Source organism: Pedobacter sp. MR2016-19 (genome assembly GCF_014947265.1).
In the GTDB taxonomy this organism is placed as follows: Bacteria; Bacteroidota; Bacteroidia; order Sphingobacteriales; family Sphingobacteriaceae; genus Pedobacter.
In genome coordinates this window covers 1-57,671 of record NZ_JADCNK010000008.1, presented here as the reverse complement: position 1 = coordinate 57,671, position 57,671 = coordinate 1, and the positions used below count along the sequence as shown (strand labels likewise).

Here is a 57,671-nt window from a genome sequence, read left to right as displayed (position 1 = left end):
TGCGCCCGGGTAAAAAGTGTACAAAATAATAAAGTGTAAACAATGGAAATTCTATAAATCATTTGATATTTATTTCAATACGGCTACTATTTTATTGTAAGCAGCAGTTTGGTAATGGTGGCTACCGGGAATACTATCGATGACCACATTCTTTTGATTGATGTTTTTTAAAGGTTTATCCGTTTCTTCTTCACCATAAAAACAGAATATGGGAATGTTTATTTTTTTGACTTCGAGATCTACCTTATATGGGTAATTATCGCCTGACAGGTTGGTGAGGTCGCCGAAACGCACTTTAAAAGCGGAGGTAGCATAAGGCGAAAGCATTTCTATGGCTTTAACATGCCTTTTGGCACGATAAGGTAGCCTGCTATAGATAAATGGTACCACATCGGCGCCGAAAGAATAACCACATAAATAAATCTGGCGGGTTTTATACTGGAAAGCGTATTTACGAATCAGTTGAACAACATCACGCTCGGTCTGTTCCGGTGTTTTCTGTTCCCAGAAATAATCTCTCGAATTTATCCCGATAGTATAAAAGCCGTTTTCGGCAAACTTTAAAGAGAGTTCATCTTCAAATTTGATCCAGCCGCCATCGCCTGATAAGAAGATAAGTAGTTTTTTCGCATGCGTATCTTTAGGAGGGTATAAAAAAACAGGAAGATTAAATTCTTTACCTTCAATGGCATTGTTTTCGTGCACTCTCGCACGCTTAAACAATGCGCAACCGCTTAAAGCGGCTGCCAATAAAAGTAAAAAAACTATTTTTCTCATCTTTTATAAAAATGTAAAACCCAACATAAATGAGAGTCCGTGCGGATTGATATCCAGGTCGTTTGTACTCATTTTGTAACCTTTTAATCCGACCGCCAAAAAAGTATTTAATTTAGGCGTAATGCTGTATTTAACGCCTAAACCGGTATATACGTAAAAACCTTCTTCACTTACTTTGCGTTTAATTTCAGGCGTAGGATCTTCCGCAATATCATATTTATTAAAAGATATGCCTAGCGAAGTTTCTACATAAGGCCTGATCTTTTTGGTGGTTTTAAAATTGTATTTTAAGTTACTATATATAGGCAAAAATTTTAATTTGTACAATACATAACCATTATCGTGATGGATAGGGGTGGTGGCATATTCAATACCAAAACCAGGTTCCAAACCATTAGCAAACAGGTAATTTACCTTTAACGAGGGGGCGTAAAAAAGATTACTGTGGGTAGACCTTAACAGTTCGAAAGCTGGCGAAACCGAAAATATTCCATTGTTGGTTTTCTCTTGTGCGAATGAAAGAAAAGGCATTATAAGCAATAAATTGCCAAAGAATATTTTTTTAATTGTCATTGTTTCTAAAATGTTACGGTAAACATAATAAAAAGCTTTGATTAGTTCATTGCTTGGTTAAGCAGTTAATTGTTTAAATTGGTTAATTAACCCCAAACGGCCAGGTGTAGATGTTGGTCCGAGTTATGATTTAAGTTCATCGTATGGGAATATTTATTTGAGAAAACAGTACGGATGGATGATGGGGAAGCGGTAAGTATTTGGCGATAGGAGCTGATCAATCGCTTCATCACTTTTTCTCATTCCGAATGCAATGAAGAATCTTTTTTCATGAAGGAATTAAAATCACTAAGAAATACAGAGAGCAATCCCTCGTTCCGTCATCTCCTTTGGTTTATCAAACTGATTTTTCTTCTTTGAAATAGTATTACAAGAAGAAAGCTTGCTAAGCGTTTAAATAAAAGGCAGGGTGAATTTTCGTCATATATAGTTTACAGAACTTATGGTCGTATTAGTTCCTGCAATTTACTGTCAAAGGCCTAGCTAGAATACTTTCTTAGAACTATTAAAGGTGATCGGCAAAAGACAGTTTAGATACCTATCTGCAGATGTATAAACCCGCGCGTGAAGCTGCCGCACTAAACAACAATAATGTAGAACCCGCCTTCCCTGAAGGGAGTATCGGTTTTTTGAAAGGGATAAGTGCAATTGGTACCAAGTTTCAGTCTGCTTTATTAATGGGGCCACAAAGTCAAAAAAACAAAACTGACGGTAAAACTTTTAAAGGAACTTTAATATTTGATTTTGAAAAATAAGCGTTTTGCTCCCTAAGTTAAAAGAGCACAGCAAAACACCTATTTAATCCGTATTTTTAACGATATGAAGATTGTGTTTTTTTCTGCGAAGCCTTACGACCGTGATTTTTTTGAAAGCTGTAATAAACAGTATGATTTTGAATTAGAATTTTGGGAAACTCATCTGGGTCCTCATATTGCCGACGCGATAAAATTAGGTACGGATGCTGTTTGCGTATTTGTGAACGATAAACTAACGGCTGATGTTATAGCCATACTGGCACAAAAAGGGGTGAAAATTATTGCTTTGCGTTGTGCAGGCTTTAACAATGTGGATCTGAATGCGGCCAAACAATACGGGATCCGTGTTTGCCGTGTTCCGGCTTATTCGCCACAGGCCGTTGCAGAACATGCAGCAGCCATGTTACTTACCCTAAACCGTAAAACCCATAAGGCTTATAACCGCATACGCGAACAGAATTTTTCGCTTTCAGGTTTAATGGGTTTCAATCTTTTTGGCAAAACAGTTGGCGTAATCGGCACAGGGAAAATTGGCGCCGCTTTTTGTAAAATTATGCTTGGTTTTGGCTGTACTGTACTGGCTTCTGATCCTTTTGTGAATAAATCATTACAAAGTGGGGGAGTAACGTATTTACCTTTTCACGAAGTGATAAAAGAGGCTGATATTATTTCGCTGCATTGCCCGCTTACACCCGAAAACCATTATCTGATTGGATCAAATAGCTTATCGGCGATGAAAAAAGGTGTTACGCTAATCAATACAAGCAGAGGCGGATTGATTAATACACGTGAAGTAATTGAAGCATTAAAAACAGGTCAACTTGCAGCGCTGGGAATTGATGTATATGAGCAGGAAGAACAACTCTTTTTTAAAGACCTTTCAGGGAGTATTATTGGAGATGATGATATTCAGCGGTTAATCAGCTTTCCGAATGTTTTACTTACCGGGCATCAGGCATTTTTTACGCAAGAGGCCTTAACAGAAATTGCAGAGTCTACACTGAAAACGGTAAAAGTATTGTTAGATGATCATGCTGAAGAGATCGTTTCAGATGCAATATTGGTGTAACAAGATATATGGTTACATGGAGTTTTTGAGAAGCTAGCCTCCAAAATCTCCATGCGCCCACTGTATTGGTATTTAGTAATAAGAAGTATTGAGGTTGTTATTCTGCTTTTCTGCGGCCTCAATAGGTGCATAATTAGAAAGAATAAGTGCTTCCCCCTTTTTAACACATACATCATGTTCGAAATGAACAGATGGACTTCCATCCGCCGTTCTGATGGTCCAGCCGTCTTCATCCAGAAACACATCTTTTTTACCCATATTAATCATCGGTTCTATGGCCAATACCAGATTTTCTCTTAAGAGTAAACCATTACCTTTTCTTCCATAATTTGGAACCTGTGGGTCTTCGTGCATCTCTTTACCTAAACCGTGGCCTACCAGGTCTCTTACTACGCCGTAACCCTGCTTTTCGTTATGATTTTGGATGGCTGCACCAATATCGCCGATGCGTTTGCCCACAACAGCTTCTTTAATTCCGAGAAAAAGCGATTCTTTAGTTGTTTTTACCAGGTTTAATACCGCCGGAGATACTTCGCCAATAATAAAGGTATAAGCATGATCGCCATGATAACCGTTTTTTATGGTACCTACATCCACCGAGATAATATCGCCATCTTTCAGTTCATCTTTAGTTGGGAAACCATGTACAACCACATCGTTTACCGAAGTGATAATATGAAAAGGAAAGCCATTATAATTGTAAAAGGAGGGTACTGCGCCATTATCCAGTATAAATTCGTTGGCTATTTTGTCAATTTCGAGGGTGGTAATGCCTGGCTTTAATATTTTAGCTACTTCTGCAAGGGTATCGCTCACCAGCAGGGCACTGATTTGCATCAGTTCTACTTCTTCATTGGTTTTATATAAAATCATTGCTGCAAATTTAACAAAAGAAGCGGAAATGAAAAAAACGAAGAGTTGAATGATAAAATGTCTGAATGTTGAAGGTTCTGCGCTAAATTAAGAGCACAACCGGTAATCAGGTATTACAACTTTATTTCTGATTCTGCTCATGGTTTCTATACGCACCCCCAGGTAACTGGCCAGATAACACTGCGGTATCCTATTGATATCCAAACCGCTTTCCTGTAATTTGCGGTACCTGCCGGTAGCTTTGGGTATTCGGGCAAGGATAGCCCTTTCTGATGCAGCATAATACTGAAGTGCCAATAGCTTTCTGTCGATGAGGTTGGACTCCGGATATTTCGTATACATTAAATCGATTAAAGTATAGGGAATGCAGATGAGTTTACAATCTTCCAGGGCCTGAAGATATTCTATAGAATAACCGGGCTGCTGATCGGGGTGGCGTATAGCACCTATTAACTCATTTTCGAAACTAAACCAGGTGCTGATCTCTTTTTTACCATCGCGCACAAAGCCACGTACAAGACCATCGACCAAAAAATACAGAGAAGAATTACTATCTATTGGAGAGAGAATGTGTTTGTTTTTTTTGATACGCATGAGTTTGCAAGACCTTTCATATTCGGCTTTAAAAGTATTAGATAAAGGATAAAATTGCTCAAGATAATTGAAAAGCGGGCGTAAAAATGATGCTGTATATGGCATAGTTAAGACTTATTTTGATTTCAAAAAAAAGATTTAAGCATACTCATTTGAAACGCCATATGCCTATCATAATCTGAAACCAAAGGTATCTGGTATTTTACTGTGCACTGAAAAATAGGACAGTTATGGCCTCCAACGATACGATCGTTAGACTAAAAAATGGCGTTATGACAGGCTAATGGATTAGTTCCTGGGCAAAATAGGCAGTTGGCATTAATCCTGTTTCTTTTTTAAATGCATTATAAAAAGTAGCCACGCTTTTAAAGCCAGCTTCAGATGCAATGGCTTCGATGGTAATTTTATCTGATTTTAAGGGATACTGTTTTAAGAAATGATTAACCCGGTAACTGTTTATCCAATCTCTAAAATTTTTTCCGATATGTTTGTTAATCACGAAAGAGCAGTGGTGAATCGGGATGTTGAGTTTTGCGGCCAGGTCAATAATCTGGAAATCGTGAAGCAGATAAAGCTGTTCCTCCTCCATTATTTCTTTCATGGCAAGTGCATAGTCAGACAGTTGTGCATCTATGAGATTATTTTTTTTTACTGCTGTTAGGTTAGGTTTTGGATCGTCTGCTATTAGGGGAATTAAAATTGCATCAGTTTCTGTTTTCAGTACTGCGGTTTTTTTAGTCCAGTCTACCGCCACCAGCAGATAGCCATAAAAAATGTAAGGCCTGTGGAGCGCATATACTAAAATGACTAACAGGGCTAAACAATTGACCACAACAAACGAAGCGTTAACATATGGGATATGTAAGCTTCTTAAAATGATAGGTGCCAGGGTAAACAACTGGAAGAAGGTAGCAATCCTAAGAAAAAAGATGATCCAAGTCCTGCTTTCGGCTTCGAGCAGCTGTTTTGGTTTGTTTTTTAGGCGCAGTACAACAATCCACGTAGCGCATAAATAAGCCACTACCAATACAGGCCTGAATATATAATGGAAATATGGCGGAAAAAGACCACTTCTTTCTTTTAGTGAGAAGTAACCGTTTTCGGCCAGTTGGCTACCTATCAAATCCCAATTGAGTGTGGTAGAGAAATGCCAGGGGATAACATGGATAATGGCCAGTAATACAGGCAAAAAATGGAGCCATTCTATTTTTTGTAAATTTTTGCGATCCTGAAGAAACCCTGTGATGTAGAGATAAAAGCAGGCTGGGGCAGCATAATAGAATGGAGTAAAAATCTGATAAAAAAAAGCTAAGGTATTGGGCTGTCCTGATTTAAAAAATAAGGAAGTTAATATTTGCCCAAATCGGGCAAAAAATATAACCGAAAGAAAAATGTTTAACAGTTTATTCCCCTTTTTTGAAAAAAAAAGATGCATGGAGAATAAAAGCAAGAATAAACAACTGGTACTAATGAGAAGGTTTAAGGACTGCATATTTCCAGCCAAGATAAAACATAATCGCTGAATTAAATTTCCTAAATTTTTTATGTTAAATGCGCCATCCGTAAAAGGCTAAAAATGAGGTCACATTTGTTAAAAATAAGGTATGCGTAGCTGCCTTTGCCCGGATATTTCATGCTGTTTGCAATAATGATTTGCCATAAACGTTTGTTTAATTTATAAAAAGCAATAGTTTTGCGGCCCGTTTATTGTTAGCGGAAAGGAATATTGTTTAATTAATGGATGTTTACCATCCCTATAAAAGAAAAACTATGGACAAATTTAAAAAAGTGCAAGATCTAATCTCTTCTGTAGAAGCAGACGTAACTAAATTTTATGATGGTGGTAATGCAGCAGCAGGTACACGTGTACGTAAAGCAATGCAAGACCTAAAAGTTTTAGCCCAAGAAATTAGAGCTGAAGTAACTGATAAAAAAAATAGCGATAAATAATTTATTCGCTTAGAAAGAAAGCCATTCTAGTTTTAGATGGGCTTTCTTTTTGGCTTTTGTTTTTAGTTTTTGTGCGCCTAAATGTTTATTTGTTACGTTTACTGGTAATAAGTTTATCGGTGAAAAAGTCACGGAAATCATTATAGTAAAGATCGCCCACTGTAAAGCTGGTATGATTAGAAAGCGTCACCCTCGTGCCTTCAACATGTAAAATATGATTGATGGAAATAATATAACCCCTATGTAGTTGTATAAAGCCTTTTTCTATATTCAGCTGATCTTTAACATCCTTCAGACTTAAATACGCTATAATTACTTTTTCTTTTGTATGGATTTTGATGTAGTTGTGGAAACTTTCAAAAGCTATTATATCTGCATATCGTACCAAAACAGCTTTGTGCTCTTCAGATTTATTTTTGACAAAAAAATATGCTTCCTGCGCAACATCTTCTGTTTCATCTTCAAACATCCGGTTTACGGTTAAGGCAAATTTCGCATAACCATAAGGTTTAAGCAGATAAGCATCTGCTTCTGCTTCAAAGGCTTCAAAGGCATATTCCTCATGAGAGGTAGTAAATATGAGTTTTCTGGTTTTGGATCGGATTGCCTTAGAAAGTTCAATACCCGAAATCTGTGGCATTTGAATGTCCATAAATATTACATCTACCTGATCAATCTTTTTCAGTTCGTTCAAGGCTGTCATCGGGTCGGTGTAACTGGCCAAGAGTTCCATATTAGGGGCATTGGCTATATATTTTTCAATACCCGAAATTGAGTTTTGTTGGTCATCAATGGCTATACACCTAATCATTTGTTAATCTTCATTGTATATATAACGAAATTACACCTTTTTATACCGAAAATAGAACGATTTATCCTGTTTCGCTTCAAATTTTATTTACAGTGGCTAATTTAATGAAAAAAGGGCGCTTATGAGGTACACTGGAGTAATTAAATGGTATAATCCGGGAAGAGGTTTTGGATTTATTGCATTTAATGATGGAAAAGAAATGGTTTATGCAGATAATCAGAAATTAGTGGGAATTTACCGTCCTGCTTTACTTGTAGGAACCAAAGTCCGTTTCAATTTGGAACACGGACAGCTAGGATGCCAGGCTACCAATATTATAGTGCTGGGATATTGAATCTGACCTATATTTGCACCTATCTGTAATGAAAACAGACCGATCTGTGTAACCTGGTTCACAAAAGTTAAATCAAATGCGATCTTTACTATCAATAAAAACAAAATTTGATTCTTGTCGCAATTTTTAGCTGAACTGCACATCAAAAATATTTACATCTACCTGTCAAACATGTAATTTAACCCTCTTCCTATCTAAATAGACTAGTTCTTTTAGATAGGATTTTTTTTGCCGGATTGCGTTTCGTTTAAATTCATAACATTACATGGTGTGCAATGCCGAAATGTTAAGCTGCCATACCCAGGGATTAAGAGCCTGTTTAAAAATCAAATAAAATTTATTTCGTATATCAGTTTGAGGATAGTCGAAGATCATTTCAATGCATTAATAAAGCACATCGACTGCGCGATATCAATAACAGACTCCAATAGAATGGTCGTCATCTCGACCGGAGCAAAGCGAAGTGGAGAGATCTTTGGACTATTTATTGAAATCAAGTTTAAAAGATTTTGCTTCGCAGAGCCTTCGGGTTCTCCACTGCGGGCGAAATGATATTTCGAGACCATTCACCTTCTTTATCCATCTGTCATTCATATTGCTTTATAAAATAAATTATCCCTCAATTTGACAGCAAAAGGCCATTAATATTTGTTGTAAAAATTTAAACAGGCTCCAGGTTAAAATGATTTTCTTACAAAATAGCCAGCATTTTCTTTGATCGGGTAAATGATATCGGCCAGGCATCAGCGCTGCTGGCTGCGGCTATTGCATAATATTCTTTCGCCTGAGTCTGATTGCCCTGAATAAGCCTGACATAAGCACTTAACTCATAGATGAAATTCTTTAATTTGGGATCTATTCCTTTTTCAGTGCCTAAATAATCGAATATTGCTGCAGCTGCATTTATACGTTCATCATTAAAATTTTCTATTTTAAAACCACCGGGCATTGCGAACCAGTATTCCCAAATTCCACCCTGGGCATGCTTATTATATCCGTCTTTAACAAGTTGGATACCCACTTCTAATAACGTGCCATTGAATGTGCTATCCTTTGGCATCTTTTTACCCAGATCGAAATAAAGGTTTATAGTTGGCAGTAATCCTTTTTGGTTGATCTCATCCAATATCATTTCTTTTCTGTACATAGGTTTATCACTCATTAAAAACTGTTCATATGCAAAGCTTGCAGGAAAATGATCGCTTATTTTTTCTAAACGGTAACCTTTTGCCAATTCTTTTCTTAAATCAATTACATAAGGGTGTTCAAAGTCGTGAAAATGATATACAGTGATGATGCCCCGTTTAAGATCGTAAATGTTACTGTAAATAGTAGATAGTTTTCCTTCTTGTCGGGTACGGTTTAAAATATCGCGAAAAAAGGGAACGTTTATAGTTTTTGCCGCTTTTAGCATCTCTTCTGAGATATCATATCTCCGGCAAGAATAGGTTTTGATTTTTACCTTGCTGATATCAAAATTTGTATTGATCTGGTAATACCCTGATTTGGGTAATTTAGTACCAGCATTAATGATGATCGAATTGCCAAGTGCATCTGCAATTAACACCTGCGAACTGATTGCATAATCGTATTTTTCCAGATAAGCCAAAGCTTCCTTTACAGTTTTACATTTGCCGAGAATTTCAAAAAAAAGATCTCCTTTGTAGATATTTTTAGGATGGTATTTAGCAGGATCGATATTTTGTGCAGTAAAATCGTAGAAAAGGCCATATTCATTCATGGCCGCCTGTGCTTGCAGATCAGGGAGTCCAAAACAAACCGAACCATACCTTTCCGCAGTTTTAGGGTTAAACCACATCCTTGCAAAGCCCATGTAATCATCTTCATTGGCTGCTGCGAATACTTCGCCTTTTAATGCACAGGAAATTACAGTACAGGCTTGGCTGGGTTTAAATAAGGTGGAGATGGCGATAACCGCAAGCGTTATTATTTTCTTCATTTTTAAATTTCCTTTAATGCTGCTAAGGTTATGCCAGTAACCATAAACATACGCTAAAGCCAATAGCGCATTCTTTTGCAGAAATTAGGATCAAAGTATGTTCGTTACCGGACAATATCCGTTCGTTAGCTGACAATTGTGAATACATAATTCTTCGTGTCGCCACCTTGATCTAATAGCTATCGGATTTATTTCAGGCGCTTAATAGTAAGAATAATTTAACCACAGATAAGAAGGATAAACACAGATAGAAATCGTGTTTATCTAAAATGTACCAATGCTGTGTAAAAAATTGCAAACATAAAGGCTATAAGTGAGGTAAGTACCTGTATGATGCAATGAAACCGGTTGTATTTGTATTATCTTTGTTTATCTCTATGCGTGTTTACCGTTCATATTCTGATAGCGAATTGGCATACCTGTTAACTCAAGGTGATGAGCTTGCCTTTACTGAAATTTACAACCGCTTTTATGGCCTGCTTTTCATTCACGCCAGCAAACGCTTAAATGATGATGAAGAAGCAAAGGATGTATTACACCAGTTATTCGAATCACTTTGGGTTAAACGTTTACAGGTAGCACCTGACGGTAATTTATCAGCATACTTATATACAGCAGTGCGTAACCGTGTACTGGATGTGTTTGCGCATCAAAAAGTAGAAAGTAAATACGTTGATTCTTTGCAGGATTATATAGATCAGGATCATGTGGCTACTGATTATATGGTGCGTGAAAAGCAAATGGCATTACTAATTGAGCAAGAAATTGATGCTTTGCCGTCAAAAATGCGCGAAATATTTATTTTAAGCCGTAAAGAAAACAAATCACATAAAGAAATTGCGCTCGAATTAGGGCTTTCTGAGTTAACGGTTAAAACACAGGTTAAAAAAGCGCTCCGAATTCTTAAATCGAGATTAGGAGTAGTTATTTATGTTGCTTTCCTTTTAAAAACCTATAGGTAATCTTCCGCGAAAGGCTTAAATACAGACTTTTCTTTTTAAATTAAGCTGTATTGAAAATATATTTTAAAAAAAATAATTTTCGATACCCCCAAGGCTATAGCTTCGCCGTATATATATTAACCAACCAAACTAGATTTCTTTGTAATGGAGAAAAATGCAAAAAAGCTTTTAGATAAATACCGTTCAGGCCATTGTACGCCAGAAGAAATCGCTGTTGTAGAAGCATGGTACCTTCAGTTGCCTTTCCAAAAAGAGGCTCCTGATCATTTACTTATCGAAACCAGCAAAGAAGAAGTATGGAACCGGTTAAAACCAGGAAGACAATCTGTAAAATTGCTCACGGTTAAGCGCATTGCGATAGCTGCCAGTATTATTTTATGCTTTAGCGCAGGACTCTATTTTATGGCAGGTCGTAATACTTTGCCAGTAACAGCTAAAACAGAATTGAAAGATATTCTTCCAGGTGGAAATAAAGCGATGTTAACACTAGCCGATGGAACGGTGGTAAACCTGGATGATGCTAAAAACGGTCAGATTGCGAGCCAGAGCGGTATCATCATCCACAAGACTAAAAACGGTCAACTCGAATACATCATTAAAGAAATTCCGAATGCCCCGGTTACAGGCTCAAACACCATTAGCACACCCCGTGGCGGACAATACCAGGTAAGCCTGCCCGATGGAACAAAAGTTTGGCTTAATGCGGCCACAACCTTAAAGTACCCTTATGCCTTTGCAAAAAACGAAAGGGTAGTAGAACTTAATGGCGAAGCTTATTTTGAGGTTTCAAAAGACCATACCCGTCCTTTTAAGGTAAAAACAGATGCACAAACCGTTGAAGTTTTAGGTACGCATTTTAATATTAATGCCTACAGGGATGAAGCTCTTGTTAAAACCACGCTTTTAGAAGGAGCAGTAAAAGTGAGCAATGCCTCTGGTACTGTAAACCTGCACCCGGGCGAACAATCGAAGCTAAATATAAGCACAGCTAAATTAACGCTCAATCAGCAGGTTGATATTGACAAAGAAATGGCCTGGAAGAATAATATTTTTTCTTTTGATGATGATGATCTGCAAAGTATTATGCGGCAGATTTCGCGTTGGTATGATGTAGATGTAGTTTATCAGGGCAAAATTTCAACAGAAAAATATATTGGCGACATTCCTAGAAATAGCAACCTGGCAGAGGTATTTAAAATATTAGAATTTAACGATGTTCATATTGATATAAAAGGCAAAGTGCTTACCGTAACAAGAAATTAAACAAGAATGGCTTTCTTTAAACAGCCGGAAAAATCAACCAACCAATTCACAAACTAACTAAACTTTATGATGAAAAAACTACCAGAAATTTAGCATCCTACCTTAAAAAAAAACCGAAAGCGCGACAACGCTTCCGGTAGAAATTTGGACAAGCAGCTTGCTTCGAAACCCAGCTGCTATTTTTTAACCTCATTCATTACAAAGGTATGAAATTAACTACCCTTTACAACCCCGTGTGCGACATGCGGAGGGTAAAGATTAAATTTTTATTGGTCATGAAATTGACTACGATTTTACTACTGGTTGGCGCCTTACATGTTTCGGCAGCCACCTTCTCGCAAACCGTAACGCTCTCTCGAAGAAAAACCACACTTAAACAAGTTTTTAAGGAAATTAAAAAGCAAACGGGCTATTTTTTCTTTTACAAAGGACAATTGCTACAGGATAAGCCAGACGTAATGGTCGAGTTCAATAATACATCATTGGTAGATGCTTTGAATGCTTCTTTAAAAGATCAAAACCTGAACTATAACATTGTTAACAAAACCATCGTGATCAGCCGCAAAGAGAATTTACCTGTTGTTGCAGCAGGTTTAGCGGTAAAAATTGAGGTTAAAGGTGTTGTTGCTGATAAAGCTACGGGTGAAACCCTTCCGGGGGTTAGTGTTTCCGTTAAAAATGGTGCAAGTGTAGGCATCACCAATGACAAAGGCGAATTCAAAGTCAATGTTGACGAAGGAAGCATTTTGGTTTTTAGTTATGTGGGTTATGACTTGTTTGAAACCAAGGTTACAGCTACTAAAACGTTAAACGTTAAGCTCACCTCTAAGATGACCCAAATGAATGACGTGGTGGTTACAGGTTATCAAACGATTAAAAAAGATAACTATACGGGTAATGCGGTTACGATATCCGGTGATCAGCTGAGAAGGGTAAATCCACAAAATTTGCTTCAAAGTATCGGAACTTTCGATCCTTCATTTAAACTGATCGATAATAACCTGGCAGGTTCAAACCCAAACAGAATTCCTTCTATTAATGTTAGGGGAGCCTCTGCATTACCCAGCGGCGATGGTCAGGTGTTAAGAAGGGATGATATTCAAGGTAACGCGAACAGACCTGTTTTTATGCTTGACGGGTATGAAGTGAGCGTGGAGAAAGTATTTGATTTGGATGTGAACAGAATTGCATCGGTTACCTCATTAAAAGATGCGGCTGCAACGGCAATCTACGGTTCGCGTGCGGCCAATGGTGTAATTGTGATTACCACTAAAACACCTTTAGAAGGGAAATTACGGGTGGAATACAACTACGAGTTAAACCTTACCGCTGCAGATTTAAGTGATTATCAGGTTTTAGACGCTGCTGAAAAACTAGATTATGAAGTTTTGGCAGGATTATATAGTTCTTCTAAACAGCAAGTTTCTCAAGATCAGCTTGATGAAATCTATTACCATAAAAAAGCCAATGTAGTTGGTGGTGTTAACAGTTATTGGTTATCGCAACCCTTGCGTAATACCATAGGGCATAAACACGCTATAAATCTGGATGGAGGTTCGCAGGCATTCCGTTACAACGTAAATCTTCGTTACCAAACCAGGCCGGGAGCAATGAAAGGCTCTGAAAGGGATCAATATTCAGGTGGAATGAGCTTTCAATACAATGTGAAGAAACTCCAGTTCAGAAATGAATTGTCTATAACGCAGGTAGATGCTGCCGAATCTCCCTATGGTGATTTTTCGAGTTATGTAAGAATGAATCCTTATTATCCATTGAAAGATGCCAATGGCATGGCGATGAGGATTTCGGATGTATATGAAAAACAAGACGGATCCAGAGAATATGTTTTTAATCCATTATTTGACGCCAGTTTAAGCAGCTTCAATAAATCTAAATACACCGAAATTATTGATAACCTTTCTGCCGATTTAGAAGTGGCAAAAGACCTGAGGTTAAGGGCCCAAATGAGTGTAACCACGCGATCAAATACAGATGACGTATTTACTTCTCCTATGGCAAACAAATTTTACCTGTACAAAACAGATAAAATAGACGAAAAGGGAGAATATATGAATAGGGAGATGAAAGAAACCTATTGGGATAGTAATTTCAGGTTAACCTGGTTAAAGCAGATTGGTGGCAATTATTTTAACGCTTTGGTAGGTGTAAATGCCCGTACAGAGCTGCGCGATCAAAAAGAATTTACCGCTATTGGATTTGCTAATGATCGTTTTACCAGCATAGGCTTTGCCAAAGGATATGCCGAAGATGGAAAACCGCAAAGCAGGCTCGAAAAAGCTCGTTTGTTTGGTTCGTTTTTTTCGATGAACTACTCCTATAAAAACCGGTATCTTATGGATGGAACCGTGCGTATTGATGGTTCTTCAAAATTCGGCGTAAACAATAAACTGGCTCCTTTTTGGTCGTTCGGATTAGGTTGGAATGTACACCAGGAGGAATTTCTGAAGGGTAATCCTGTAATTAGCCAACTCAGGATAAAAGCCTCTACGGGTCTTACCGGTTCGGTAGAGTTCGATCCTTATTTATCAAAAACCATTTATAAGTACAATACAGGAAACTGGTATTCGTCTGGTATTGGTGCCGGTGTAAACAGTTATGGAAATGAAAACCTTGGATGGCAAAAAACAAGGATGACGGATATTGGTATCGATATCGGGTTGTTTAAAGATCGGGTAATGATTACGCCGAGAATATATAAGAAGTTTACCAAAGACATTTTGGCTGATATCACTTTACCTCCGTCAACAGGCTTTTTATCTTATAAAGAAAACCTTGGCGACATGGAAAACAAAGGTGCGGAGTTGGGGATAACAGTAGATGCCTTAAGAAGCAAAGACTGGTCGGTAAATCTGAATGCGAATATGGTTACCAACAGAAATAAGGTGGTAAGGATCTCAAACGCTTTAAAGAAATACAATGACAGGGCAGACGAACTACAATCTTTAAAGCCGGGCGACGGTGGCTACAGGGGAATTCCCTTACTTAGGTTTAGTGAAGGGCAACCTTTCAATGCCATTTATGGTGTGCGTTCGTTAGGTATAGATCCGGAAAACGGACGTGAATTATACCTGAAAAAAGATGGTAGACTTACATATGATTACGATAAGAGAGATTATGTTGTAATTGGCGATCCTAATCCTAAAGTGAGCGGCTACTTTGGTGGAACGGTTAACTACAAAAGGTTTAGCCTGTATGTGCAGTTTCAGACTTTTTTCGGTGGCGATAAATACAACCTGACCCTGGTAGAGCGTGTTGAAAATGCTGACCCAAGGTATAACGTTGATAAACGTGTATTTGAAGAAAAGTGGAAGCAGCCAGGCGACCTGTCTTTTTATAAAAATATAGCAGATAATGGCGAAACGGATGTAAGCTCGCGGTTTATCCAGCCTGATAATCTGATCAACCTTCAATCAGTCAACTTTTCTTATGATATGAATAAAAAAATCGCGTCAAAATTATCAATGTCGAGTCTCATGTTTCAGGTAACGGCAAATGACGTGGTGCGTTGGTCATCAGTAAAAGAAGAAAGGGGAATTAATTATCCATTTACCAGGAGTTTAACCTTTTCTGTCAGAGCAGCTTTCTAAGCTATATTATTTAACGAATTTAAAATATAAAAATATGAAGATTAGATTGTTAATCTGCCTCATCTTAATAACAGGATTATTTAGTTCCTGCAAGAAATGGCTGGAAGTTGAGCCGGAATCAGAAATAGCTGCTCCAATTTTATTCAGTACAGAAAATGGCTTTATGGAAGCCATAAACGGCGTGTATAACCGCAGTACAGAATCAGATCTGTATGGTAAAGAGCTTACATTTGGTACAACAGAAGTATTGGCGCAAAATTTTTCGATGCGTGAAGACGGACAGGATTACAGACAAACCTCATTGTATAATTACAAACATGGTGAGTTTATCAAACGCAAGGATAAAATATGGGCTGGTTTATACAATGCAATTGTTAACTGTAACCTGATCCTGGAAAATGTAGATGCAAAAAAGAACATTTTTAATGGTAACAATTATGCTATTGTTAAAGGAGAAGCGCTTGCCTTAAGAGCCTATTTGCATTTCGATCTGTTGCGTCTTTTTGCTCCTTCTTATTTGAGAAATCCTTCTGCAAAAGGAATTCCTTACGCTAACAAATACACGAAAGAGATTACGCCGGTTTCCAGTGTATCAGAAACCATTAATTTGATCATCAAAGATTTGGAAGAATCGAAACAATTGTTAATCGCAGATCCGATTCGGAGTGCCGGTTATATTGTGAATTATCCCTTAGTTACTGACACGCTGAAAAATACAGAAGAGAAGAATTCAAGCCTTTTCTTGCAAAACAGAAGGCATCGTTTAAATTATTATGCAGTATGCGGAACGCTTGCCAGGGTATATCTTTATAAAAACGATAAAGTTAAAGCCTTACAAAATGCTAAAGAGGTAATCGACTCAAAAAAATTCCCATGGACAGCAAAAAGTGATTTTGAGGCATTCGAAGATTCGAAGAAAGATCGTATTCTTTATAAGGAACTTGTTTTTGGATGGTATATACCAGGCGCGGCAAAAGAGATAAAAGACAATTGGTTTCAAAGCGGCACAAGGGGATTTTATTTGATTGAGGATGCCGCAGATTATATCTATGAAAAGGCAACAGCCGGAGCAAGTGATTCCCGTTATAAATACTGGTTGTCTGCTACCTCCAGTCAATCGTCAAGATCGTATGATATCGTTAAATACCGCAGAAATCCATTAAGTACGGAGGCAGGTGCAAATTTACATTACCTCATGGCTCCTGCGATCAGGCTTAGTGAGATGTATTACATAGCTGCCGAGTGTTCCTATGCAAATAGTCCTGCGGCCGCAGTTAATTACCTTACACAGGTTCGCGAAGCGAGGCAAATAGGCGATCCCTTGACCATAAACAACGAAGAAGATTTATTAAAAGAACTGCTTAAAGATGCCCGTAAAGAATGGTTAGCCGAAGGCCAGTTGTTTTATATGTATAAAAGACTCAATAGGGGTATTATAGGGCAAACCGGTGTAATTATTCCGGCTTCCGATAATATTTTCGTGCTTCCTCTCCCTAACGATGAAGTTGTTTATGGTGGCAGATAAAACAATTTGAAATTTTATTAATAGCAAATTATGAAAATATATATATTAATATTCGCAATCATTTGCCTTGTTTCTTGCAAGAAAGCAGAAGAGATGCGTTTTGATCACAGTGCTAATGTTTATTTCGACATTTACAATGGAGATAAAGACAGTATAGTAAAAACCTTTGCTTATAATCCTACACGTGCTCAGGATACCGTGTGGCTACCTGTACGTTTATCCGGAATCAGAACAGACGCAGAAAGGAAATTTAGTGCGCGGGTAGATACTGATTCCTCAACTGCCACTCCTGGTCTGCATTACGAAGCTTTGAAACCGCAATATTCCATTCTTCCAAATAGGGGAATAGGTTATATTCCTGTGGTGATTTATAACAAGGATAAGGAACTTGAAAACAGATCGGTTTCGATATTGATTAAATTAACGGGCACTTCAGATCTGGGCATCGAAAATCCTTACCTGATCAGGGCAAAAGTTGTATTCTCCTCCAAATTGGAAAAACCAAGCTGGTGGGATAGCTGGCCGCTTCCTCCTTATTCGAGAACCAAACACGAGTTATTTATTCTGGTAACCGGGCAAACCTCCCTAACTACCGACGGACTTGACGCTCCAAAAAATCTCTATTACATAGGATTATTAACCACGATGTTAAATAACCCATTTAATTGGGTAGCCAAAAATGCAGCAAAAGGTTATGTCATCGAAGAAGTAACTGCTGGCAATACCGATAGCTATTATTTCTACAATAAAAGCAATACGGCCAAGAAAACGCTTTTGCGAAAAAATATGCAGAATGGTAAATATTATTTTATAGATGAAAATGGCAATGAGGTTATTTAAATATAGAAACATGAACATTAAAAAATTAATCTTGCTAATCATTGGTGTGGTTTCTTTAGCTGCATGCCATAAAGACTTAGGTAATTACGATATCGATATGCCTGTTGAGCCTAAACTGGTTAATCTGGATTCTGTTTATACTGCAAGTGTTGGAGATAGTTTGATCATCAAACCAAAAATAGAAGGTGCCGATGCTGCAAATGTAGAACTTCAATGGAAAATTAGTGTAATGGAGGGAAATGATGTGCTTTACACGGGACCTGCCTTAAGGATCATATTTGGTTTGCAAGCCAAAAGATACGCTGCCCGTCTTACCGTTTATAACAAAGCAAATGGGATGAAATATTTCCATAATTTTTATGTCGACGGTGGAACCGAATTTGCAAGCGGTACAACGGTATTGAGTGTTGAAAATGGAATTACACAGTTCTCATTTGTAAAGCCAGATGGTAGTGTGCAGGCCCGTTTGTACAAGGCAATGCAGGGGAAAGATTTGCCTGCAAACCCCACAAATTTATTTCTGTTAAAAAATACATTTACAAATGCCTTATTGGGGTATTGGATCATTACAAAAAATGGTGGGATCAGGTTGGAACCGAATACCATGCAGGAAGATCCGAAATATCCTAACACCCTTAAAGATAACTTTTTTACATCGCCAGATGATTTGGAGGTGGGTTCATTTATTTCGCATCCTCAAGGGGTAATGATGGGCGTTGTAAATGGCAAATTTTATGGTGGAACAACAAGCACCTGGGATCAGGCAGCTACTTATGGAATGTTCGGCTTACCTGCTGATGGTGATTATGAACTGGCTCCTTCTTTTGTGATGAGCTTTACGCAATCGGCTACTTATTTTATTGGCTTCGACAAAAACAGAAAGCAATTTGTGCGGATCAATCTTTATGGAGCACCTGTTTATTTTGGTACTCAATACTCCGTTACCACAACAACTGCCTTCGATCCTTTAAATGTGGGGATGAATCTTGTTCATTTGGAGCAACTTAATAACGCAGATTGTTTTGCCTATTGTAAAGGAACCGATGGAAAGATTTACGAATTAAAGTTCAATGTTCAGTTTAACGGCCCATTTACCTTTACACCTCAACATAAACGTCTTTTTGTACGTCAGGACTTAATTAACGAAAATACAAAATGGAGTGGCGCTAAAAACGGGGTAATTTATATTGCCAATGGCAGTAAGGTTTATCGATATAATCCTGTAAATGAAGAACTCAGAGAGCTGGCTACCAGCTTTAGTGGCAAATCGATTACGATGCTAAAACTTAGTGAAGACGAGGAAACCTTGATGGTAGGAACAGAAGAAACCGTTTCTTTCCTAAATATTGCTACAGGTATGAACGGCGTATTCCTCAAAAAGATTGAGGGTATTCCAGGCGCTCCTGTAGATATCGCAATCAGAAAATAATTCTGTTCCACGCTTGGGTTTAAATATGAGCGTGGAACTTATTTAACCATAGAAAAACATACAAATGAAAATCATAAAATTAGCAGTATTGGCCTTTTTGTTACCAGTTTTAACCTGGGCACAGGCACCAAATTTTAGTTTGACAGGCAAAATAGGTATGCTGGGTGCACCAGCAATGGCTTATATTGATTACATGGATAACGGTGTGAGTCACGAAGATTCCGTAGCACTTGTTAACGGAAGTTTCAGGTTTACCGGAAATATTTCTGGCAATGCCTATGCCCGTATGGCACTTGATCATACTGGTGGGGGTAAAGGTAAGGCCGTTTATACCGGAGATGTGATTTACTTTTATTTCGGTAAGGAACAGGTAACGATCACTTCAAAAGATTCTTTGGAAAATGCTGTTTTTGCTGGCTCTAAAGTTTACCAGGAATACGATGCCTATAACAAAGCCATTGGCGGTACCATTATGGCGCTAACCAAAGCTGTAAATATAGATTTTAACAGGGGAACACCCGAACAGCAAAAAGATACCGCTTATATGAAAGCAGTAGATCTGCGTTTCAGAAAGAATATCCAGAACAGAACAGAGAAACAGTTTCAATTTGCAAAAGAACACCCAACGTCATACTTCTCTTTAGTGGCACTTTCAGAAGCTGCCGGAAGTAAGGTTGATGTAGCCAAGGTTGAACCCCTTTTTAATGCCTTGAACAAAGCTTATCGCGAAACCGACATGGGTAAAGAACTCGCACAGCGTATTGCTGCAAGCGGCATTACCGCTGTTGGAAATGTAGCACCGCTTTTTACACAGAACAATGTAGTGGGCAAGCCAGTTTCATTAGCCAGTTTAAAAGGAAAAGTGGTTCTGGTTGAGTTTTGGGCAAGCTGGTGTGGTCCGTGCAGGGCCGAAAATCCTAACTTGGTCAAACAATATCAAACCTATAAAGATAAAGGCTTTGAAATTATTTCAGTGTCATTGGATAATGTAAAAGAGCGCTGGTTAGAAGCGATAGAAAAAGATGGTTTAGACTGGATTCATGTTTCTGACCTGAAAGGCTGGAACAACGAAGTGGGCCGTTTATATGGCGTACGCGCAGTACCTGCAAGTTTTCTGGTAGATGCGCAGGGCAAAATTATCGGCAATGGCTTGCGTGGCGAACCTTTGAACAAAAAGCTAGCTGAAATTTTTAACTAATTACATCGGCTAAACCGATTTGAATGATAAAAAGATGCTAACTGTATGTCTGGTGCCGCTTTCGTTGCATTAGAAATTTCTGATGGGCTTGATGTAACTATGGAGCGCGGTGCAGATTTAAGCTTCCGCTCAAAAAATCATAAAGGAAAATAATGAATAACTATATAAAGGCCATAACAGCAACCGTTGCGTTGCTGTTTAGCCTAAATGCTACTGCACAGAAAAAGCAGGTTGCCAAATTTCAGGAAACCATCGCCGAGGCCGTTAAAAAAGCATATCCTGCAAGTGTAAGGATGTGGGGTTTCGATGTCCAGCAAAACCAAAGAACTAGTGCTCAGTTTAGTGGTGTGGTAGTGGGTGCCGATGGCTATATCTTAACGGCAGCACATACCATTTCACCTAGTAAAAATTATAAGGTATTTTTTCCTGACGGACGCGAATGTATCGCCCTGGCTTTAGGTAAAATAGACAATAAGGACACGCCAGGCATTCCAGATGTAGGCATGATGAAAATTACCGATAAAGGGACCTACCCATTTGCTGAGATGGGTTATTCTGCAAGTTTGGTTAAAAATGAACCTTGTATCAGTATTTCATACCCCGAAACCTTAAATCAAATGCTGCCAACATTAAGGTTAGGGAATATTGCAGAAGTGAAAAATGAATATGGCTTTATTCGCTCAACCTGCAAAATGGAACCAGGTGATTCTGGCGGGCCTTTATTTGACTATTATGGCCGCGTAATCGGGTTACATAGTGCTATTGATGTTTCAGAAGAAATGAATTTCGAAATTCCTGTTGACCTTTATCGTCGCCATTGGACGGCTTTAAACAGCGAAAGACTTTATACAGCTTTCCCGGAAAAGAAGGATAGTGTGAAAACAGATCCCTTGTCTTTGCTATTGCAGAGAGAAAGTAAACAAAAGGCTTTACATCCTGATTTTAATCTGTCAACGCCTAAAAATAGCTGCTTTTCGATCAAAAGTATGATTAAAGGAAAACCGCAGAATATTTACGCCACTTTATTGAATGTTAATACTGCAAATGGAGCTAAAAAACAGCTTTTGTTGACTAAAAATACGATGGCTGGCGGGCAAGCGCAATGTGACATTAATGGCGTTGCATTGCCAATCAGGTTAATAGGAAAAGATCAGGAGAATGACCTGGTTTTATTTGAACTTGAACAGCGGATAACCGGTGGGATTGATTTAAATATTTCTGATAACAATAGCGTTAGAATAGAGATGGGTAGACTTCTTTATAGCATTGATCCCGCTGGCAAGGTGATGCACAGTGTTTTGGGAAGTACATTGTTTAATTTGCCCAAAATTAACAGTCAGCCTTATTTAGGCGCAATGGTTGTCTTTAATTCGAGTCCCGTTCAGTTTTCGCTAATCAAAGAGGGCAGTCCGGCAGAAAAAGCGGGTATAAAAGTTGGTGATGAACTGATTAGCATTAAAGGAAAACCAATAAAAAAGGCAAGTGAATTTGCACCAGAAATACTGAAATATTGGGCAGATGACGAGCTTACTTTTGAATGGGAAAATGCTTCGGGTAAGATGAGTAAAACACTAAAACTAGAGGGAAGGGGGCTGTCAGTATCTAATCATCCGGCAGAGAAATTTGAAGGCGGGAAATCAGACAGAAGAGACGGCTTTAATGCGATTTTTACGCACGATGCCGCCATTAAAGCAAACGCCTGCGGTTCGCCCGTTTTCGATTGGCAAGGTCATTTTTATGGGATCAATATTGCCAGGTATAGCCGGACAACCACCATTGTGGTACCGAAGAAAACAATCGTTGAGTTCGTTTTGAAGAGTATTCAATAAAGGATCTTCCTAATCTTGTGTAAAAATAAATGTCATTCTGAACGTAGTGAAGAATCTCAGGCTAAAGAGAGTCTGGGCAAATGACTTTTCTATTTCTAGTGGTCGGTGAGACACCGACCGATAAGGGCTGCCCAAACCGAAGAGTACTGCACCTGCTTTCCTACAACAATAAGCGATGCATTTTTTGAAGCGCAATGCCTGTACTACTATTAAAGTTGTTTCCCGTGCTTCGCTGTATCCCTTCGCTGCGCTTTGGGGATGCCGCTATGCCCGGGGCTAAGCACGCTTTTTCTGCAAGGAATCTGATGCAAGACGGAATTGCTTAAAATTCCAGGATCCTGAAATGAATTACCCTCGGTGAACTTGCTTGAACCTCGGTTTACTACACAGCCCCAGGTTAACTAAACCTTATTGTAGCGGCTATACTTTTTGCTGCAAAACACATCATGTGTGCAATTACTTTCACAAAAAGATAGAAGCGGAAAGAAGGGCTGCCCAAACCGAAGAGCACTGCACCCGCTTTCCAAAAAGTGGTATGTATGATACAGCCTCTTTTTAATCTTTTACAATTTTACCCTTTTTGCTTTTGGTTCAGGTTTTTCGGGTAATTGTATCGATAAAATCAAATCAATGCTTTCCGAATTGGTTTCATAATCGGCTGCAATTTTTTCCCATCTTTTTAATTCTGATTGTAAGGTTTCAATTTCCTTACCTAATGATTCGATTTTATTCTGGATTGATCTTCTAACGTTTGTATTTGCCATAGCACAAAATTATGATTTGATGGCATATCTTTAAACTTCTTTGTTGCAAGCGTGTATATAAAAAATGCTAAGTGTTCTATTTCAGCGAGTTTTATTCTTATAAAATTTTCAACAATAGTGAAGAACAGCCGAATTTGTGTGGCATAGCATAAAATTGTGCAATCATTTGTTATTTTTACCCAACATCCCTGATAAATATGAAGAAAAACAATAGCTGCGATCTTAAAACCTGCTTTATGTGCCAACTCACATTAAAAGAATGGCATCCTGCTATTGAAGGTCATAAACGGAATTTTATTGCAAAAAAAGGGGAGGTGATTATCAAAGAAGGCGATCCCGTCAGCGGTGTTTATTTTGTAACTTCAGGCAATGTGAAAGTGCATAAACAATGGGGCGATAAAGAACTGATTTTACGCTTTGCAAATGATGGAGCCATAATCGGACATCGGGGAATTAGCAGCAATACTTCTACCTACCCAATCTCTGCAACAGCTTTAGAAACCACTAAACTTTGTTTTGTAGATATCGAATTTTTTAAATCCACCATAAAAGTAAACCAGGAATTTGCCTATGGTTTATTGATGTTTTATGCAGATGAACTGCACGCTTCGGAAAAGAAAATGCGTAATTTGGCTTTAATGTCTGTAAAAGGAAGACTTGCAGTAGCCATTTTAGGATTGCGAGATCAGTTTGGATTAGACGAAGAGGGATTTTTAAATCTGTCTTTAAGCCGTCAGGATCTGGCTGCCTTTACCGGTGCAACTTATGAAACCGTTTTTAGAACAATGAATGAGCTTCTCGCAGAAAAATTAGTTGTAGTTAACGGAAAGCAGATCGGCATTTTAAACGAGGCAGGATTAATAGATTTAAGCAGTAAATAATTAAGGTTTATACTTTTTAATTTTTTAAAATTCGCTGTTGTCACACTGAGCAGAGTCGAAGTGTCTTTTCAAATATTTATTTGCATAGCTTAACTGGCGACAATTTTTTTTATATAGATATTATATGTATGGAATCATTTTATGTGGTGGGCAGAGTTTGCGCATGGGCACTGATAAGGGATTGCTTAACCATGATGATAAACTATGGGCGCAGGCGGCGGCTGATAAATTGGGATCGCTTGATCTCCCTGTAAAGTTTTCAGTTAATCCATTGCAGCAACCCACTTATTCGGGTTATTTTGGCGATCAGCAGCTGATCGTCGATAATCCTTCCCTTGATCTCAGAGGGCCATTATTGGGCGTGCTATCTGCTCATCTATCAAATCCTGAAGAAGATTTATTTTTATTGGCTTGTGATATCTTGTTGATGGAAACCAGGTTGTTGGAAAAACTTATCCATTCAGCCAAAGCTGATGATTCTTTTGATGCCTATATCTTTACCAGAGATGGGCAGCAGGAGCCCCTGTGTGGGATTTATAAAGCGGAAGGGTTAAAAAAAATCATCTTTATGCTTCAAAATAATGCCCTGGTTAAACATAGTATGAAATATGTACTGGCCAATTTAAATGTATGTGAAATTAATATCGAGAAACATGATTATCGTTATTTCGGTAATTTTAACTCGCAAGAGGAGATAAATGGTTTATAATCGGAACTCGACAAGTGAGTTGTAAAGATTGAAGATTTATTCTTAAATCTCATCGTCATGCTGAACTTGTTTTACAAGTGAAGTAGTATTTTCAATTGTCTTGTAGCTACTACGTGGTCAGCATCTTTTTCGGTAAGAAAGACCCTGAAATAAATTCAGGGTGACGACCGCTCTAACCTAAAATTGAACTTAAACAGTCAAAATAAGTCATTAAATTCGGCTTACAAAAGCTGTAATACAGATTGATCTATTTTAGTGAAATTACTTTTCTCTTCTTCGCAAAGCGTACAGCAATAATCATCCGGTAAATCTTTAAATGCCGTACCTGGATTGATATTATTTTCAATTTCCCCGATCCGCTCGTTGTACACGGTTAAACAATTGTTACATTGATATAAAAAAGTGCCAACTTTTATTGCGGTTTCTTCTACTTGAGAACTCTGTTTTTGCTTACCTGTTTTAATAGCATTTAAACGGTATTTGTAAAACTTAAATATAGCGTGCCTGAGTTGTTCTGGCAGTAGAAAACCGGGGTTGCTCCGGCTAAAGATTTCGCCGGTACGCTCGTTAGGGTTAAAATCTTTCGCACACAAAATATCATAAACTGGGAACAGTTTCATACCCAGCAAATTAATAAGATGACGTTTCTGGATCAGAATGCTACTAAAAACCTCACTTTTTTTGCGGGTTTTAATGCCAAAGCAAATGCCAAAGGTTCGGGTATCATCAATGCTTAAATGTTTAACCAGTAAGCTTTTCAATGCTAAACCTTCGTTGCAGTTATCTTCCACCTGAAAATTTAGCTCGTTAGCCGCATGCCGCATATTAATCTCATATTCTTCGAGCAGGGCATTCCAGAGTTTTTTATCTTTCTCGTCAATCCCTTTTACAATAATGGTTTTCCAGGATGTACAGCACAATTGACCGAGTTTGGTATCCAAACAAAGCTGACATAGTTTTTTTAAAAATGCAATACTGAATAGTTCATCGCGCCTATAAATACCCAACCAGTATTTGTTGTTGTAGCGGTTCAACCCCTCATAATAAGGCAGGTTGAATGAAGAAAGGGAAACTGTATTTTCTGCTGGTTTAAGAATGAAATTGTCCTGGTCTAAAAGTGCAAAAAGATCTTCGCCATTAGCCAGAGTATTATCCATAAAGCGCGTTGGGTTATTTCTGATAATGTTTTCTAACGACTTGGTTACCTGTGCGATGTGGTTAGTATAACAGAGTTGATTCCACTCGTAGGTTACGTTGGTTTTAGGAAAACGGATAATCAAATGCCAGTAATGTTCTGATTGTGAAGAGGCAATCCAATTAATATTTCCCGTTAACATAGGCGTGAAACTCTGATCACTATCGCAGATATTTACTTTTATTGAAGGCTTAAAATCGATATCATCCAAAATATCTTTATATACGCCTTCAGTAAGCCAGGTTTTACGGATAAAAATTTCTTCAGCCGGGTATGAACTGATGATATTAGGGAAATTATTGCTGTCTATTTCATAATCGATCCCAAGTCTATTCAGCTCACCGGTAAATATATCAACATTGTAATTTGTAGTGTCAATCAATAACTGCTGACGAAGGCCAAAACGAATATACTGAATCCTCGCTTTGGTTGCCGCAACCAGGATATTGTACAGATTGCCCGGTGATATGATCCCTCCAGGAAAATTAATAATAATGGTTTGATACATGGCTTAACTTTTTAGAAGACCAAATTCTGCCATTGCTTTTGGGAAATTCTTGTTTTCGTGTCCTGGTCGGCATAACTTTAAAAGTGCAAATCTTTGAATATTAGTGAGTTTACGCCATTGATTAATGGAAATATGCAGTTGAAATTCAGCCATTTTCTCCTTGAGCATCGCAGGGATTTGATGTAAGTTTCCCCATTCGGGTAGAGGTTCGATGGGCATAGTCGTAGCCTGGTTTCCTGTATATTTGGTAATCAAGCCAATTAAAAACTGATGATACTTATCAGTTTGTTCCTGAGTTGAAACCGGAAGTAGTGCCAATTGAACTCTTTCAGCAGGAAGAAATCTGCTCCATTCTGCCAATTTTAGTTTTATTCCTGCGGCATCGATTTTAAAACGCACTATCATCGGGATACAACGTACGTTTTCTTCAATAAAATCTTCTTCGAACTTAAAATATTCAATCCCTTTAAGGTTTTTAAATTCTGAAGGAGTGAGTTTTATTTTCATCATATTGTTTTAGTTTAAATATTCTTTAACAATCCCTCGTCATTCCCGCGCAGGCGGGAATCTTAATGCAGCCTACAAACCTGCCGTGGCATTACGATTCCCCATCAAGTTGGGAATGACGATACCCAGCGCCTACCACCTCAATTCCGATTTTTTTCCAAAACTTATTCTCAGGATGAAGAACCAACGCAGTTTATCATTATGCTATTAAAGCAGGTTTAGGTTCCGTTTTTAATACATTTACAAACGAATCTAAAATCGCTTTTACTTCTGGCCTGCAACTCCCACAACCCATTCCGGCGCCTGTTAATTGACAGAGTTGCAAATGATCTTTACAGCCATCTTTTATTTTATTGATCAGGTTGCCTTCCCCAACATTGTTGCAACTGCATACGGTTTTGCCGATAATAGGTTCGGTTGTTTTGCCACTTCTTAACAGTTGGAGTCGCTTTTCGCTCAGCTCCATTTTATTTTCGATCAGGTTGCGGAATTCCAGGAACTCACTTTTATCTCCAATTAATATGGCGCCAACCAACTTATCGTTGTGTACAATACATTTTTTATAGTAACGTTTGGCTTTATCGATAAAAACAATTTCCTCATAGGTAGGGTCGTTATTCGGTATTTCTGCCAAACCTAAAGAGCAGAGTTCTAAACTGTGCATTTTTAGGATATTCATCAGTAAACTGCCCTGGTAGAATTTCGCTATATCTCCACAGAGAAACCGCGCTACAATTTCGGCCTGTTGCTCTGCTGCTGCGGTAATACCGTACATCAGACCATTAAATTCTGCAATTTCGCCAATGGCATAAACGTCTCTTTCATTGGTTCTCAGGTATTCGTCAACCACAACTCCTCGTTTACATTCAATTCCTGCTTCTTTAATCAGTTCTGTGTTTGGGACTGTACCTATGGCAATTACTAACGATTCGCAATCGAGCAATAAACCGCTTTTTAAACGTAGACCCGTAATACTTTTTTCACCGATAATCCGGTCTACCTCATCGTTATAAAAGATTTCTATGCCTTTGCTAATCAGTTCTTCATGCAACAATTGACTGCCTAATGCATCCAATTGACGCCCCATTAATCTCGATATCCGTTGAATAATCGTCACCCTCGATCCGGTTTCAACCAAAGACGTAGCCAATTCGATCCCCAGTAAACCGCCACCAACAATCACTACTTTTCCATTTGTGGTATCAATATGCTTTTTAAAGCTGTCGGCATCATTCCGGCTTCGCATGGTAAATATGCCGTTTAGTTTTGGGAGATCTTTAAGCACAAAAGCCCTGCTTCCGGTGGCCAGAAGTAAAACGTCGTATTCATGAACTTCTCCGTTGCTATCGGTAACGGTTTTGTTTTTTTTATCGATTTTATCGATACCTAAACCACGGTGTAGTTTTATCTTGTAGTCTGTTTCCTCACTATCGCTCATTTTAATGAGGTTATGCCAGGGTAAAGTGCCAATAATATAGTCGGGGAGAAGTACCCTGTTGTAAAAAGGGAAATTCTCTTTACTAAAGATCTCAATATCATCTTCAGTATTTAAGGCCCTGTAACTTTTAACAAAACCACAGGCTCCAGCACCTGCACCAATCACAATGATTTTTTGGCGGTTTTTTTTATACAGCTTTACTTGTACTGCGCTGAATTTGAAATCAGGTTCTTTGCTTTGTGGGTCAACAAGGTTATTGGTGAGGTTATTTACCCGGTTTAAATCACTTTTTAAAATTTTGCCCCAGTGCATGGGCATAAAAACTACTCCGGGTTTAATGTCTTCAGAGAATTTTGCTTTTATACGGACATTCCCACGTAAACTGGAAATTTCAATAACATCATTATCGTTAATGTGCCGTGTTCTGGCATCAATCGGGTTAATTTCTAAAAAAGATTCACTGATGTGCTGGTTCAGTTTATTTACCTTGCCTGTTTTGCTTCGGGTATGCCATTGATCTCTGATTCTTCCTGTGGTTAAAATCAATGGATGTTCTGGCGTTAAGGCTTCAGATTGGTTCTGATCATCAAATGATAAAATATTCGCTTTTTTATCTGGCGTGTAAAACTGGTGGTCGGTAAATAACCTGGCTGTTCCAAAGGCATTTTCTTGCTTTGGGTAAGGCCATTGAACGGCTCTTTTATCTTTTAAAATTTCATAATTAAGCCCACTGATATCGATATTGGTTCCTACCGTAAGGGCCGCATGTTCATCGTATATTTCGCTTGCATCTTTAAAATCGAAACCATAATAGCCCATTTTTTTTGCAAACCGGCAGATGATTTCCGAATCTGGCAGCGCTTCTCCAGGTGCTTCAGTTACTTTGCTGAGGTAAGAGATATAACGCCCAGCGTTGGTCATGGTGCCTTCTTTCTCAACCCAGGCCGCTGCAGGTAAAACCACATCAGCATATTTTAAGGTTTCTACTTGATTGCTAATGTCCTGAACAACTACAAATTTTGCTTTTTTTAAGCCTTCTTCCGCTACGCGAACATCTGGCAGGCTGATTAAAGGGTTAGTACATAAAATCCATATTGCTTTCAATTTACCTGTATTCAGCTCATCGAACATTTCGGTGGCAGTTAACCCGGGTTTAGCTTGTATGGTGCCCAAGGGGATCTGCCAGAATTTCTCAACCTCATTACGATGATTTTCATTGCTCAAAACCCGGTGTGCAGGTAACAAATTACTTAAACCGCCAACTTCGCGGCCGCCCATGGCATTGGGCTGTCCGGTAAGCGAAAAAGGACCGCTTCCAGGCTTGCCAATATGACCTGTAATCAGGTTCAGGTTAATTAGCGAAAGATTCTTATTCGTGCCAACAACACTTTGATTAAGCCCCATCGTCCACATGCTGATGAAACCTTTTGCATTACCGATGTAAGATGCAGCTAAACGGATGTCACTTTCTTTGATACCACAAATAGTTGCTGCCTCTGCCAAGGAGGTGGAAAAAACGGTAGCCTGGTATTTTTCGTAACCATTAGTGCTGTTGATGATAAAATCACTATCAATTCTTCCATCTTCAATCAAACATCTTCCAATGGCATGGTGAAGTGTAATGTCGGTACCTGGATTGAGCTGTAAATGAACATTGGCGATTGAGCAGGTCTGTGTTTTACGGGGGTCGCTAACAATAATTTTTAAATCAGGATTTTTTTGTTTTGCGGCTTCAACACGGCGCCATAGGATAGGATGGCACCATGCCGGGTTTGCGCCTGCAACAAAAATACAATCTGCAATTTCAATATCATCGTAACTAATGGGTACTGTATCTTCACCAAGACTCATTTTATAACCAACAACCGCACTGCTCATACATAAGCGGCTGTTGGTATCGATGTTATTACTACCGATAAATCCTTTAATTAGTTTATTTACTACATAATATTCTTCTGTTAAACATTGTCCGCTGGCATAAAAAGCAACGCTGTCTGGACCATGTTTTTTAATCAATGCTTTAAAAACGGCTGCCGTACGTTCCAGCGCGGTATCCCAGCTTACCCTTTGGAGGGGCATGTTTTTATTGTAGCGCATTTCAGGGTAAAGCAGCCTGTCACTTTTGTCATTTGCTGTATAATGAAGATTCATGCCTTTACTGCACAACATGCCTTTATTTACAGGATGGTTTTTGTCTCCTTCAACAGTGATGCGTTCATAGATATCTTTATTTACCACAATACCACAGCCCACTCCGCAATAACAGCAGGTGGTTGTTTTATTCGGCGATATATTTTTTTCTTCTTTCAAATGATCAGCTTCTATAGTAGATTTTGTTTTGTTCTTTATTTGCCAGGGGTAAGCACGAGGTCTTCTATTTGTGATGTTTTTTGGGCCATAACGGTTCTGAAGATGAATACTGCAATGCCAATTCCGAGGATAATAAAACCAAGTAATGTAAACGCGCTGGTATAATCGATCAGGTCTTTTTGAACGTTAAGGCCATTTTCGATTACATTTTTAGAAGCGTGACTGGCTTTGGCTTTAAACATAAAGGCAATAAGCATGGCTCCGATATTTCCGCCAGCGCCTACAATACCTGCTACACTACCAACTGCAAGCGGATTAATGAATGGAACAAGGCTGTAAGTTGCACCATTGGCCATTTTTAAACTTAAGCCAAAAACAAACATCATGAAAATGGCCGTCCAGATATTGCCCGATTTTGCAAACCAGATTAAACCAACCCCTTCTACCAGGAGCAATAAGGCGAGTAAAAGTGTTTTGCCATCAAATCCCCAGGTTTTACCAATTTTATCGGCAACAATGCCTCCCAATGGTCTGGCAAAGAGATTAATCCAGCCAAAAATGCCTGCAACCATTCCGGCAACAGCTATGGTTGCGCCAAATGAATCTGTAAAAAAGATAGGTGCGAAATTATCTACCGTAATTTCTACACCAAAACAGGCTGCGTAGGCAATGGTTAAAATCCAGGTGCGGTAATCTTTTGCAGCGAGTAAGAAGGTATTTTTGTTGCTTTTTACGTTTTCATCTTTCAGGTTTTTAAAATCTCCCTGGGGGCTATCCAATGTATAATGGTGATATAAAAAAGCACAGATCAAAAGCATTACACCAGGAAAAATCATAGCATATCTCCAGCTATCTTCGGTGCTGCAAAAGCCCAGCGCAGTAAAGCCAGAAGCAATTAAAGGCATAAATAAATTTGCTGCGCCACCACCTGCGTTGCCAAAACCTCCGGCTGTTGCATTGGCTGTCCCTTTAATATTGGGTGCAAACATAATCGAAGTATGAAATTGGGTAATTACGAACGATGCGCCAATTACGCCAATAGCCAGGCGGAAAAGCAAAAAGGAAGTGTAAGAGTGACTGGTTCCGATTAATAAAACCGGAATGGCGCAAAGCACCAGAAGCCAGGTATAGATCAGCTTTGGACCAAATTTATCAATTAATCGTCCAATTAATAAACGTGCAATGATGGTAGCCGATACCGAGGCAATTTGGATGTTACCCACCTGATCTTTGGTAAGGTGAAGCTGTTCTCTTGCTATCTTCATCAAAGGCGCCATTCCGAACCAGGCGAAGAAACAGAAGAAGAAAGTTAACCATGTAATATGAAAGGTCTTCATCTGAACACCTTTAAGCGAAAATATATTTAATTTATCTAGCGGTTTAGTAATGGTGTTTAGTGTCATAACGTTCGGTTTAAGCGTAAATAAATAGGTTCTTTTAAAATTTATAGCCCAAACCTACACCAACGTTCCATTCGCCATTTTTGACTGCAGTTTTAGGGTTGTAGTATAAGGGCACTTGTAAGGCGATATGGCGAAACGCTGTTGTTAAGCCAAAACCAAGATTAGGAGTAAGTGCCGCGTTTTTTGGCGCTCCCGCAGCAACTTTATCTTCTTTAATTCTTAAACTGGGCAATAGTCCCAATAAAACAGTGTAAGGTTTTTTGCTAAATTTTATGCTTGGACCGGTACAGTTTATAAAAGCACCATGATCAACATATCCGGCAACAATGGTACCGTCGAATAAAACGGCTTTAGTTTGCGATTTAGCAGAAAAAAAGAACAAGGTAAATGCAAGGCAGCTTGTTAGGGCTACATAATTAGAAATTTTCATGTCGGTTTGGTTTGGGTTAAATTTTAATCCTGAAAAGTTTAAATCTTAAGGGGTCAGGTTAAGATTTTGGCGTTATACCAATATAAACAGTTCCGTTTTCTACCTTTACAGGATAGGTTTTTATGGCGCATTCGTCGCCGCTTAAACATTCGCCGGTACTCAATGAGAATGTTTTTTTGTGAAAAGGGCAGGCTACCTTAGGTTCATCGGTAGTAGAGCCAATCATTCCACGGCTCAATGCCATTTGCTTTTTGTGCGGGCATTCATTTTGTGTGGCGTACCATTCATTTCTCCTGGTGAAATAGAAAAGTGCAATCTGATCTTCACCATGTTTTACGCAAACGCCACCGTTCTCAATGGCATCCTCGACTCGGCAGGCAGCCAGCCAATTTGATTGTTCATTCATCATTTAGGGGTTTATTAGGTTTGTAAAGGTTCTTGATTAAACTGTTTTCCATTCAGCTGTTCTTTTTTGTCCACGCATTTCAACAAATTCTATAGTTGGGTCTTTGTCTTCAGGTGCATTTACAAAATGAGAGAATCTTTTTCTGATGGCAGGGTTTTCAACGGCCTCTTTCCACTCACATTTATAAGAAGCGATCAAGTTTTCAATTTCATTTTCCCACTGGGCGGCCATGCCTAAACTATCGTTGATAATTACGTTCCGCAGGTAATCTATCCCGCCTTCCATTTTGTTCAGCCAGGTTGCGGTTCGGGTAAGTGGATCAGCAGTTCGGATGTAAAACATCAAAAATCTATCGATATATTGGATACAGGTTTCGCTGTCGAGATCTGTTGCCAATAAAAGAGCATGTTGAGGCTTGCTTCCACCATTTCCGCATACATATAAATTCCATCCTTTTTCGGTGGCAATAATCCCAAAATCTTTACTTTGGGCTTCTGCGCATTCCCTGATACAGCCACTTACCGCCGATTTGAATTTATGCGGTGCACGGATCCCCCTGTATCTTTCTTCGATCCGTATAGCAAAACTCACGCTGTCGTGCAAGCCAAATCTGCACCAGGTGCTACCAACGCAACTTTTAACAGTTCTTAAACCTTTCCCGTAAGCATGTCCGCTTTCAAAACCTGCGGCAATTAATTCTTCCCAGATGATTGGAAGATCGTTGAGGTGTGCCCCAAACATATCAATCCGCTGACCGCCTGTAATTTTGGTGTAGAGATTGTATTTTTTAGCGACCTCGCCAATTACAATCAATTTGTCTGGTGTAATTTCTCCACCCGGAACTCTTGGTACTACAGAATATGAGCCGCCTTTTTGGATGTTGGCCAGAAAACGGTCGTTGCTATCCTGAGCTACGTCGTTTCCTTTTTTAAGAATCATTTCGTTCCAAAGACTGGCAAGGAGTGAGGATACCAGCGGCTTGCATATTTCACAACCGTCATTTTTACCTAAAGCATCCAATACTTCGTCGTAACTTTTTAGTTCATGAATATGAATGAGGTCAAAAAGCTCTTGCCGGCTATAATTAAAGTGCTCACAGATTACATTTTTGATGTATTTACCTTGCGATTTTAAGGTATAGGTCATTAAATCTTTTACCATTGGCAAACAGCCGCCACAACCTGTACCTGCTTTAGTGCATTTTTTCAGGTCATCAATATTTTCGCAAGTGCCATCTGCTACTGCAGAACAGATATCTCCTTTACTAACACCTTCGCAACTGCAAATTAGTGCGCCATCCGGTAAACCTGTAATTCCCGCTCCACCTGCAGATTCGCTTACGCCACGTGCACCCAATATCAGTTCTTCAGGATTTTCTGGCAATACAATTCGGTTATTAGAGGTTTGCAACAGCAGGTTATACGCTGTTGCATCTCCAATTAATATACCTCCTAAAAGGTATTGCCCGTCATTACTAACATTTATTCTTTTATAAACTCCTTTGTGTTTGTTTTCGAAGATGATGGTGCGGCAATCCGGCTCGGTGATAAAATTATCACCAAAACTGGCTACATCGATGCCAATCAGTTTTAGTTTGGTACTCATATCAAATCCTGTGAAGGTTTTGTCGCCTTCACAAAGGTTCGCAGCCAGCACTTCGGCCATTTCATAACCCGGAGCAATCAAACCATAAATCATTCCGTCGTATAAAGCACATTCGCCAATAGCAAATACAGCCGGATCGTTGGTTTGCATTTTTTCGTCAACCAGAATTCCACCACGTGGACCAACCTCAATGCCGCAGGCTTTCGCTAGTTCATCGCGTGGTTTTATGCCCGCAGAGATTACCAGCATATCAACATCTAAAGCGGTATCATCACTAAACTTTAATGCAGTAATACGGCCATCACCTTCAATACTTGTGGTGTTTTTATTCAAATGGATCTGTAAACCTAGATCTGCCAGCTTTGATTTAAGTATGTCGCTACCAGCAGCATCAATTTGCCTTGGCATTAAACGTGGCGCGAATTCAATAATGCTGGTTTTTTCGATACCCAGATCTATCAATGCTTTAGCAGCTTCTAGTCCTAATAAACCTCCTCCTATAACTGAAGCCGTTTTAGCCATTTTTGCATGGCTGCTAATAAGGTCAAGATCTTCTATAGTACGGTAAACAAAAACACCTTCTTTCTCAATTCCGGGGATGTTCGGAACAAAAGCACCAGAACCCGTAGCAAAAACAAGGATATCGTAGCTGTAATCTAAACCATTGGCGGTGTAAACTTTTTGAAGGCCGCGGTCTATTTTAGTAACCGGGTTATTGAGAAATAGGGTAATATTTTGTTCCTGATACCAGTTTTCTGTAGATAGGGAGAGGTCATCGGCGGTTTTGCCATTAAAATATTCACTTAAATGAACACGATCGTAAGCTCTACGGGGTTCTTCTCCAAAAACAATAAGATTAAAAGAAGAAGTTTTTGATCTAAGCTTTTCGCAGAATTTATATCCCACCATACCATTTCCTATTACGATTATTTGTGGTTCTTTCATAAATCTCAAGGTGTTTAGTGTTTTTTTTAGTTCCTGTTGATTGTTTTTATTCCAGATTATTTGTTTTGATGTTTTTATCATTAAATAATCATTATCAAATTATATATTTTAATATTTATATGATTTTTGATATACAAATATATATTTTAATTGCTTAAAAGTTAATAAAGAATGATTTTTATCATAAAATATTTAACTTTTTAATAAATTTTCATCACTTTTATATTTAAATAGTTAAATCATTAAAATCATGAATCAAAAAACTACTGATTTTGGACTTTTTATAATGGGCGGAGGTCCTGGAGATCCGGAATTAATCACAATGAAGGCATTTAACGTATTAAAAAGAGCAGAAGTTATTCTTTATGACAACTTAAGTAATGAAAAATTGCTCGAAATTGCTCCGAAAACATGTAAAATGATCTATGTTGGCAAGCAACCCTATGGAAAATACACCCCACAAGAGAAAATAAATGAATTAATTGTCGAAAATGCCCAAAATTACCAGGTAGTGGTGCGTTTAAAGGGTGGAGATCCTTTTATTTTCGGTAGAGGATTCGAAGAATTAATTTATGCAGAGGCCAGAGGGATCAAATGTCATTATGTTCCAGGTATAAGTAGTATGCAAGGGGCAGGTTTTATTGATGTGCCCTTAACGCACCGTGGAATTAGCGAAAGTGTATGGATACTTACCGGAACTAAAAAGGATGGAAGTTTAACCAACGATTTAAAATGTGCCATGAAAAGTTCGGCTACAGTAGTAATATATATGGGTATGAAAAAAGTTGGCGAAATTTCTAAAGCCTATTCGGATGCGGGCTTAGGTGACATGCCTGCCGCAATTATTCAGCACGCTACCTTACCCAATCAAAAGCAAGTAGTATGTCCGGTGCAGCATTTACAGCAATCTGCAGAAAACGCTGGTTTAACTTACCCGGCCATTATTATCATTGGTAATGTAGTGCAGGCTAAAGCCTATGCGAACCTGAATCAGGCAGAATTGTTGTCGGCGTAAATAGATTCATTAGTTCAATTGTCATTGGTTTAACCGGTTAAATGATGCTAAAAGCTCAGAAGGCTTATTGCCTGATAAACAGGTTGCTTATAGCGATTGCTAAAACCTTAACTCTCTTAACTTCTTAATGGTCAGCTAATGGTGTAAGTGTTTAAATTGGTTATCAATTCTGAATTAATCATCAATTAAGAACTTAAATGATCTTATATTTCTTACATGGTAAAAACTTGGTAAACGGTTATCGGGTCAACGTGAGAGATCCTTCATTGCATTCAGGATAACAAAGACTATTTATTATACTCAAGGCTTCACACTACCTTCTCTGGACTTATCTAAAAATATTTATCAAGTGTTAACCCATAAGTAAGGTTCAGGTTTTCGCTCCTGGTAATATTCAGTTTGTTATAGTTTAATGCTGTAGTTAAACTAATCCACTTGCGAAGTTTTAATCCAAGAGTTGCCGATGAACGGATAATGTAATCACCTTTTCTGGAGAAGGAATTCTGCAAAAAATGATTTCCATCAATAGTAATCAGGTTTTTGATTATAAAATGATATTGTAACCTTAACGAATTTCTATAGGTGTGGTAACTATCACCCACAATTAAACTGCTTTGATCGAAAAGTACCCCATTGCTAATGTTTATATATGCATTTTCTTTATCTAAAATACTATAGGCGATTCCACCACCAGCAAGCAACTGATTTTTTAATTTTAAGGAATAGCTGGTATTATAATTCACCAAACCCCAATAATAAAAATCAGGGAAGGTTTTATACAGGTTAAAATTTAAGGTAGTAGAAAAATCGTTATTGGTTAAACTGTTGTTCTGTTTACCATAAAGCCATGCGGTAGTTGAATTTAATACGAAACTTTTCTTTTTAAGTCCAAAATTTAGTGCATTATTCAACAAATAAGCACGGTCTTCATTGGTTCGGTTAATCGATCCGGCTGAAGTAAGTAGAACATGGTAATTGGTACTATCAGCATATTGAGCAAAGGATTTCGCATAAAAAGAGCAGAATAAAAGTAATAGCAAAACAAACTTCATAAATAATTTAACATCAACTGCCCCTAATATGTTTAGCCTGATTTAATTTAGATCGTACCATTTGGGTACTGGCATATATTCCCGGTTCCAGATTATTTCATTATTTTCATTTTTATAACCTGTAGATATCAGTTCGATCCGGGGTTCCCTTGAACATCTCTAGCATCTATCATTAAATAATGATAAAGTTTATCCTGATCAATTATTTAATGTCAGCAAGATTAATACATTTTCAACCGTTTTAAGGGTATATACTCATTTCTGTTATTTAGGTTTTATATAAATGAAAATCGGAATATGTTTTATTTGTCTTTAGACATTCCATATTTAATGAACAGGTTCTAAAACTCATTCGTCTTGCTCATTTTCGATTTATAAAAACTTTGATGATGCAATTCTTGTTTAAATGGCAACAGCAAGGAATTTTAATTAATAAGCTATGAAAACTCAAAAAACACCTGCTAAACAGAACAAACAACCAGGCATAGAAGCGAAGATGGATCCAAGACCAGAAGTAATTAAAACAAATTACAGAGGGGCCGGAAAATTGAATGATAAGGTTGCGCTCATTACCGGTGGAGATAGCGGCATTGGCCGTTCAATAGCGGTTCATTTTGCAAGGGAGGGTGCTGATGTAGCCATTGTTTATTTAGATGAAGATATTGATGCAGAGGAAACCCGGAAAATGATTGAAGCTGAAGGTAAAACCTGTTTGCTGATTAAAGGTGATGTTAAAAAAACAACGTTTTGCAAAAAAGCTGTCGAAGCAACCGTCAAAAAATTTGGAAAGATCAATATTTTGGTCAACAATGCGGGAATGCAGATCCCACAAAAAGACCCACAAAAAATTGATGAAAAACAGCTGGAAGATACTTTCCGTACCAACATATTCGGTTATTTTTATTTTGCAGATGAAGTATTGAAACACTTTCAGGCAGGCGATAGCATTATCAATACCACTTCAGTAACGGCATATCGCTCTTCGCCAAACCTGATCGATTATTCTTCAACTAAAGGTGCAATAACATCTTTTACCCGTTCGCTCGCTACAAATTTAGCCAAAACAGGGATCCGTGTAAATGCGGTGGCACCCGGACCTGTGTGGACACCACTCATTGTATCTACTTTTGACGAAAAAAAGATCAAATCTTTTGGGAGTGAAACGGCAATGGAAAGGGCAGGACAGCCCTCAGAACTTGGCCCTGCTTATGTATTTCTTGCATCTGAAGATGCTTCTTTTATAACAGGGCAGGTAATACATGTTAATGGTGGAGAAGTGGTAAATGGGTAATTTCTGTTACCTTTAAAACTACTTGAAAAATTATGGCATCAGATTCACCTAAAGATTGGCGTTTTAAACTGCACGAAGTTATTTACGAATCGAATACACCTGCGGGTAAAGCTTTTGATGTTGGGTTATTAATTGCGATATTTTCAAGCATTATTGTGGTAATGCTTGATAGTGTTGTTGGTATCCACCAACATTATGGTAAGCTGTTCAATATCATGGAATGGATTTTTGCCGCACTTTTCACCATCGAATATATTTTAAGGTTGGTGAGTATCCGCAAACCAATCAGGTATGTCATCAGTCCTTTGGGTATCATAGATTTGATTGCCTTATTACCATCTTACCTAAGTATATTTTTTATTGGCGCACAATCTTTGTTGGTTTTTAGAGCGTTAAGATTACTGCGTGTTTTCAGGATTTTTAAACTCGGGCATTTTTTAACGGAAATTAATTTTTTAACCCAAGCCTTAAAAAACAGTGTTCGAAAGATCAGTATCTTTCTGTTAACTGTTTTAACCATCACCGTAATTCTTGGCTCGATTATGTATTTGGTAGAAAAAAGGGAAAATGGTTTTTCAAACATCCCCGAAAGCATTTATTGGGCAATTGTAACCATAACCACAGTTGGCTATGGCGATATTTCGCCTATTACGCCATTAGGTAAATTTGTAGCTTCCGTTGTGATGTTAATTGGTTATGCCATTATTGCTGTTCCTACCGGAATCATTACCCACGATATTGCTATGGCTGCAAAACATAAAAAAGAAATGCCAGAATCGTGTCCGGGTTGTAGCAGGGAAGGGCACGATAGTGATGCCCTTTTTTGCAAATACTGCGGTTCATCTCTGTTTAAATAAAAATGCCAGACTATTAAAATCTGGCACCTTTTTTAAACTAAATGATTGGCTTATAACATTTCACTATCTTCCTTATCGTAGGCATTTGGATCTTTATCCAGTTCTTCTATATCTGATTCATTATAGTCATCTGTTTCTGTTTCAGCATCATCTTCTTTGTCTTCCGGATCTTCAATTTCTTCGTTTAATTGTGTGCCTTCTCCATCAGCAAATTGCACCTCATCCTCTGTATATTCATTATCTTCAGATGGATCAGGAGTAGCATGACCATCGGCTGCATTTCCCTCCGAACGGTTGATCTGGAATTGTTCAATATTTTGAATTTCTTCTTCTGGTTGGTTGTTTTCTTGATTTTCCATAGTATATGTTTTTTATAATAGAACAGGATAAAATTGGATTAAGTTTAGTGAAAATTTAAAATCTTAAACCCCTGGTGTTGTACCTTTTTAAATAATGAGATTTATTATTCAAACTTTTCATGTCTTAACCAGGTTCTATTAATGCGTTTTACCTTAATTACTTAATCATGAAAAACCGTTTCAATACCAGGGAAATAGCAGTAGTGGGAATGATAATTTCAGCTACTTCATTTAATGCAATTGCAAAAGCTGATTGGCATTATTCAATGTCAACTGATTATACTCACCAACAAGACACGTTAACCACTGCGCAATTTTTGCAACAAGCGGCAATAGCAGGAATGAAAGAGGTATTGACCGGGAAACTTGCGGCAGAGAAAGCAACAGATAAAAAGATCAAGGCATTTGGCAAGATGATGGTTGATGATCATACCAGGGCAATGAAGAATTAAGAGCATTGGCAAAACTTAAGAAAGTCAATTTACCAATGAGCAGGCCAGAAGGTGAACTGCGACCAGATGGAAGGGTAGATTCATCACCTGAGAACATGCGGGATACTTCAAGAACCAAAAATGCCGGAGGTGAAGCAGGCAATACAGGTCTGGCGAAAATAACTGCGAATGGTACTACTGAAGCTGACGTGACCAATGCGATTGAAAAATTAAATAATTTAAGTGGAGCTTCATTCGATAAAGCTTATGTTGGGATGATTGTTGCCGATCATCAAAATGCGGTTTCTTTATTTGAAAGGGCAACGCAGTCTACTGATCCTGCGGTTAAAGCATATGCCAATAAATATTTACCAGTATTAAAAAAACATTTAAAACAGATTCAGGCCCTGGCTAAACAATAGTTTTAAGTTATTTAGTATGGTAATTTTGCCCTTTTACTATAATAAAATCGATTTATACTGGATTTGCAAGTTTAAATAATTAATATATTTGTTTAAACCTAACCAATATATGTTGCCAGCAAAAAGTTTTTCAGATGTAGGATTTTTAGTCCTTTCACAACGAGAAAGTGAAACCCAATATGCAGAAATTTATAGTAAATGCTGTAGGTTTTGTTTGCAAATACTCCTCATACCAACGAAGAAAATTGTCTTATGCTTCATATCCCTGTGCTCAATCTTTTTTACGGCTTATGCTAAGCCTGGAGCGGAACACCATCAGGCAGATATTGTAATCTATGGTGGAACATCAACAGGTATAATTGCAGCCGTACGGGCTGCCAAGATGGGTAAAAGCGTTATCGTAGTTTCACCCGACCGGCATTTAGGTGGTTTATCATCTTCAGGGTTAGGTTTTACCGACACGGGAGACAAATCAGTAATTGGTGGCCTTGCCAGAACATTTTATCAGAAAGTTTATCAGCATTACCAGCAATCTAGTGCCTGGGAATGGCAGAAAAAAGAAGAATATGGCAATAAAGGACAAGGCACACCTGCTATTGATGGGAAAGATCGGACCATGTGGATTTTCGAGCCTCATGTTGCTGAGCAGGTTATGGAAGACTTTGTCAAAGAAAATAAATTAAAAATTTACCGCAATGAATGGCTGGAGCGAAAACAGGGAGTAAAGATGAAAGATGGTAAGATTATCAGTATCAAAACCTTATCTGGCAAAATTTTTAATGCAAAAATGTATATCGATGCCACTTATGAAGGCGATTTAATGGCTGCAGCTAAAGTAAGCTATCATGTGGGCAGGGAAGCAAACCAGACCTATAATGAAAAGTGGAATGGGGTACAGGTACTGGTTTTTCAGCATGGGCATTATTTTAAAAATAATATTGATCCTTATCAAATTCCCGGAGATAAAACAAGCGGCCTTTTACCGGGTATTTCTACTGCTCAACCTGGGCCGAACGGAACAGCAGACCATAAAGTTCAGGCCTATTGCTACCGGATGTGCCTGACTGATCAACCAGAAAACAAAATTGAATTCCCGAAACCAGACCGCTACAATGCCAGGGATTACGAGTTGCTGTTAAGGGTATTTAGCACTGGCTGGAATGAGCTTTTTAATAAATACGATCCTATTCCGAACCATAAAACAGATACCAATAACCACGGACCATTTAGTACCGATTTCATCGGAATGAATTATGCCTATCCTGAAGCAGACTACACAAAGCGCAAAGAAATTATTAAAGCCCACGAAAATTATCAAAAAGGATTAATGTACTTCATGGCCAACGATCCGCGGATGCCCGAAAAAATTCAGCAACAGGTTAGAAAATGGGGTTTGGCAAAAGATGAATTTAAAGATAACGGAAACTGGCCCTATCAGCTTTATGTACGGGAAGCCAGGAGAATGATAGGAGATTTCGTAATGACGGAGAACGAAGTGCTCGGCAAAAAAGAAGTGCTAAATCCGATAGGGATGGGGTCTTATGCCTTAGACTCTCACAATGTACAACGGTATGTAACCGCCGAAGGATATGTGCAAAATGAAGGTGATATCGGGGTGAGCGCACCGAAACCCTACAGTATTTCCTATCAGGCCATTATACCCAGGAAAACCGAATGTAAAAATTTATTGGTGCCTGTTTGTTTGTCATCATCACATATTGCGTACGGATCTGTACGGATGGAGCCTGTATTTATGATCCTGGGCGAATCAGCTGCTACTGCTGCCTCTTTCGCAATAGATCATAAAGTCAATATTCAGGACGTAAATTATAATGAATTAAAAAATTTGTTGTTAAATCAGAAACAGTATTTAACGCTTAAATAGGTCCTTTTTTATGGAAAGAAATTGCTACTATACCAAAGGATAGCGCTATCCTTTGGTATAGTAATAGCTTTTTGATACTTCGTATCTATAATTTTGCCAGACATAAAAAGGCAAAAAAATGAAAATATTACATCTTATATCAAGCCCGAGGGGCGAAGCATCTTTCAGTATTAAATTGGGAAATGCGATTGTTGAAAAATTACAGGCCGCAAATCCTGAAAGCACTTTAACTACACATGATCTTACCAATACCCCATTTCCCCATTTGGAAGAGGTACACATCAATTCTTTTTTTACACCGCAAGAAAATCACACGGCAGAATTTACGGAAGCGATAAAACATTCGAATGAGGCCATTGCCGAACTTAAAGATGCTGATGTGATTGTAATCGGTGCGCCGTTGTATAATTTCGGCATTCCTTCTACTTTAAAAGCATGGATCGATCATATTGCACGTGCCGGTCAAACATTCAGCTACTCAGAAAAAGGCCCTGAAGGTTTGGTAAAAAACAAAAAAGTATACCTGGCGATTTCTTCCGGTGGTGTGTATTCAGAAGGACCAATGAAACCTTATGATTTTACAGAATCTTATTTAAGATCGGTTCTTGGTTTTATGGGCATGACCGATATTACCGCATATCGCGCAGAAGGCGTAAGCATTCCTGATTTAAAGGAAGTGGCTTTGGATAAAGCAATCGAAAGTATATCAATTTAGATGGTTAATTAGTCATTAGTTCATTGGCCATTAGTAAAATTAAATAATCGACTAAAGACTGTGAACTAATGACTTTGAATTAAAAAATTACGCTGCTAAATATTTATCAACCCTGCTGGCAAAATCATTCAGATCAAAAGGTTTATTGATAAAATCTTCTGCATCACATTTGGACTTCACTGCGTTCAAGTGGTTATTGGCCGACATCATCATGACCGGAATATCATGTGTTTTAATATTTCGCTTGAGGGTATTGCAGATGTCCAGCCCATTTCCATCCGGTAACATAATGTCAAGAATTACCATATCTGGCAGGTGCCTGCTCATTTGAAACCAAAAATCGTTGGTGTTAGGGCAGGTCTTTACCTCATAAAGTTCTTCGATCAATAAAAATTCGATAATTTCTCTGATACTCGGATTGTCTTCCACTACATAGATGCACTTTTTCATAAGCTCTACTTTTATTATATGGATAACTCACCTAGCTATCAGATGTTTAAGATAGTTATACACAATATTGGAGTTATTAACCTTCCTCATCGCCCGTGTCATGCATTTCTATAATTTTCATGTTGACTAAAAAAAATATAAAAATAAATTTTGATACTAATTTTTTTAGTATAGATTTGCTTTTGAAGTAACAGAATACAAAGAATTTCAAGATAACTCTTTGTATTTAAAAGATGATTTTAAACAAAAAGCTTCTAACTTGGTTTTGTTTGCTGATATATTTATTTTTTATATGACCGTTACCGTTTTAGCCATATTCGAAACAGATTTTAGACCAGATCTTTCATTAGGTAAAATCATGAATGAAAGATTGAGAGTTGCTGCCGCAGATTTACAGGATATCCATTTGCAACATTTACAAGCCATCGGGCAACGTAGTGACGATCTGGTGGTGTATATCAGTTACAACCCAAAATATAAGATTAGATGGCGAGTTGTTAATGATGTGCCGGAAGATGTAGAAAACTTTGTTGCGCAAACCTGTGGTAATTTAGGTTACATCCATTGGAAAACAGCTTCTGTTAATGTTTTTAAGGGAAGTGAATAGTTATGAAATACTTTTATAAAAAAAGATCGTCATCTCCACTGAAGCGCATCGGAATGGAGAGATCTATCTAGACAGATTTTGCTTCGAAGAGCCTTCGGGTCCGCTCGAAATGACGACCGCTTAGATGTAGAGTCGCCACCTTATTATATTAATGCTCAATAAGAAGAATTGACAATCTATTAAACTAAAAACCCACCACCCAATAAATCATTCCCTTCGTAAAATACCGCCGATTGACCTGGTGCTATTGCTGAAACATTATGATCGAAAACCACACGCATTTTATCTTTTTCCTGAACAATTGTACTTAACATACCCGCATCTTTATAACGGATTTTGGTAATCACATCATTCATTGGCTCTTCAATGCTCGCATATTTTATCAGGTTAATGTTGCGTACCATTGCTTCGCGACGTTCAAGTTCCTCAGCTTTACCCAAAACTACGGTATTGCTTTCTGGCAGGATCTGCGTTACAAACATAGGTTCGCCAAAGGCAACACCTAAACCTTTACGTTGCCCGATGGTATAAAAAGGATAGCCTTTATGTTGTCCAACAACCATTCCATTACTTAAAATGAAATTTCCGCCGGCTACTCTGTCTTCTAAATCTTCTACTTTATGTTTTAAAAAAGCCCTGTAATCGTTATCAGGTACGAAACAGATTTCGTAACTCTCCGATTTTTTTGCCAGTTCCTCTTGCCCCATATCTAAAGCCATCTGTCTGATATCAGATTTTGCAAAGCTGCCCAACGGGAATTTGGTTCGCGAGAGGTTTTCTTGCGAAACACCCCACAGTACATAAGATTGATCTTTATTTTCGTCTTTTCCTTTCGAAATTACATAACGGCCGCTGTCTTGCTGACGGATATTGGCATAATGCCCGGTTGCAATAAATTCGCAATCCAGTTTATTGGCACGTTTTAAAAGCGCTTCCCATTTAATGTGTGTATTGCATAATACACATGGGTTTGGCGTTCTTCCGGCAAGGTATTCATCAACAAAATTATCGATTACATAATCGCCGAATTCATCACGGATATCTAAAATATAATGCGGAAAACCATAGTTTACTGCAAGCGTACGGGCATCATTGATGCTATCTAATGAGCAACAGCCAGTTTCCTTACTGCTCCCACCAGAAGTAGCATAATCCCAGGTCTTCATAGTTAAGCCAATAACCTCATAACCCTGCTCGTGCAACATTACAGCCGCTACCGAACTATCAACCCCGCCACTCATGGCAACCAGAATTCTACCGTGTTTACTCATCTTAAAAATATTGGATGCAAAAATAAGGTTTATTTAGCTGAAATTATTTAAGGCAAGTCAGTTACTTGTAAAAAGCGGTTACTTAGATGTGCTAAGGTGGCTTAGGTGGTCAATATTTTTTAAAAATGAGCAGTTCGGTGTTCCATAGCAGAGAAAAAAGCTTTTTTAGTAAACTATTTGGCCTAAAAATAAAAGAAGTAAAGTTTAAAATAGTGTGGTGCATATAAAACTTGACTTCTTTAGCTCAAAAACTCGCAGGTTATAAAAGCCTGTGTGGTTTAAAGCGATAATAAATGGCATGTTCAATAATCTAAAATGTATTTTTTTGCCTTAATTAAACGTTTTAGTTTTATGTTTTATGCATATTTGAAGATAAATTAATACCTTAGAATTTTCAACAAAACAAGCTAAATTTTAAAACAGATATGATTAAAAAAATTATCCTGCCTTGTCTTTTGCTATCAGCCCTTATTACTTCGGCACAGCAGAACCTGGTGCAGTATGTTAAGCCCATTATTGGTACATCTAAAATGGGGCATACCTATCCTGGTGCAACAGTTCCATTTGGCTCGGTTCAGCTAAGCCCCGAAACAGATACTTTATCCTACGAAGTAAACGGAAAATACAATGGCGATGTATATAAATATTGTGCAGGTTATAAATATGAGGATAAAACCATTACCGGCTTTAGTCATACACATTTTAGTGGTACGGGTCACTCAGATTTAGGTGACTTTCTGATTATGCCTACGCAAGGTAAATTACAATTGAATCCTGGTACGGCATCAAATCCAAAAGGCGGTTATCGTTCTGCATTTTCTCATGTCAATGAGGTTGCAGAGGCAGGTTATTACAAAGTGAAATTGGACGATGATAACATTACCGCCGAATTAACCTCAACCACAAGGGTAGGAATGCATCAATATACTTTCCCTAAATCGGATCAATCGCATATTATTTTGGACCTGATGGCTGGTATTTACAATTACGAAGAAAAAACCGTGTGGACTTACGTTCGTGTTGTGAATGATACGCTAATTACCGGTTACCGTCAAACCAATGGGTGGGCGAGAACCAGAACAGTTTATTTTGCAATGAGTTTTTCTAAATCTTTTAAAAGCTATGGACGTAAAAGTTACGATGCTAAACAGGCTTACAGAGGTTTTTGGGGAAAGTTTAACCAGGAACAGAACTTCCCTGAAATTGCAGGCAAGAAGTTAAAAATGTTCTTCGATTTTGATACTCAAGAAGGAGAGAAGATTAAAATTAAATTTGCGCTATCGCCAGTTAGCCAGGAAAATGCTTTGCAGAATATGCGTGCAGAAATTTCTGGCTGGGATTTCGAAAAAGTGAAAGCTCAGGCACAGGCTACCTGGAATAAAGAATTGAATAAAATACAGGTAACTACTTCTAAAGATAATAAAATAAACTTTTACACCGCTTTATATCATGCTTTTATCAATCCAACAACGTATACCGATGTTAATGGAGAGTATAAAGGTTTAGACCAAGGGGTACATAAAGCTGAAGGCTTTACCAATTATACCACTTTTTCACTTTGGGATACTTACCGCGCCCTACATCCATTCTTTAATATTATGCAACCAAGCCGTAGTAATGATATGGTGAAATCGATGATGGCGCATTACGATCAGAGTAGTTTGCACATGTTGCCAATTTGGTCGCATTATGCCAACGATAACTGGTGCATGAGTGGTTACCATAGTGTTTCTGTAATATCTGATGCAATTATTAAGGGCACCTACAATGGCGATGCAAACAAAGCATTGGATGCCTGTATTGCAACTGCAAAACACCTTGACTATGAAGGAATTGGCTATTACATGGATAAGGGTTATATCCCTGCAGAAAAATCGGGTATTTCTGTTTCCAATAACTTAGAATATTCTTACGATGACTGGTCTATTGCGCAATTGGCAAAGAAATTAAACCGTATGGATGTTTATGATGAGTTTATCAAACGTGCTAACAACTGGAAAAATAATTATGACAGTGCTACTGGTTTCATGCGCCCTAAATTGGCAGATGGCTCTTTTAAAAAGGAATTTGATCCAAAAGATACCGAAGGACAAGGCTTTATTGAAGGCAACAGCTGGAATTACAGTTTCTTTGTTCCACAGGATCCGGCTTCGCTGATTGAAATGATGGGCGGCAAAAAGAAATTTGCAACGCGTTTAGATACTTTATTTACGATGCATTTACCTGATGAGTTTTTTGCACATACAGAAGATATTACGCGCGAAGGTATTATTGGTGGATATGTGCATGGTAATGAGCCTGCACACCATATCGCTTACCTTTATAACTGGACCGACCAGCCATGGAAAACACAGGCGCAGATCCGCCACATCCTAAACATGCAGTACAAACCTACTGCTGATGGTTTGGGTGGAAATGATGACTGTGGCCAGATGAGTGCCTGGTATATGTTTTCTTCGTTAGGTTTTTATCCGGTAGCACCAGGTTCTGATGTATATTCTTTAGGCAGTCCTTTGGTTAATAATGCTGTAATTAATTTAGAGAACAGCAAAACATTTACTGTTGAAGCCATCAAACAAAGCGATAAAAATGTATATGTAGAAAAAGTTTTATTGAACGGCAAAGAAATTACCGATCATAAAATTAAACACTCAGATATCACCAACGGTGGAAAGCTTACTTTTTACATGAGCTCGAAACCGAAGAAATAATTTTCTCATCCCTGTACAAATTAAACCGGCGGCTTTTATTGGTCGACGGTTTTTTTTGTTTCATTGGTCAATAATTTGATAATTCATGGTTAATAGCCTGGAGGCTAAAACCGACGCAAGATTTAATCTCCCCAACGCTAAACACCAAACCGATAAAAGCTTAATGCCAATTCCGTGACTTCCGTGTTTCCGTGGCAGAAAATAATTAGTGTAAAATAATTTTGATATCTGATTTATCTATCGTAATATTGCGATATAAATTATGGGACTTACAAAAACTGAAATCTTCACCGAAGAGCAAAATCAAATGGCAGCTTTGCTAAAAGCGATGGCACATCCTGCCCGGATAGCCATTCTTCAGCGTATCCTGAAATCAAATACGTGTATTTGTGGTGATCTGGTTGATGAATTGGGTTTAGCACAGGCGACCATTTCTCAACATTTAAAAGAGCTTAAAAATGCCGGCATTATACAGGGTACTATAGAAGGAGTGAGTATCTGTTACTGTATTGAGCCTAAAATTTGGAAATTACTTCAAAATCAATTGGGCGATTTCTTTGCTTCTTATAAAGGCGAACAAAACTGCTGTTAAAATTTTTTATATAAATCAATCGTTAAATTGCAATATTATGATTAATAAAACCTCAATGGAATGGAGCGGCTTCAAAGCTGAACTTCTACAATACCCAGAATTGCTGTTGCAGTTCCAATATGCTACTGATAAGTGGGTAAATGCCAATTATCATGTTACTGAAATTAAACAGGCACCAATTACCTCAGTAGATTGCGGAGGGGTAATGAATGCATGGACAGAAATTATTGTGCAGTTATGGGAGCCTACAGAAGAGGAAGAGGGCAGGGCGATGCAGGTGAAAAAAGCATTGTCAATTATCAACGTGGTAGAAAGTAAACTGCCTTTAAACCCCAAAGGTATTGTGAAAATCGAATTTGGTAATTCAGAATTTGATACCAGACAGATGTTTCCGGCTGAGTTTATAGTTGATGGTGATAACTTGGTTATTGATCTAACACCCGATGCCACACAATGCAAAGCCATTAGTCGCGGCGGAAGTTGCGGCACCACAGAAACCGGTGAAGAATGTTGCGCACCTGCGCAAACTGAAAAAGGAAAGATCAAATTGGTTAATCTAACTGCTGATCAAAACAGCTGTACACCAGGTAGTGGTTGTTGTTAATTAATAAAATTTATATTCATGAAAAATGTATTGGTGCTTTGCACCGGAAATAGTTGCCGTAGTCAACTTGCGGAGGGGTATTTAAAGTACTTTGCTCAAAATAATGCCAGAATCTTTAGTGCCGGGATTGAGGTTCATGGCGTTAACCCAAGAGCAATAAAAATAATGGCCGAAGATGGAATCGATATTTCCAGCCAAACATCTAACAATATTGAGGAGTATTTTGATGTGCCTTTCGATTATGTGATTACCGTTTGCGACCACGCGAAAGAAAGCTGTCCATATTTCCCAACACAGGCCATAAAACTACACCATAATTTTCCCGATCCAGCTAAAGCCGTAGGTACCGATGAAGAAATCATGGCCGAATTTAGAAAGACGAGAAATCTCGTAAAGGTTTATATGGAAGATTTTGTAAACAAAAACTTAAAAGGCTAATATGTCAGTAAACGTTTGTGCACCTGCAGCTCAAAGAAAACAACTAAGTTTTTTAGACCGTTATTTAACGCTCTGGATTTTCTTAGCCATGTTATTGGGAGTGGGCTTAGGCTTTTTGTTCCCATCATCAGCAGTCTTGATCAATTCATTTTCGAGCGGGAGTACAAACATTCTTTTGGCCATCGGATTGATCCTGATGATGTATCCTCCTTTAGCAAAAGTTAAATATCAGAATTTAGGTGAAGTATTTAAAAACGTAAAAATATTAAGCACATCACTCATTTTAAACTGGGTAATCGGCCCAATTCTGATGTTTTTCCTGGCTATTGTATTTTTACATGATTATCCTGAATACATGGTTGGCTTAATTATGATCGGTTTAGCCAGGTGTATTGCCATGGTGGTGGTTTGGAATGAACTGGCCGATGGTAATCGCGAATACGCTGCAGGCTTAATCGCACTGAACAGTATTTTTCAGGTATTGCTTTATAGTGTATTCGCCTATTTCTTTATTACCATTTTGCCTCCTTTATTCGGCTTAAAAGGCTTGGCTGTATCAATTTCTATTGTAGAGATTGCAAAAAGTGTGGGTATTTACCTGGGCATTCCATTTTTAATGGGCATTTTAAGTAAGAAAATACTGGTTAAATGGAAAGGAGAAGAGTGGTTCCGCTCAATTTTCATCCCAATGATTTCTCCGATAACCTTAATCGCGCTGCTTTTTACCATTGTGGTAATGTTCAGTTTAAAAGGAGAATTAATTGTGCACATCCCAATGGATGTGCTGCGAATTGCCCTGCCATTGGTTATTTATTTCGTGGTAATGTTTGTGATCAGCTTCTTTGCTGGCAAATATTTTGGTGCAGATTATAGCAAAAGCACCGCTATTGCATTTACGGCTACAGGCAATAATTTTGAGCTGGCAATTGCTGTGGCCATTGGTGTATTTGGAATTCATTCTGGACAGGCTTTTGCTGGGGTAATCGGTCCGTTGGTTGAAGTACCAGCTTTGATTGCGTTGGTTAACGTGGCAAAGTGGTTTAGGAGAAGATATTTTGAATTATAAGATATAATCGTCATCTCGACTGAAACGCATTGAAATAGAAAGATCTATCCAGACAGATTTCTCGACTTCGCTGCGCTCCGCTCGAAATGACGACTATTTTATGTTCATACTAAGCACCAACCTCGTCAAAATTAGTGGCGGTCGCCAGATATTTCCAATTCGCCATATCCCTTTGTACATCTGCAATTTTTGCATCAGCTACCTGATAAGCATCAGGGCCTAAGAATAAATGAAGCGGTGGATTTTCACTTTTTGCAGCTTCAATAATTACCTCAACTGCTTTGGCCGGATCGCCTGGCTGTTGATTATTGATGTCGTTTTGATGTGCCGCTTGCGAGTCACGTACCTCTTTATAAGCATCAATTGGCGAACCTGGTACTGCTAACGATCCTTCTGTAAGAAACGCTGTTCTGAAATAGCCCGGCTCTACAACTGTTGCTTTGATCCCCATTGATTTTACTTCAGCCGCTAATGACTCCGTAAAGCCAACTACTGCAAATTTTGTGGCACAGTAGATTCCGAAGCCAGGGAAATTCCCAGAAAATCCACCAATAGAGGAAATATTGAAAATATGACCAGATTGTTGCTTCCGCAATTGAGGAAGCACTTTCCGGATTACATTTAACGAACCAAAAACATTTACATCGAAGTTTTGGCGCGATTCTTTATCGCTTAACTCTTCCAACGCACCAAGCATGCCATAGCCTGCATTGTTTACCACCACATCTACCTGACCAAATTTACTAATTGTTTGACTCACTGCAGTCTCTACACTTTCTTCATTGATTAAATCAACGCTTAAAGGTAAAAAGTTTTCGTGTTCTCCAACCGCTTTGATTAAATCGTTTAAATTTCTTGAAGTTGCGGCAACATTAATGCCATTGTGTAATAATGTTTTTACTAAGGTTAATCCCAGACCTTTGGACGCGCCTGTTACAAACCAAACTTTTTGATTTTCCATGATATTTTTTTTTAGAATGAAATGAATTGATTGGCAGGCAGCCCCAAAATACTTCGGAACTGTAGCCGTTTGGAATGCTAATTCTCTATTAGCCCATAATTAATTGTCAAAATCCGTCGAAATCGTGATGGCTTTCCAGTCTTTAAACTCTTTTGTTAAAGCCTCAATCTTAGTGTTTGCCCTTTGAAAAGCATCATTTCCCAATAGTAAATGTACCGGTGGATTAGGCATGCTTGTCAACGAGATCATTGCTGCCGCGGCTTTCTCAGGGTCGCCGACCTGCTGACCGTCCATTTTTAGGTATTTGCTGTGTATTGCCCGAACTTCTTCATATTCGGCAATTGGATTTGCTGCCAACACCAACGAATCAGCGGTTAAGAAACTGGTTCTGAATGCGCCAGGAGCCACCACAGTTACTTTTATACCAAATTCTTTAAGGTCTTCGGCCGATACTTCTGATAATGCAATCACAGCCGATTTTGCTGCTGCATATACTGCCCAGCCGGTTGCGCCAGCAATACCTGCAATTGATGCGATATTAATGATATGCCCCGAACGTTGTGCCCTTAAATAAGGTGAGGCTTTTCTGATGACATTTAATGTTCCGAAAACATTTACATCAAAACTGTTGCGCGTTTCTGAATCACTCAATTCTTCAATACTGCCTCCGATGCCGTAACCTGCGTTATTAATCACAACATCTATTCTTTCGAATTTTGCAATGGTCGCTTTTATTGCGTCCTCCACACTTTGTTCGTCGGCCAGGTTAACAGCCAGTGGAAGGAATTTTCCCGTATCTGCATTTACAGCTTTTTTAAGTTCATCAATATTCCTTGAAGTAGCCGCAACAGATTGGCCAGCTTTCAGCAATTGATTTACCAAACTTAATCCTAAGCCTTTTGAAGCTCCGGTAATAAACCAAACTTTTTTCATGCCCATAATTTTCTTTTTTTTCTTAACACAAAATTACAGTACAAATGGCTTCAGCTTATTACGTTAATCAAACTTATGATTACGAAATTCAAACAATCCGATAAGAAGTAGGGGTATGGTTGGTCAGTTTTTTAAAAAAGTTGTTAAAATGGGTAGGTTCCTCAAATCCCAGGCAATAACCTATTTCTGATATATTCCAGTCCGTATGCTTCAGTAAAGCCTTTGCTTCACTCAATAAACGATCTGTAATATAGTTTGTGGTGGTTTTACCAGTAGTTTCTTTAATGGCCCGGTTTAAATGGTTTACATGTACCGAAAGTTGTGCGGCATAATCTTTGGCCGAGCGCATGGTAAGCCTTTGCGTGGTAGTTTCAATCGGAAACTGGCGTTCCAGCAGCTCTGTAAATACAGAAGTAATCCTGGTATTGGCGTCGGTATGCTTGAATAAACTTTCTGATGGCTGAGTTTTTAGAGCAAAGTGGGTAATTTCAGTAATGTAATTCCTAAGGAGATCGTACTTATACACATAATCGGTGTTGATTTCATCAAACATTTTACCGAAGATAGCCTCTATCTGTTTGTCCTGCTGCTCATTTAAAAAATATGCAGGTTTTCCCCCAGGCGTAAACATGGGCAGATCACCAATGTTTCCACGGATCTTTTCCTTAAAAAAAGCTTCAGTGAAAATGCAGAAATAACCCGTTACTTCACTTTTATTGCCAGTGGCGAGTTCCCAGGTATAAGGTACCAACGGATTAAAAAAAATGAGTGCAGTGCCATTAATTTCGATACTCTTATCGGCATAATGGTATACATTATGACCACGGGTAAGGCAGATCTTATAATAATCCCTTCGGTTATAACTCATCGGTTTTGAGTCGTCCCTTAAACAATCTTCCAGTTTAAAAACGTTAAAGTGTCCAACACCGTTTTGTAAATTATCGGGCAGGAAACTAAATTTATTCTGATAAAAGTCTTCGATGCTTTCTGGTTTGTTCATAAATCAAAGTTACAAAATTCAAACGTAAAACAAATAATGCACTTTTTCTTTAGTATACATTAATTGATAATAGCTTCATGCGAAAAGGAGATTCTGGTGATAAAACAATTTGGAATTAATATACCGATTGGTATATATTTGCATCGTCAATTCAGAACAATATGACCAAAGCAGAAAAAACGAGAAATTTCATTGTAGAGAAAACCGCGCCGATTTTTAATATGAAAGGTTATGCGGGTACTTCTTTAAATGATATCACTGCTGCTACAGGCTTAACTAAGGGGAGCATTTATGGCAACTTCGCCAATAAGGATGAAGTGGCCTTAGCAGCTTTTGATTATAACCTGAAAAATGTTTCATCAACGATAGACGTTGAAATGAATAGGCAGAACAGCATAAAGGATAAGCTTTTAGTATACATTAGTATTTATCAAAAATTTATGGATGGCTCACTATCAGAAGGAGGTTGCCCGGTTTTGAATACCGCAATTGATGCTGACGATACCCACCCCGAATTACGTGGAAGAGTGTTAAAAGCTGTTTTAGATTGGAAAAACAAAATTTCCAAACTGGTTGAAGTTGGTATTGCCAGGAAAGAAATTAATGCAGATCAACATCCGGAACAGATTGCTTTAACCATTATTGCTATGGTAGAAGGGGGCATCATGATTTCTAAGCTGACCTCAAAAACGGAATATTGGAACCTCATTATGGGCTCACTAAAAAAATATGTTGAAAGCCTCGGCTAAAAAATTTTAAATCAAAATATACCGATTGGTATTTTACAGAGTAAATAACTAGAATAATAACTTGGGAATATCCCATTAGAGGAGCAAAGGAAGCGCTACAGATGAACGGTATTGATTATCTGAAGCCATGAGCGGTCATAAATTTCCGCTGACTCATGCCCTGAGTACTTGTTTAATCTTAAAATTTTAAAAAAAAATATAAAAATGAAAACTTCACAAAATACCGTTTTATTGATCGGCGGAACAGCTGGCATCGGTTTAGAAATCGCAAAACAATTAACAGCTTTGGATAACCATGTAATTATTACCGGCAGAAACCAGGAAAGGCTGGATGCAACTGCTGCATCATTACAAAATGTAACTACTATTCTTTCTGATGTGAGCAAAGCTGAAGATGTGGATCAATTGGTAACCCGAATCAAAGCAGAATTTCCTCAATTGAATATCGTGATCAATAACGCTGGAAGAGCATTGCTCTACAATTTAGCCGATCCAAACCAGGATGCTTTTGCTCACGCAGAAGATGAAATGTTAACCAATTACCTGTCCATAATCAGGATTAATCAAAAGTTATTACCCGTGCTAAAACAGCAAGAAACTTCAGCTATTGTAAACGTTTCATCTATCGTAGCGTACGTTCCAGGGATCACTCTACCCACTTATGCAGCAAGTAAAGCAGCACTACATTCTTACAGCACTTCGTTAAGATTGAGTTTAGAAGAGACCTCCGTAAAAGTATTCGAATTAATGCCACCATTGGTTGATACCGAATTTTCAAAAGAAATAGGAGGACATAACGGAATTAAACCTTCGGTTGTAGCCGATGAGCTTTTGGCCGCTTTAGCTAATGATGAATTTGAAATCAGGGTAGGTGATACGGCTAAAATTTATGAACTGTTCAGGCAGTCGCCAGTTGATGCTTTAAATGTGATGAATGCAGATAGAAAAGCCTGGATCGATTCTGTTGAGCAATAAAATGATATAGCAGGAAAGCAAAAGAAATTGTTGTTTCCATTTAGATGACGGTTTTGAATATAGGAATTGTTACTTTCGCGCCATTAAGTGTAAATCCTGTGTTTACTCAATCTTAATGAAACGATAGGGCTTTTGTAGCTATTCCTGCTATATTAAAATGCCTTTTGGATAGTTAACGGTTGATTTTATCCAGGGGAATTGACTAAAAAACAATAAAATGAAAAGAGTAGTAGTAACAGGTTTAGGTGCGATAACCCCGCTTGGCAATACTGTTGAGCAATTTTGGCAACAAATATTAGCTGGAAAAAGTGGCATTGGCCCAATTACAAAATTTGATTCGAGTAAATTTAAAACGCAATTTGCAGGTGAAGTAAAAGATTTTAATCCTGAAGAATACCTGGAGAAAAAAGAGATTAAAAAGTACGACCTTTTTACGCAATATGCTATCGGCTCGAGTGATCAGGCGATAAAAGACGCCGGATTGGATTTTAGTACCATGAATGATGGGCAATTGGCAGAAGTTGGGGTAATCTGGGCAACCGGAAACGGTGGTATCGGTACTTTTGAATCACAGTTGGAAGAATTTCATGCCGGAGATGGAACACCGAGGTTTAACCCTTATTTTATCCCGAAAATGATCGTTGATATTGCTGCCGGAGCCATTTCTATCCGCCATAAGTTACGTGGACCAAATTATTGTACAGTATCGGCTTGTGCATCGTCTAATACCGCCATTATTAATGCTTTTGATACCATTCGTTTAGGTAAAGCAAACGTAATGATTGCAGGTGGTTCTGAAGCAGCCTTAACCAAATCATCTGTGGGTGGATTTAATGCCGCCCAGGCGCTATCAAAAAATAACGACGATCCTCAGGGGGCTTCTAAACCTTTTGATAAAGATAGAGATGGTTTTGTGATGAGTGAAGGCGCAGGTGCTTTGGTTTTGGAAGAGCTGGAACATGCTTTACAGCGCGGTGCACATATTTATGCCGAGATTGTTGGTGGCGGAATGGCCGCTGATGCCTATCACTTAACCGGAACACCTCCAGATGGAATCGGTGCGGCCCTGGGTATGACTAAAGCTTTGAAAGATGCCGGAATTACTGCCGATAAAATCGATTATATTAATGCGCATGCCACTTCAACCGGATTGGGTGATTTGAGTGAGCTGCAGGCAATTAACACTGTTTTTAAAGGATTTCCGGTTGTGATTGGCGCAACAAAATCGATGACAGGTCATTTACTTGGAGCAGCAGGAGCGGTAGAAAGTGTAATCAGTATTTTATCAATCAGAGATAATGTGGTGCCACCTACCATTAATACTAAAAACCTGGATGAAAACATTCCAAAAGGATTGAATTTCGTGCTAGGAGAAAGTATTAAAAAAGAGATTAACTACGTTTTAAATAACACTTTTGGTTTCGGCGGTCACACCGCCAGTACTATTTTTAAAAAGTATGAGGCTTAATTGATTTTATTATTCCCAGCTTAATTATGGATTTTATAAAGTGTTTGGTTAATCGCCAGGCACTTTTTTTATGGCCGTAGTTTTTCCTGCCATCATTTTCTCTGTCATTCTGAACGCAGTGAAGAATCTTTTAATAATAGAAAGTTTTCTGTCAGTGCTTTTCCAAAGTTGCAACAAAGGAATGCAGAGATTCTTCGTTATACTCAAAATGACAAAATCCTAAAAAATGTCTCTATACTGGCCTTAGCGTCTCGCTAAGACACTAGTTTTTAATAGTTTTGCCACGGAAACACAGAAGCACGGAAACTTAATTTGTCATGGACCTTCGACTATACTATACTATACTATACTATACTATACTATACTAT

53 protein-coding genes (1 of these 53 running past the window's edge) are annotated in these 57,671 nt (G+C 38.3%); 30 read left to right on the top strand and 23 right to left on the bottom strand.

Annotated elements, in window-relative coordinates; genetic code table 11:
- The 3 genes in view from IM793_RS12485 to IM793_RS12475 are tightly spaced (at most 7 nt apart) and all read right to left on the bottom strand, a layout consistent with a single transcriptional unit that may run on beyond the window.
- Nucleotides 1-62: the 5' portion of an AcvB/VirJ family lysyl-phosphatidylglycerol hydrolase gene (locus IM793_RS12485; protein WP_193421790.1), read on the bottom strand. The gene continues 613 nt to the left of window position 1, outside the view; 62 of the gene's 675 nt are visible here — the first part of the coding sequence; it begins with the start codon at nt 60-62; its stop codon lies off the left edge, out of view.
- Between the two features lie 7 nt (nt 63-69).
- A complete protein-coding gene (locus IM793_RS12480; protein ID WP_193421788.1) occupies nt 70-777 on the bottom strand; it encodes an AcvB/VirJ family lysyl-phosphatidylglycerol hydrolase in 708 nt (235 codons plus the stop codon).
- Between the two features lie 3 nt (nt 778-780).
- Entirely contained in the window at nt 781-1,350 is a 570-nt protein-coding gene (locus IM793_RS12475; protein WP_193421786.1) for an outer membrane beta-barrel protein, read from the bottom strand.
- A gap of 548 nt (nt 1,351-1,898) precedes the next feature.
- Between IM793_RS12475 and IM793_RS12470 the strand changes: the two genes are divergently transcribed.
- Together IM793_RS12470 and IM793_RS12465 are read left to right on the top strand one after the other, a co-directional pair.
- Nucleotides 1,899-2,105 (top strand): hypothetical protein, encoded by a 207-nt coding sequence (locus tag IM793_RS12470; RefSeq protein ID WP_193421784.1) that lies wholly within the window; start codon nt 1,899-1,901, stop codon nt 2,103-2,105.
- 64 nt (nt 2,106-2,169) lie between these two features.
- A complete protein-coding gene (locus IM793_RS12465) occupies nt 2,170-3,174 on the top strand; it encodes a 2-hydroxyacid dehydrogenase (RefSeq protein ID WP_193421782.1) in 1,005 nt (334 codons plus the stop codon).
- A 72-nt stretch (nt 3,175-3,246) separates the two neighbouring features.
- On the opposite strand, the gene map is transcribed toward IM793_RS12465, so the two are convergent.
- The 3 genes from map to IM793_RS12450 form a co-directional block, all read right to left on the bottom strand.
- A complete protein-coding gene (gene map / locus IM793_RS12460) occupies nt 3,247-4,047 on the bottom strand; it encodes a type I methionyl aminopeptidase (protein WP_193421780.1) in 801 nt (266 codons plus the stop codon).
- Nucleotides 4,048-4,134: 87 nt separating this feature from the next.
- Nucleotides 4,135-4,746, bottom strand: coding sequence for a Crp/Fnr family transcriptional regulator (locus IM793_RS12455; RefSeq protein ID WP_193421778.1), 612 nt, complete (start codon nt 4,744-4,746; stop codon nt 4,135-4,137).
- Nucleotides 4,747-4,921: 175 nt separating this feature from the next.
- Nucleotides 4,922-5,830, bottom strand: coding sequence for an AraC family transcriptional regulator (locus IM793_RS12450; RefSeq protein ID WP_193421776.1), 909 nt, complete (start codon nt 5,828-5,830; stop codon nt 4,922-4,924).
- Nucleotides 5,831-6,411: 581 nt separating this feature from the next.
- Between IM793_RS12450 and IM793_RS12445 the strand changes: the two genes are divergently transcribed.
- Nucleotides 6,412-6,591: a histone H1 gene (locus tag IM793_RS12445; RefSeq protein WP_121285044.1), complete on the top strand. Its 180-nt coding sequence runs from the start codon at nt 6,412-6,414 to the stop codon at nt 6,589-6,591.
- A gap of 85 nt (nt 6,592-6,676) precedes the next feature.
- Here IM793_RS12445 and IM793_RS12440 read toward each other — a convergent pair whose 3' ends face one another.
- Complete coding sequence (locus tag IM793_RS12440) at nt 6,677-7,402, bottom strand: LytTR family DNA-binding domain-containing protein (RefSeq protein WP_193421774.1); 726 nt, start codon at nt 7,400-7,402, stop codon at nt 6,677-6,679.
- A 121-nt stretch (nt 7,403-7,523) separates the two neighbouring features.
- Here IM793_RS12440 and IM793_RS12435 point away from each other — a divergent pair, with 121 nt between their 5' ends.
- Nucleotides 7,524-7,736: a cold-shock protein gene (locus IM793_RS12435; RefSeq protein ID WP_193421772.1), complete on the top strand. Its 213-nt coding sequence runs from the start codon at nt 7,524-7,526 to the stop codon at nt 7,734-7,736.
- A 691-nt stretch (nt 7,737-8,427) separates the two neighbouring features.
- On the opposite strand, the gene IM793_RS12430 is transcribed toward IM793_RS12435, so the two are convergent.
- Nucleotides 8,428-9,696, bottom strand: coding sequence for a hypothetical protein (locus tag IM793_RS12430; protein ID WP_193421770.1), 1,269 nt, complete (start codon nt 9,694-9,696; stop codon nt 8,428-8,430).
- Nucleotides 9,697-10,034: 338 nt separating this feature from the next.
- On the opposite strand from IM793_RS12430, the gene IM793_RS12425 reads away from it, so the two are divergent.
- From IM793_RS12425 to IM793_RS12390, 8 genes are all read left to right on the top strand, one after another.
- On the top strand, nt 10,035-10,658 hold the full coding sequence (locus IM793_RS12425) for an RNA polymerase sigma factor (RefSeq protein WP_227256237.1): 624 nt from the start codon (nt 10,035-10,037) through the stop codon (nt 10,656-10,658).
- A gap of 144 nt (nt 10,659-10,802) precedes the next feature.
- Nucleotides 10,803-11,921: a FecR family protein gene (locus IM793_RS12420; protein ID WP_193421768.1), complete on the top strand. Its 1,119-nt coding sequence runs from the start codon at nt 10,803-10,805 to the stop codon at nt 11,919-11,921.
- 275 nt (nt 11,922-12,196) lie between these two features.
- Nucleotides 12,197-15,529: a SusC/RagA family TonB-linked outer membrane protein gene (locus tag IM793_RS12415; protein ID WP_193421766.1), complete on the top strand. Its 3,333-nt coding sequence runs from the start codon at nt 12,197-12,199 to the stop codon at nt 15,527-15,529.
- Between the two features lie 34 nt (nt 15,530-15,563).
- The gene (locus IM793_RS12410; protein WP_193421764.1) at nt 15,564-17,054 is read left to right on the top strand and encodes a RagB/SusD family nutrient uptake outer membrane protein; all 1,491 of its coding nucleotides are present in this window, start codon (nt 15,564-15,566) and stop codon (nt 17,052-17,054) included.
- A gap of 30 nt (nt 17,055-17,084) precedes the next feature.
- On the top strand, nt 17,085-17,894 hold the full coding sequence (locus tag IM793_RS12405; protein WP_193421762.1) for a DUF4843 domain-containing protein: 810 nt from the start codon (nt 17,085-17,087) through the stop codon (nt 17,892-17,894).
- 10 nt (nt 17,895-17,904) lie between these two features.
- Nucleotides 17,905-19,323: a PKD-like family lipoprotein gene (locus tag IM793_RS12400; RefSeq protein WP_193421760.1), complete on the top strand. Its 1,419-nt coding sequence runs from the start codon at nt 17,905-17,907 to the stop codon at nt 19,321-19,323.
- Nucleotides 19,324-19,387: 64 nt separating this feature from the next.
- The gene (locus IM793_RS12395; RefSeq protein ID WP_193421758.1) at nt 19,388-20,521 is read left to right on the top strand and encodes a TlpA disulfide reductase family protein; all 1,134 of its coding nucleotides are present in this window, start codon (nt 19,388-19,390) and stop codon (nt 20,519-20,521) included.
- 152 nt (nt 20,522-20,673) lie between these two features.
- Complete coding sequence (locus IM793_RS12390; RefSeq protein ID WP_193421756.1) at nt 20,674-22,350, top strand: serine protease; 1,677 nt, start codon at nt 20,674-20,676, stop codon at nt 22,348-22,350.
- A gap of 563 nt (nt 22,351-22,913) precedes the next feature.
- On the opposite strand, the gene IM793_RS12385 is transcribed toward IM793_RS12390, so the two are convergent.
- On the bottom strand, nt 22,914-23,114 hold the full coding sequence (locus IM793_RS12385) for a hypothetical protein (protein WP_193421753.1): 201 nt from the start codon (nt 23,112-23,114) through the stop codon (nt 22,914-22,916).
- Between the two features lie 197 nt (nt 23,115-23,311).
- On the opposite strand from IM793_RS12385, the gene IM793_RS12380 reads away from it, so the two are divergent.
- The gene (locus tag IM793_RS12380) at nt 23,312-23,995 is read left to right on the top strand and encodes a Crp/Fnr family transcriptional regulator (RefSeq protein WP_193421751.1); all 684 of its coding nucleotides are present in this window, start codon (nt 23,312-23,314) and stop codon (nt 23,993-23,995) included.
- Between the two features lie 124 nt (nt 23,996-24,119).
- Nucleotides 24,120-24,704, top strand: a complete 585-nt coding sequence (locus IM793_RS12375; protein ID WP_193421749.1) for a molybdenum cofactor guanylyltransferase — start codon at nt 24,120-24,122, stop codon at nt 24,702-24,704.
- A 221-nt stretch (nt 24,705-24,925) separates the two neighbouring features.
- Here IM793_RS12375 and IM793_RS12370 read toward each other — a convergent pair whose 3' ends face one another.
- The 7 genes from IM793_RS12370 to nirB all read right to left on the bottom strand — a co-directional run bounded on the left by IM793_RS12370 (nt 24,926) and on the right by nirB (nt 35,451).
- Entirely contained in the window at nt 24,926-26,407 is a 1,482-nt protein-coding gene (locus tag IM793_RS12370) for a rubredoxin (RefSeq protein WP_193421747.1), read from the bottom strand.
- Nucleotides 26,408-26,410: 3 nt separating this feature from the next.
- A complete protein-coding gene (locus tag IM793_RS12365; protein ID WP_193421745.1) occupies nt 26,411-26,917 on the bottom strand; it encodes a nitrate reductase associated protein in 507 nt (168 codons plus the stop codon).
- A gap of 196 nt (nt 26,918-27,113) precedes the next feature.
- On the bottom strand, nt 27,114-30,662 hold the full coding sequence (locus tag IM793_RS12360) for a nitrate reductase (protein ID WP_193421743.1): 3,549 nt from the start codon (nt 30,660-30,662) through the stop codon (nt 27,114-27,116).
- Nucleotides 30,663-30,697: 35 nt separating this feature from the next.
- Nucleotides 30,698-32,065 (bottom strand): MFS transporter, encoded by a 1,368-nt coding sequence (locus tag IM793_RS12355; protein ID WP_193421741.1) that lies wholly within the window; start codon nt 32,063-32,065, stop codon nt 30,698-30,700.
- 34 nt (nt 32,066-32,099) lie between these two features.
- Nucleotides 32,100-32,495 carry a hypothetical protein gene (locus IM793_RS12350; protein ID WP_227256236.1) on the bottom strand — a complete coding sequence of 132 codons (396 nt, stop codon included), beginning with the start codon at nt 32,493-32,495 and terminating at the stop codon, nt 32,100-32,102.
- A gap of 58 nt (nt 32,496-32,553) precedes the next feature.
- Nucleotides 32,554-32,904 carry a nitrite reductase small subunit NirD gene (nirD, locus tag IM793_RS12345; protein ID WP_227256235.1) on the bottom strand — a complete coding sequence of 117 codons (351 nt, stop codon included), beginning with the start codon at nt 32,902-32,904 and terminating at the stop codon, nt 32,554-32,556.
- 33 nt (nt 32,905-32,937) lie between these two features.
- The gene (gene nirB / locus IM793_RS12340; protein WP_193421739.1) at nt 32,938-35,451 is read right to left on the bottom strand and encodes a nitrite reductase large subunit NirB; all 2,514 of its coding nucleotides are present in this window, start codon (nt 35,449-35,451) and stop codon (nt 32,938-32,940) included.
- Nucleotides 35,452-35,701: 250 nt separating this feature from the next.
- Between nirB and cobA the strand changes: the two genes are divergently transcribed.
- Nucleotides 35,702-36,466 (top strand): uroporphyrinogen-III C-methyltransferase, encoded by a 765-nt coding sequence (gene cobA / locus IM793_RS12335; RefSeq protein ID WP_193421737.1) that lies wholly within the window; start codon nt 35,702-35,704, stop codon nt 36,464-36,466.
- Nucleotides 36,467-36,798: 332 nt separating this feature from the next.
- Here cobA and IM793_RS12330 read toward each other — a convergent pair whose 3' ends face one another.
- Complete coding sequence (locus tag IM793_RS12330; protein WP_193421735.1) at nt 36,799-37,518, bottom strand: DUF481 domain-containing protein; 720 nt, start codon at nt 37,516-37,518, stop codon at nt 36,799-36,801.
- Between the two features lie 439 nt (nt 37,519-37,957).
- On the opposite strand from IM793_RS12330, the gene IM793_RS12325 reads away from it, so the two are divergent.
- Both IM793_RS12325 and IM793_RS12320 read left to right on the top strand, forming a co-directional pair.
- Nucleotides 37,958-38,809 (top strand): SDR family oxidoreductase, encoded by an 852-nt coding sequence (locus IM793_RS12325; protein ID WP_193421733.1) that lies wholly within the window; start codon nt 37,958-37,960, stop codon nt 38,807-38,809.
- A gap of 32 nt (nt 38,810-38,841) precedes the next feature.
- Entirely contained in the window at nt 38,842-39,666 is an 825-nt protein-coding gene (locus IM793_RS12320; RefSeq protein ID WP_132402014.1) for an ion transporter, read from the top strand.
- Nucleotides 39,667-39,716: 50 nt separating this feature from the next.
- Here IM793_RS12320 and IM793_RS12315 read toward each other — a convergent pair whose 3' ends face one another.
- Complete coding sequence (locus IM793_RS12315) at nt 39,717-40,025, bottom strand: hypothetical protein (protein WP_193421730.1); 309 nt, start codon at nt 40,023-40,025, stop codon at nt 39,717-39,719.
- A 167-nt stretch (nt 40,026-40,192) separates the two neighbouring features.
- Between IM793_RS12315 and IM793_RS12310 the strand changes: the two genes are divergently transcribed.
- The 4 genes from IM793_RS12310 to IM793_RS12295 all read left to right on the top strand — a co-directional run bounded on the left by IM793_RS12310 (nt 40,193) and on the right by IM793_RS12295 (nt 43,478).
- Nucleotides 40,193-40,477, top strand: a complete 285-nt coding sequence (locus IM793_RS12310; protein ID WP_193421728.1) for a DUF4142 domain-containing protein — start codon at nt 40,193-40,195, stop codon at nt 40,475-40,477.
- A gap of 35 nt (nt 40,478-40,512) precedes the next feature.
- Entirely contained in the window at nt 40,513-40,878 is a 366-nt protein-coding gene (locus IM793_RS12305) for a DUF4142 domain-containing protein (protein WP_193421726.1), read from the top strand.
- Between the two features lie 214 nt (nt 40,879-41,092).
- Entirely contained in the window at nt 41,093-42,763 is a 1,671-nt protein-coding gene (locus IM793_RS12300) for an FAD-dependent oxidoreductase (protein WP_227256234.1), read from the top strand.
- 118 nt (nt 42,764-42,881) lie between these two features.
- A complete protein-coding gene (locus IM793_RS12295) occupies nt 42,882-43,478 on the top strand; it encodes an FMN-dependent NADH-azoreductase (RefSeq protein ID WP_193421721.1) in 597 nt (198 codons plus the stop codon).
- Between the two features lie 87 nt (nt 43,479-43,565).
- Here the strand turns inward: IM793_RS12295 and IM793_RS12290 are convergent, their stop codons facing one another.
- Nucleotides 43,566-43,928, bottom strand: a complete 363-nt coding sequence (locus IM793_RS12290) for a response regulator transcription factor (RefSeq protein ID WP_132401998.1) — start codon at nt 43,926-43,928, stop codon at nt 43,566-43,568.
- 292 nt (nt 43,929-44,220) lie between these two features.
- On the opposite strand from IM793_RS12290, the gene IM793_RS12285 reads away from it, so the two are divergent.
- Nucleotides 44,221-44,535, top strand: coding sequence for a hypothetical protein (locus IM793_RS12285; RefSeq protein ID WP_121285167.1), 315 nt, complete (start codon nt 44,221-44,223; stop codon nt 44,533-44,535).
- Between the two features lie 179 nt (nt 44,536-44,714).
- Here the strand turns inward: IM793_RS12285 and mnmA are convergent, their stop codons facing one another.
- Entirely contained in the window at nt 44,715-45,806 is a 1,092-nt protein-coding gene (mnmA, locus tag IM793_RS12280; protein WP_121284999.1) for a tRNA 2-thiouridine(34) synthase MnmA, read from the bottom strand.
- Between the two features lie 425 nt (nt 45,807-46,231).
- Between mnmA and IM793_RS12275 the strand changes: the two genes are divergently transcribed.
- The 5 genes from IM793_RS12275 to arsB all read left to right on the top strand — a co-directional run bounded on the left by IM793_RS12275 (nt 46,232) and on the right by arsB (nt 51,217).
- The gene (locus tag IM793_RS12275; RefSeq protein WP_193421719.1) at nt 46,232-48,517 is read left to right on the top strand and encodes a GH92 family glycosyl hydrolase; all 2,286 of its coding nucleotides are present in this window, start codon (nt 46,232-46,234) and stop codon (nt 48,515-48,517) included.
- Between the two features lie 262 nt (nt 48,518-48,779).
- The gene (locus tag IM793_RS12270; protein ID WP_193421717.1) at nt 48,780-49,109 is read left to right on the top strand and encodes a helix-turn-helix transcriptional regulator; all 330 of its coding nucleotides are present in this window, start codon (nt 48,780-48,782) and stop codon (nt 49,107-49,109) included.
- Between the two features lie 37 nt (nt 49,110-49,146).
- Nucleotides 49,147-49,713 (top strand): DUF6428 family protein, encoded by a 567-nt coding sequence (locus tag IM793_RS12265; RefSeq protein WP_193421715.1) that lies wholly within the window; start codon nt 49,147-49,149, stop codon nt 49,711-49,713.
- Nucleotides 49,714-49,731: 18 nt separating this feature from the next.
- Entirely contained in the window at nt 49,732-50,151 is a 420-nt protein-coding gene (locus IM793_RS12260) for an arsenate reductase ArsC (RefSeq protein WP_193421713.1), read from the top strand.
- Nucleotide 50,152: 1 nt separating this feature from the next.
- Complete coding sequence (gene arsB / locus IM793_RS12255; protein WP_193421711.1) at nt 50,153-51,217, top strand: ACR3 family arsenite efflux transporter; 1,065 nt, start codon at nt 50,153-50,155, stop codon at nt 51,215-51,217.
- Nucleotides 51,218-51,326: 109 nt separating this feature from the next.
- Here the strand turns inward: arsB and IM793_RS12250 are convergent, their stop codons facing one another.
- The 3 genes from IM793_RS12250 to IM793_RS12240 form a co-directional block, all read right to left on the bottom strand.
- Nucleotides 51,327-52,178, bottom strand: a complete 852-nt coding sequence (locus tag IM793_RS12250) for an SDR family oxidoreductase (RefSeq protein WP_193421709.1) — start codon at nt 52,176-52,178, stop codon at nt 51,327-51,329.
- 99 nt (nt 52,179-52,277) lie between these two features.
- A complete protein-coding gene (locus IM793_RS12245; protein ID WP_370629784.1) occupies nt 52,278-53,111 on the bottom strand; it encodes an SDR family NAD(P)-dependent oxidoreductase in 834 nt (277 codons plus the stop codon).
- 88 nt (nt 53,112-53,199) lie between these two features.
- Entirely contained in the window at nt 53,200-54,111 is a 912-nt protein-coding gene (locus tag IM793_RS12240; protein WP_193421705.1) for an AraC family transcriptional regulator, read from the bottom strand.
- Nucleotides 54,112-54,272: 161 nt separating this feature from the next.
- Between IM793_RS12240 and IM793_RS12235 the strand changes: the two genes are divergently transcribed.
- The 3 genes from IM793_RS12235 to fabF all read left to right on the top strand — a co-directional run bounded on the left by IM793_RS12235 (nt 54,273) and on the right by fabF (nt 57,303).
- Nucleotides 54,273-54,860: a TetR/AcrR family transcriptional regulator gene (locus IM793_RS12235; RefSeq protein WP_193421703.1), complete on the top strand. Its 588-nt coding sequence runs from the start codon at nt 54,273-54,275 to the stop codon at nt 54,858-54,860.
- A gap of 204 nt (nt 54,861-55,064) precedes the next feature.
- Nucleotides 55,065-55,835 carry an SDR family oxidoreductase gene (locus IM793_RS12230; protein ID WP_193421701.1) on the top strand — a complete coding sequence of 257 codons (771 nt, stop codon included), beginning with the start codon at nt 55,065-55,067 and terminating at the stop codon, nt 55,833-55,835.
- 217 nt (nt 55,836-56,052) lie between these two features.
- Nucleotides 56,053-57,303 (top strand): beta-ketoacyl-ACP synthase II, encoded by a 1,251-nt coding sequence (gene fabF, locus IM793_RS12225; RefSeq protein WP_193421699.1) that lies wholly within the window; start codon nt 56,053-56,055, stop codon nt 57,301-57,303.
- Nucleotides 57,304-57,671 lie beyond the last annotated feature (368 nt).

What these genes read in the sequence shown, in the direction of transcription:
- IM793_RS12480 (WP_193421788.1), bottom strand. Translation starts at nt 777, where the DNA reads ATGAGAAAAATAGTTTTTTTACTTTTATTGGCAGCCGCTTTAAGCGGT.
- IM793_RS12475 (WP_193421786.1), bottom strand. Translation starts at nt 1,350, where the DNA reads ATGACAATTAAAAAAATATTCTTTGGCAATTTATTGCTTATAATGCCT.
- IM793_RS12470 (WP_193421784.1), top strand. Translation starts at nt 1,899, where the DNA reads ATGTATAAACCCGCGCGTGAAGCTGCCGCACTAAACAACAATAATGTA.
- IM793_RS12465 (WP_193421782.1), top strand. Translation starts at nt 2,170, where the DNA reads ATGAAGATTGTGTTTTTTTCTGCGAAGCCTTACGACCGTGATTTTTTT.
- map (WP_193421780.1), bottom strand. Translation starts at nt 4,047, where the DNA reads ATGATTTTATATAAAACCAATGAAGAAGTAGAACTGATGCAAATCAGT.
- IM793_RS12455 (WP_193421778.1), bottom strand. Translation starts at nt 4,746, where the DNA reads ATGCCATATACAGCATCATTTTTACGCCCGCTTTTCAATTATCTTGAG.
- IM793_RS12445 (WP_121285044.1), top strand. Translation starts at nt 6,412, where the DNA reads ATGGACAAATTTAAAAAAGTGCAAGATCTAATCTCTTCTGTAGAAGCA.
- IM793_RS12440 (WP_193421774.1), bottom strand. Translation starts at nt 7,402, where the DNA reads ATGATTAGGTGTATAGCCATTGATGACCAACAAAACTCAATTTCGGGT.
- IM793_RS12435 (WP_193421772.1), top strand. Translation starts at nt 7,524, where the DNA reads ATGAGGTACACTGGAGTAATTAAATGGTATAATCCGGGAAGAGGTTTT.
- IM793_RS12430 (WP_193421770.1), bottom strand. Translation starts at nt 9,696, where the DNA reads ATGAAGAAAATAATAACGCTTGCGGTTATCGCCATCTCCACCTTATTT.
- IM793_RS12425 (WP_227256237.1), top strand. Translation starts at nt 10,035, where the DNA reads ATGAAACCGGTTGTATTTGTATTATCTTTGTTTATCTCTATGCGTGTT.
- IM793_RS12420 (WP_193421768.1), top strand. Translation starts at nt 10,803, where the DNA reads ATGGAGAAAAATGCAAAAAAGCTTTTAGATAAATACCGTTCAGGCCAT.
- IM793_RS12415 (WP_193421766.1), top strand. Translation starts at nt 12,197, where the DNA reads ATGAAATTGACTACGATTTTACTACTGGTTGGCGCCTTACATGTTTCG.
- IM793_RS12410 (WP_193421764.1), top strand. Translation starts at nt 15,564, where the DNA reads ATGAAGATTAGATTGTTAATCTGCCTCATCTTAATAACAGGATTATTT.
- IM793_RS12405 (WP_193421762.1), top strand. Translation starts at nt 17,085, where the DNA reads ATGAAAATATATATATTAATATTCGCAATCATTTGCCTTGTTTCTTGC.
- IM793_RS12400 (WP_193421760.1), top strand. Translation starts at nt 17,905, where the DNA reads ATGAACATTAAAAAATTAATCTTGCTAATCATTGGTGTGGTTTCTTTA.
- IM793_RS12395 (WP_193421758.1), top strand. Translation starts at nt 19,388, where the DNA reads ATGAAAATCATAAAATTAGCAGTATTGGCCTTTTTGTTACCAGTTTTA.
- IM793_RS12390 (WP_193421756.1), top strand. Translation starts at nt 20,674, where the DNA reads ATGAATAACTATATAAAGGCCATAACAGCAACCGTTGCGTTGCTGTTT.
- IM793_RS12385 (WP_193421753.1), bottom strand. Translation starts at nt 23,114, where the DNA reads ATGGCAAATACAAACGTTAGAAGATCAATCCAGAATAAAATCGAATCA.
- IM793_RS12380 (WP_193421751.1), top strand. Translation starts at nt 23,312, where the DNA reads ATGAAGAAAAACAATAGCTGCGATCTTAAAACCTGCTTTATGTGCCAA.
- IM793_RS12375 (WP_193421749.1), top strand. Translation starts at nt 24,120, where the DNA reads ATGTATGGAATCATTTTATGTGGTGGGCAGAGTTTGCGCATGGGCACT.
- IM793_RS12370 (WP_193421747.1), bottom strand. Translation starts at nt 26,407, where the DNA reads ATGTATCAAACCATTATTATTAATTTTCCTGGAGGGATCATATCACCG.
- IM793_RS12365 (WP_193421745.1), bottom strand. Translation starts at nt 26,917, where the DNA reads ATGATGAAAATAAAACTCACTCCTTCAGAATTTAAAAACCTTAAAGGG.
- IM793_RS12355 (WP_193421741.1), bottom strand. Translation starts at nt 32,065, where the DNA reads ATGACACTAAACACCATTACTAAACCGCTAGATAAATTAAATATATTT.
- IM793_RS12350 (WP_227256236.1), bottom strand. Translation starts at nt 32,495, where the DNA reads ATGAAAATTTCTAATTATGTAGCCCTAACAAGCTGCCTTGCATTTACC.
- nirD (WP_227256235.1), bottom strand. Translation starts at nt 32,904, where the DNA reads ATGATGAATGAACAATCAAATTGGCTGGCTGCCTGCCGAGTCGAGGAT.
- nirB (WP_193421739.1), bottom strand. Translation starts at nt 35,451, where the DNA reads ATGAAAGAACCACAAATAATCGTAATAGGAAATGGTATGGTGGGATAT.
- cobA (WP_193421737.1), top strand. Translation starts at nt 35,702, where the DNA reads ATGAATCAAAAAACTACTGATTTTGGACTTTTTATAATGGGCGGAGGT.
- IM793_RS12330 (WP_193421735.1), bottom strand. Translation starts at nt 37,518, where the DNA reads ATGAAGTTTGTTTTGCTATTACTTTTATTCTGCTCTTTTTATGCGAAA.
- IM793_RS12325 (WP_193421733.1), top strand. Translation starts at nt 37,958, where the DNA reads ATGAAAACTCAAAAAACACCTGCTAAACAGAACAAACAACCAGGCATA.
- IM793_RS12320 (WP_132402014.1), top strand. Translation starts at nt 38,842, where the DNA reads ATGGCATCAGATTCACCTAAAGATTGGCGTTTTAAACTGCACGAAGTT.
- IM793_RS12315 (WP_193421730.1), bottom strand. Translation starts at nt 40,025, where the DNA reads ATGGAAAATCAAGAAAACAACCAACCAGAAGAAGAAATTCAAAATATT.
- IM793_RS12310 (WP_193421728.1), top strand. Translation starts at nt 40,193, where the DNA reads ATGAAAAACCGTTTCAATACCAGGGAAATAGCAGTAGTGGGAATGATA.
- IM793_RS12305 (WP_193421726.1), top strand. Translation starts at nt 40,513, where the DNA reads ATGAGCAGGCCAGAAGGTGAACTGCGACCAGATGGAAGGGTAGATTCA.
- IM793_RS12295 (WP_193421721.1), top strand. Translation starts at nt 42,882, where the DNA reads ATGAAAATATTACATCTTATATCAAGCCCGAGGGGCGAAGCATCTTTC.
- IM793_RS12290 (WP_132401998.1), bottom strand. Translation starts at nt 43,928, where the DNA reads ATGAAAAAGTGCATCTATGTAGTGGAAGACAATCCGAGTATCAGAGAA.
- IM793_RS12285 (WP_121285167.1), top strand. Translation starts at nt 44,221, where the DNA reads ATGACCGTTACCGTTTTAGCCATATTCGAAACAGATTTTAGACCAGAT.
- mnmA (WP_121284999.1), bottom strand. Translation starts at nt 45,806, where the DNA reads ATGAGTAAACACGGTAGAATTCTGGTTGCCATGAGTGGCGGGGTTGAT.
- IM793_RS12275 (WP_193421719.1), top strand. Translation starts at nt 46,232, where the DNA reads ATGATTAAAAAAATTATCCTGCCTTGTCTTTTGCTATCAGCCCTTATT.
- IM793_RS12270 (WP_193421717.1), top strand. Translation starts at nt 48,780, where the DNA reads ATGGGACTTACAAAAACTGAAATCTTCACCGAAGAGCAAAATCAAATG.
- IM793_RS12265 (WP_193421715.1), top strand. Translation starts at nt 49,147, where the DNA reads ATGATTAATAAAACCTCAATGGAATGGAGCGGCTTCAAAGCTGAACTT.
- IM793_RS12260 (WP_193421713.1), top strand. Translation starts at nt 49,732, where the DNA reads ATGAAAAATGTATTGGTGCTTTGCACCGGAAATAGTTGCCGTAGTCAA.
- arsB (WP_193421711.1), top strand. Translation starts at nt 50,153, where the DNA reads ATGTCAGTAAACGTTTGTGCACCTGCAGCTCAAAGAAAACAACTAAGT.
- IM793_RS12250 (WP_193421709.1), bottom strand. Translation starts at nt 52,178, where the DNA reads ATGGAAAATCAAAAAGTTTGGTTTGTAACAGGCGCGTCCAAAGGTCTG.
- IM793_RS12245 (WP_370629784.1), bottom strand. Translation starts at nt 53,111, where the DNA reads ATGAAAAAAGTTTGGTTTATTACCGGAGCTTCAAAAGGCTTAGGATTA.
- IM793_RS12240 (WP_193421705.1), bottom strand. Translation starts at nt 54,111, where the DNA reads ATGAACAAACCAGAAAGCATCGAAGACTTTTATCAGAATAAATTTAGT.
- IM793_RS12235 (WP_193421703.1), top strand. Translation starts at nt 54,273, where the DNA reads ATGACCAAAGCAGAAAAAACGAGAAATTTCATTGTAGAGAAAACCGCG.
- IM793_RS12230 (WP_193421701.1), top strand. Translation starts at nt 55,065, where the DNA reads ATGAAAACTTCACAAAATACCGTTTTATTGATCGGCGGAACAGCTGGC.
- fabF (WP_193421699.1), top strand. Translation starts at nt 56,053, where the DNA reads ATGAAAAGAGTAGTAGTAACAGGTTTAGGTGCGATAACCCCGCTTGGC.